60 protein-coding genes (1 of these 60 cut by a window edge) are annotated in these 54400 nt (G+C 66.7%); 32 read left to right on the forward strand and 28 right to left on the reverse strand.

The features are described 5' to 3' along the window. Positions 1-22: 22 nt before the first annotated feature. Together Q0996_RS19910 and Q0996_RS19915 are read right to left on the reverse strand one after the other, a co-directional pair. Positions 23-745, reverse strand: coding sequence for a gamma-glutamyl-gamma-aminobutyrate hydrolase family protein (locus Q0996_RS19910; RefSeq protein ID WP_299623891.1), 723 nt, complete (start codon positions 743-745; stop codon positions 23-25). A gap of 66 nt (positions 746-811) precedes the next feature. After that, entirely contained in the window at positions 812-1255 is a 444-nt protein-coding gene (locus Q0996_RS19915) for a DUF3775 domain-containing protein (RefSeq protein ID WP_299623894.1), read from the reverse strand. Between the two features lie 154 nt (positions 1256-1409). Here Q0996_RS19915 and Q0996_RS19920 point away from each other — a divergent pair, with 154 nt between their 5' ends. Together Q0996_RS19920 and Q0996_RS19925 are read left to right on the forward strand one after the other, a co-directional pair. Next, a complete protein-coding gene (locus Q0996_RS19920; protein ID WP_299623897.1) occupies positions 1410-1862 on the forward strand; it encodes a nucleoside deaminase in 453 nt (150 codons plus the stop codon). Between the two features lie 61 nt (positions 1863-1923). Continuing rightward, positions 1924-2187: a type II toxin-antitoxin system ParD family antitoxin gene (locus Q0996_RS19925; protein ID WP_299623900.1), complete on the forward strand. Its 264-nt coding sequence runs from the start codon at positions 1924-1926 to the stop codon at positions 2185-2187. Between the two features lie 24 nt (positions 2188-2211). Here the strand turns inward: Q0996_RS19925 and Q0996_RS19930 are convergent, their stop codons facing one another. Beyond that, complete coding sequence (locus Q0996_RS19930; RefSeq protein WP_299623903.1) at positions 2212-2508, reverse strand: hypothetical protein; 297 nt, start codon at positions 2506-2508, stop codon at positions 2212-2214. 940 nt (positions 2509-3448) lie between these two features. Between Q0996_RS19930 and Q0996_RS19935 the strand changes: the two genes are divergently transcribed. The 4 genes from Q0996_RS19935 to speE all read left to right on the forward strand — a co-directional run bounded on the left by Q0996_RS19935 (position 3449) and on the right by speE (position 5828). Next, complete coding sequence (locus Q0996_RS19935) at positions 3449-3793, forward strand: DOPA 4,5-dioxygenase family protein (protein ID WP_299623906.1); 345 nt, start codon at positions 3449-3451, stop codon at positions 3791-3793. Next, on the forward strand, positions 3780-4349 hold the full coding sequence (locus tag Q0996_RS19940) for a TlpA disulfide reductase family protein (RefSeq protein ID WP_299623909.1): 570 nt from the start codon (positions 3780-3782) through the stop codon (positions 4347-4349). The genes Q0996_RS19935 and Q0996_RS19940 overlap by 14 nt, the downstream gene beginning before the upstream one ends. A 145-nt stretch (positions 4350-4494) precedes the next feature. Continuing rightward, on the forward strand, positions 4495-4983 hold the full coding sequence (speD, locus tag Q0996_RS19945; RefSeq protein WP_299623912.1) for an adenosylmethionine decarboxylase: 489 nt from the start codon (positions 4495-4497) through the stop codon (positions 4981-4983). Next, on the forward strand, positions 4980-5828 hold the full coding sequence (gene speE, locus Q0996_RS19950; RefSeq protein ID WP_299623915.1) for a polyamine aminopropyltransferase: 849 nt from the start codon (positions 4980-4982) through the stop codon (positions 5826-5828). Before speD ends, speE begins: the two co-directional genes overlap by 4 nt. Before the next feature lie 175 nt (positions 5829-6003). Here speE and Q0996_RS19955 read toward each other — a convergent pair whose 3' ends face one another. Together Q0996_RS19955 and purD are read right to left on the reverse strand one after the other, a co-directional pair. After that, complete coding sequence (locus Q0996_RS19955) at positions 6004-6558, reverse strand: GNAT family N-acetyltransferase (protein ID WP_299623918.1); 555 nt, start codon at positions 6556-6558, stop codon at positions 6004-6006. Continuing rightward, on the reverse strand, positions 6551-7849 hold the full coding sequence (purD, locus tag Q0996_RS19960; protein ID WP_299623921.1) for a phosphoribosylamine--glycine ligase: 1299 nt from the start codon (positions 7847-7849) through the stop codon (positions 6551-6553). The genes Q0996_RS19955 and purD overlap by 8 nt, the downstream gene beginning before the upstream one ends. 114 nt (positions 7850-7963) lie before the next feature. Between purD and xseA the strand changes: the two genes are divergently transcribed. Together xseA and Q0996_RS19970 are read left to right on the forward strand one after the other, a co-directional pair. Next, positions 7964-9397, forward strand: a complete 1434-nt coding sequence (gene xseA / locus Q0996_RS19965) for an exodeoxyribonuclease VII large subunit (protein WP_299623924.1) — start codon at positions 7964-7966, stop codon at positions 9395-9397. Continuing rightward, positions 9397-10230 (forward strand): M23 family metallopeptidase, encoded by an 834-nt coding sequence (locus tag Q0996_RS19970; protein WP_299623927.1) that lies wholly within the window; start codon positions 9397-9399, stop codon positions 10228-10230. Before xseA ends, Q0996_RS19970 begins: the two co-directional genes overlap by 1 nt. Before the next feature lie 13 nt (positions 10231-10243). On the opposite strand, the gene Q0996_RS19975 is transcribed toward Q0996_RS19970, so the two are convergent. The 4 genes from Q0996_RS19975 to Q0996_RS19990 are packed head-to-tail and all read right to left on the reverse strand — an operon-like array spanning position 10244 to position 14811. Next, positions 10244-11215 carry a lipid A biosynthesis lauroyl acyltransferase gene (locus tag Q0996_RS19975; protein ID WP_299623930.1) on the reverse strand — a complete coding sequence of 324 codons (972 nt, stop codon included), beginning with the start codon at positions 11213-11215 and terminating at the stop codon, positions 10244-10246. A 3-nt stretch (positions 11216-11218) separates the two neighbouring features. After that, positions 11219-12229: a tetraacyldisaccharide 4'-kinase gene (gene lpxK, locus Q0996_RS19980; protein WP_299623933.1), complete on the reverse strand. Its 1011-nt coding sequence runs from the start codon at positions 12227-12229 to the stop codon at positions 11219-11221. After that, positions 12216-12953, reverse strand: a complete 738-nt coding sequence (locus tag Q0996_RS19985) for a lysophospholipid acyltransferase family protein (RefSeq protein WP_299623936.1) — start codon at positions 12951-12953, stop codon at positions 12216-12218. The genes lpxK and Q0996_RS19985 overlap by 14 nt, the downstream gene beginning before the upstream one ends. A 19-nt stretch (positions 12954-12972) precedes the next feature. Then, positions 12973-14811: an ABC transporter ATP-binding protein gene (locus Q0996_RS19990; RefSeq protein ID WP_299623939.1), complete on the reverse strand. Its 1839-nt coding sequence runs from the start codon at positions 14809-14811 to the stop codon at positions 12973-12975. A gap of 187 nt (positions 14812-14998) precedes the next feature. On the opposite strand from Q0996_RS19990, the gene Q0996_RS19995 reads away from it, so the two are divergent. Further along, a complete protein-coding gene (locus Q0996_RS19995; RefSeq protein WP_299623942.1) occupies positions 14999-15928 on the forward strand; it encodes a diacylglycerol kinase family protein in 930 nt (309 codons plus the stop codon). A gap of 23 nt (positions 15929-15951) precedes the next feature. On the opposite strand, the gene Q0996_RS20000 is transcribed toward Q0996_RS19995, so the two are convergent. From Q0996_RS20000 to Q0996_RS20040, 9 genes are all read right to left on the reverse strand, one after another. After that, entirely contained in the window at positions 15952-16710 is a 759-nt protein-coding gene (locus Q0996_RS20000; RefSeq protein ID WP_299623945.1) for a hypothetical protein, read from the reverse strand. A 13-nt stretch (positions 16711-16723) separates the two neighbouring features. Continuing rightward, positions 16724-17551, reverse strand: coding sequence for a hypothetical protein (locus Q0996_RS20005; RefSeq protein ID WP_299623948.1), 828 nt, complete (start codon positions 17549-17551; stop codon positions 16724-16726). A 46-nt stretch (positions 17552-17597) separates the two neighbouring features. After that, positions 17598-18941 carry a TldD/PmbA family protein gene (locus tag Q0996_RS20010; protein ID WP_299623951.1) on the reverse strand — a complete coding sequence of 448 codons (1344 nt, stop codon included), beginning with the start codon at positions 18939-18941 and terminating at the stop codon, positions 17598-17600. 82 nt (positions 18942-19023) lie between these two features. Then, a complete protein-coding gene (locus Q0996_RS20015) occupies positions 19024-19500 on the reverse strand; it encodes a GNAT family N-acetyltransferase (RefSeq protein ID WP_299623954.1) in 477 nt (158 codons plus the stop codon). Between the two features lie 223 nt (positions 19501-19723). Continuing rightward, positions 19724-21466 (reverse strand): 2-isopropylmalate synthase, encoded by a 1743-nt coding sequence (leuA, locus tag Q0996_RS20020; protein ID WP_299623957.1) that lies wholly within the window; start codon positions 21464-21466, stop codon positions 19724-19726. 442 nt (positions 21467-21908) lie between these two features. Next, positions 21909-22376, reverse strand: a complete 468-nt coding sequence (locus Q0996_RS20025; RefSeq protein ID WP_299623960.1) for a PAS domain-containing protein — start codon at positions 22374-22376, stop codon at positions 21909-21911. Positions 22377-22500: 124 nt separating this feature from the next. Continuing rightward, positions 22501-24015, reverse strand: a complete 1515-nt coding sequence (locus Q0996_RS20030; RefSeq protein ID WP_299623963.1) for a UbiD family decarboxylase — start codon at positions 24013-24015, stop codon at positions 22501-22503. Then, on the reverse strand, positions 24015-24461 hold the full coding sequence (locus tag Q0996_RS20035) for an NfeD family protein (RefSeq protein ID WP_299623965.1): 447 nt from the start codon (positions 24459-24461) through the stop codon (positions 24015-24017). The genes Q0996_RS20030 and Q0996_RS20035 overlap by 1 nt, the downstream gene beginning before the upstream one ends. Then, a complete protein-coding gene (locus Q0996_RS20040; protein WP_322096764.1) occupies positions 24458-25462 on the reverse strand; it encodes an SPFH domain-containing protein in 1005 nt (334 codons plus the stop codon). The genes Q0996_RS20035 and Q0996_RS20040 overlap by 4 nt, the downstream gene beginning before the upstream one ends. A gap of 390 nt (positions 25463-25852) precedes the next feature. Between Q0996_RS20040 and Q0996_RS20045 the strand changes: the two genes are divergently transcribed. From Q0996_RS20045 to Q0996_RS20060, 4 genes are all read left to right on the forward strand, one after another. Next, on the forward strand, positions 25853-26065 hold the full coding sequence (locus Q0996_RS20045) for a DUF4170 domain-containing protein (protein WP_299623968.1): 213 nt from the start codon (positions 25853-25855) through the stop codon (positions 26063-26065). 62 nt (positions 26066-26127) lie between these two features. Next, positions 26128-26889, forward strand: a complete 762-nt coding sequence (locus tag Q0996_RS20050) for a hypothetical protein (protein WP_299623971.1) — start codon at positions 26128-26130, stop codon at positions 26887-26889. 119 nt (positions 26890-27008) lie between these two features. Next, positions 27009-27734: a tetratricopeptide repeat protein gene (locus Q0996_RS20055; RefSeq protein WP_299623973.1), complete on the forward strand. Its 726-nt coding sequence runs from the start codon at positions 27009-27011 to the stop codon at positions 27732-27734. Between the two features lie 160 nt (positions 27735-27894). Beyond that, positions 27895-28608, forward strand: coding sequence for a DUF3047 domain-containing protein (locus Q0996_RS20060; RefSeq protein WP_299623977.1), 714 nt, complete (start codon positions 27895-27897; stop codon positions 28606-28608). 11 nt (positions 28609-28619) lie between these two features. Here Q0996_RS20060 and Q0996_RS20065 read toward each other — a convergent pair whose 3' ends face one another. Continuing rightward, on the reverse strand, positions 28620-29297 hold the full coding sequence (locus Q0996_RS20065; RefSeq protein ID WP_299623980.1) for a methyltransferase: 678 nt from the start codon (positions 29295-29297) through the stop codon (positions 28620-28622). Beyond that, the gene (gene ubiA / locus Q0996_RS20070; RefSeq protein WP_299623983.1) at positions 29294-30304 is read right to left on the reverse strand and encodes a 4-hydroxybenzoate octaprenyltransferase; all 1011 of its coding nucleotides are present in this window, start codon (positions 30302-30304) and stop codon (positions 29294-29296) included. The genes Q0996_RS20065 and ubiA overlap by 4 nt, the downstream gene beginning before the upstream one ends. A gap of 58 nt (positions 30305-30362) precedes the next feature. Here ubiA and Q0996_RS20075 point away from each other — a divergent pair, with 58 nt between their 5' ends. Together Q0996_RS20075 and Q0996_RS20080 are read left to right on the forward strand one after the other, a co-directional pair. Further along, on the forward strand, positions 30363-31157 hold the full coding sequence (locus Q0996_RS20075) for a 16S rRNA (uracil(1498)-N(3))-methyltransferase (RefSeq protein ID WP_299623986.1): 795 nt from the start codon (positions 30363-30365) through the stop codon (positions 31155-31157). 259 nt (positions 31158-31416) lie between these two features. After that, a complete protein-coding gene (locus Q0996_RS20080; protein ID WP_299623989.1) occupies positions 31417-32781 on the forward strand; it encodes a glutamate--cysteine ligase in 1365 nt (454 codons plus the stop codon). A 19-nt stretch (positions 32782-32800) separates the two neighbouring features. Here the strand turns inward: Q0996_RS20080 and Q0996_RS20085 are convergent, their stop codons facing one another. Beyond that, positions 32801-33364, reverse strand: a complete 564-nt coding sequence (locus tag Q0996_RS20085; RefSeq protein ID WP_299623992.1) for a hypothetical protein — start codon at positions 33362-33364, stop codon at positions 32801-32803. Positions 33365-33518: 154 nt separating this feature from the next. Next, entirely contained in the window at positions 33519-34076 is a 558-nt protein-coding gene (locus Q0996_RS20090) for a hypothetical protein (RefSeq protein ID WP_299623994.1), read from the reverse strand. A 292-nt stretch (positions 34077-34368) separates the two neighbouring features. Here Q0996_RS20090 and Q0996_RS20095 point away from each other — a divergent pair, with 292 nt between their 5' ends. Then, on the forward strand, positions 34369-34578 hold the full coding sequence (locus Q0996_RS20095; RefSeq protein WP_299623997.1) for a hypothetical protein: 210 nt from the start codon (positions 34369-34371) through the stop codon (positions 34576-34578). 68 nt (positions 34579-34646) lie between these two features. Beyond that, positions 34647-35030 carry a RidA family protein gene (locus tag Q0996_RS20100; RefSeq protein WP_299624000.1) on the forward strand — a complete coding sequence of 128 codons (384 nt, stop codon included), beginning with the start codon at positions 34647-34649 and terminating at the stop codon, positions 35028-35030. A 254-nt stretch (positions 35031-35284) separates the two neighbouring features. On the opposite strand, the gene tldD is transcribed toward Q0996_RS20100, so the two are convergent. Then, positions 35285-36718, reverse strand: a complete 1434-nt coding sequence (gene tldD / locus Q0996_RS20105; protein WP_299624003.1) for a metalloprotease TldD — start codon at positions 36716-36718, stop codon at positions 35285-35287. 146 nt (positions 36719-36864) lie between these two features. Between tldD and Q0996_RS20110 the strand changes: the two genes are divergently transcribed. From Q0996_RS20110 to Q0996_RS20155, 10 genes are all read left to right on the forward strand, one after another. After that, positions 36865-38172, forward strand: a complete 1308-nt coding sequence (locus Q0996_RS20110) for a DUF3422 family protein (protein WP_299624006.1) — start codon at positions 36865-36867, stop codon at positions 38170-38172. A 275-nt stretch (positions 38173-38447) separates the two neighbouring features. Beyond that, positions 38448-39323: a cytochrome c oxidase subunit II gene (coxB, locus tag Q0996_RS20115; RefSeq protein WP_299624009.1), complete on the forward strand. Its 876-nt coding sequence runs from the start codon at positions 38448-38450 to the stop codon at positions 39321-39323. 14 nt (positions 39324-39337) lie between these two features. Continuing rightward, positions 39338-40945, forward strand: a complete 1608-nt coding sequence (ctaD, locus tag Q0996_RS20120) for a cytochrome c oxidase subunit I (protein ID WP_299624012.1) — start codon at positions 39338-39340, stop codon at positions 40943-40945. A gap of 57 nt (positions 40946-41002) precedes the next feature. Then, positions 41003-41980 carry a heme o synthase gene (locus Q0996_RS20125; protein WP_299624014.1) on the forward strand — a complete coding sequence of 326 codons (978 nt, stop codon included), beginning with the start codon at positions 41003-41005 and terminating at the stop codon, positions 41978-41980. Beyond that, on the forward strand, positions 41977-42111 hold the full coding sequence (locus Q0996_RS20130; protein ID WP_299624017.1) for a hypothetical protein: 135 nt from the start codon (positions 41977-41979) through the stop codon (positions 42109-42111). The genes Q0996_RS20125 and Q0996_RS20130 overlap by 4 nt, the downstream gene beginning before the upstream one ends. 2 nt (positions 42112-42113) lie before the next feature. Then, positions 42114-42746 (forward strand): cytochrome c oxidase assembly protein, encoded by a 633-nt coding sequence (locus tag Q0996_RS20135; protein ID WP_299624020.1) that lies wholly within the window; start codon positions 42114-42116, stop codon positions 42744-42746. Between the two features lie 58 nt (positions 42747-42804). Beyond that, entirely contained in the window at positions 42805-43626 is an 822-nt protein-coding gene (locus Q0996_RS20140) for a cytochrome c oxidase subunit 3 (RefSeq protein WP_299624023.1), read from the forward strand. After that, positions 43581-44036: a DUF983 domain-containing protein gene (locus tag Q0996_RS20145; RefSeq protein WP_299624025.1), complete on the forward strand. Its 456-nt coding sequence runs from the start codon at positions 43581-43583 to the stop codon at positions 44034-44036. The genes Q0996_RS20140 and Q0996_RS20145 overlap by 46 nt, the downstream gene beginning before the upstream one ends. Beyond that, positions 44029-44790 carry an SURF1 family protein gene (locus Q0996_RS20150; RefSeq protein ID WP_299624028.1) on the forward strand — a complete coding sequence of 254 codons (762 nt, stop codon included), beginning with the start codon at positions 44029-44031 and terminating at the stop codon, positions 44788-44790. The genes Q0996_RS20145 and Q0996_RS20150 overlap by 8 nt, the downstream gene beginning before the upstream one ends. Positions 44791-44866: 76 nt before the next feature. Then, entirely contained in the window at positions 44867-46357 is a 1491-nt protein-coding gene (locus tag Q0996_RS20155) for a carboxypeptidase M32 (RefSeq protein ID WP_299624031.1), read from the forward strand. Here the strand turns inward: Q0996_RS20155 and Q0996_RS20160 are convergent. From Q0996_RS20160 to Q0996_RS20175, 4 genes are all read right to left on the reverse strand, one after another. After that, the gene (locus tag Q0996_RS20160) at positions 46354-46569 is read right to left on the reverse strand and encodes a hypothetical protein (RefSeq protein WP_322096765.1); all 216 of its coding nucleotides are present in this window, start codon (positions 46567-46569) and stop codon (positions 46354-46356) included. The genes Q0996_RS20155 and Q0996_RS20160 overlap by 4 nt on opposite strands. An 11-nt stretch (positions 46570-46580) precedes the next feature. Then, the gene (locus Q0996_RS20165) at positions 46581-47012 is read right to left on the reverse strand and encodes a YqaA family protein (RefSeq protein WP_299624033.1); all 432 of its coding nucleotides are present in this window, start codon (positions 47010-47012) and stop codon (positions 46581-46583) included. A gap of 109 nt (positions 47013-47121) precedes the next feature. Then, the gene (locus Q0996_RS20170) at positions 47122-47808 is read right to left on the reverse strand and encodes a transmembrane anchor protein (RefSeq protein ID WP_299624035.1); all 687 of its coding nucleotides are present in this window, start codon (positions 47806-47808) and stop codon (positions 47122-47124) included. A 22-nt stretch (positions 47809-47830) separates the two neighbouring features. After that, entirely contained in the window at positions 47831-48493 is a 663-nt protein-coding gene (locus tag Q0996_RS20175) for a HupE/UreJ family protein (RefSeq protein ID WP_299624037.1), read from the reverse strand. 1064 nt (positions 48494-49557) lie between these two features. Between Q0996_RS20175 and Q0996_RS20180 the strand changes: the two genes are divergently transcribed. Together Q0996_RS20180 and dmeF are read left to right on the forward strand one after the other, a co-directional pair. Then, on the forward strand, positions 49558-49830 hold the full coding sequence (locus Q0996_RS20180) for a metal/formaldehyde-sensitive transcriptional repressor (RefSeq protein ID WP_299624039.1): 273 nt from the start codon (positions 49558-49560) through the stop codon (positions 49828-49830). A 30-nt stretch (positions 49831-49860) separates the two neighbouring features. Next, complete coding sequence (gene dmeF, locus Q0996_RS20185; RefSeq protein WP_299624041.1) at positions 49861-50805, forward strand: CDF family Co(II)/Ni(II) efflux transporter DmeF; 945 nt, start codon at positions 49861-49863, stop codon at positions 50803-50805. Positions 50806-50931: 126 nt separating this feature from the next. Here dmeF and Q0996_RS20190 read toward each other — a convergent pair whose 3' ends face one another. After that, positions 50932-51972 carry a GlxA family transcriptional regulator gene (locus Q0996_RS20190; RefSeq protein WP_299624044.1) on the reverse strand — a complete coding sequence of 347 codons (1041 nt, stop codon included), beginning with the start codon at positions 51970-51972 and terminating at the stop codon, positions 50932-50934. 153 nt (positions 51973-52125) lie between these two features. On the opposite strand from Q0996_RS20190, the gene Q0996_RS20195 reads away from it, so the two are divergent. The 3 genes in view from Q0996_RS20195 to Q0996_RS20205 are tightly spaced (at most 1 nt apart) and all read left to right on the forward strand, a layout consistent with a single transcriptional unit that may run on beyond the window. Then, positions 52126-53256: a ring-hydroxylating oxygenase subunit alpha gene (locus Q0996_RS20195; protein ID WP_299624047.1), complete on the forward strand. Its 1131-nt coding sequence runs from the start codon at positions 52126-52128 to the stop codon at positions 53254-53256. Further along, positions 53256-54011, forward strand: coding sequence for an SDR family NAD(P)-dependent oxidoreductase (locus tag Q0996_RS20200; RefSeq protein ID WP_299624050.1), 756 nt, complete (start codon positions 53256-53258; stop codon positions 54009-54011). Before Q0996_RS20195 ends, Q0996_RS20200 begins: the two co-directional genes overlap by 1 nt. A gap of 1 nt (position 54012) precedes the next feature. Continuing rightward, on the forward strand, positions 54013-54400 hold the 5' portion of the coding sequence (locus Q0996_RS20205) for a 3-keto-5-aminohexanoate cleavage protein (RefSeq protein WP_299624053.1). It continues 542 nt past the right edge of the window; 388 of the gene's 930 nt are visible here — the first part of the coding sequence; its start codon is at positions 54013-54015; the stop codon falls past the right edge of the window.

The following is a 54400-nucleotide window of genomic DNA, read 5'->3' on the forward strand; positions in this document are numbered from 1 at the left end:
TCCGGCCGCTGCCATGCCGGCCTCAGGCCGCCGCCACGAAGGCGCGGAAAATCGCCTGATCGGCGGGGGAGATGGCAAATTCCGGGTGCCACTGAACGCCCAGGCAGAAGCGGTAGCCGGCGGCCTCGATCCCCTCGATCACGCCGTCGGGGGCGACGGCGTTCACCGTCACGCCGTTGCCGACCGCTTTCACCGCCTGGTGGTGGGCCGAGTTCACCGGCATCTCGGCGGTGCCGCAGATCGACTTCAGCAGGCTGCCGCCGCTCAGGGCGACGGCGTGGCCGGCTTCGTTGCGGGGGTTGGGCTGTTCGTGGGCCAGCGCCGCCGCGACCTCGTCGGGGATGTGCTGGATCAGGCTGCCGCCCAGCACCACGTTCAAAAGCTGCTCGCCGCCGCAGATGCCCAGCACCGGCAGGTCGCGCTCCAGGGCGCCGCGCGTGATGGCCGCCTCGAAGTCGGTGCGGCGGTCCTTGGTGCGCACGGTCTCGTGGCGGTCGTTGGCGCCGAACAGCGCCGGGTCGACGTCGAAGGCCCCGCCGGTCACCAAGAGCGCGTCGATGCGCTCGAGATAGCGCTCGGCCTTGTCCGGCTCGTGCGGCAGCAGGACCGGCAGGCCGCCGGCCTCGATCACCGCCGCGGTATAGTTCTGCCGCAGGGCATACCAGGGGTACTTGGACCAGCCGCCGGCGCCCTCGCAATCGAGGGTGATGCCGACCAGAGGCAGGGCGGGAGTCGGTTGTGCCATGGCGGCACTTTAGGCGCCGTGCCGCGCCCCTACAAGGCTGCCTCGGGGGGGCTCCGCCGGGGCCTCTTAGACCGGGTTGCCGGTGTCCTCGCAGCTATGGCCGAGGGCGGTGAATCCCTCTTCCAGAAGGTCGCCGAACAGCGGCATGCCCAGCAGGTATTCTGAGGACGGGCCGGTGTGGCGTTCGTTGGCCGCGGCCACGGCGGCGCGCCATTCGGCGCGGTCGAAGTCCCCCCGCCCGACCCAGGTCATGGCCACCAGTTCGGCCTGCTGTTCTTCGTTCAAATCCTCGATGACGTGGCGGATCTCCTGGGTCACCGGGTCGTCGCCGTGGTCTTCCAGAACGTCGTGCATGTCGTCCTCGCCGGGCTGCGAGACCTCGTCGCGCTCGGCCGGCGCCACCTTGGCGTCGAAGGCGCGGGCCTTGGCGATGAGGAAACAGACCGTGCCCGGATCGATCTCCAGTTCCACCGCTTCCGGCTGCGATGCCGATACCCCTGCCTTGGCCATGATTTTGCGTCCTTTCCCAGCAATGACGACCCGCCACTCGGCGGGCATCTGCAAGTTTTGTCGGGGCAGGGGTGCGCCGCATTGACCTAGAGCAATGGGCGCGGCAGGCTCGGGCCGCCGCATCAGGCGGGCATTCCCGGAGACGACGCGTTCCATGACACGACCCGACTACATGGCCCAAGCGCTGGCCGAGGCCGAAGCGGCGGCCGCCGCCGGCGAGGTGCCGGTGGGCGCGGTGCTGGTGGACGCGGCCAGCGGCGCGGTCCTCGCCCGGGCCCACAATCTGGTGGAACGCACCGCCGATCCCACGGCCCATGCCGAGATGCTGGCAATCCGCCAGGCGGCGGCCGAGCTCGGCGCGCCGCGCCTGGAGGCGGCGGAACTCTACGTGACCCTGGAGCCTTGCCCCATGTGCGCCACGGCGATTTCTTTCGCGCGCATCAAGCGCCTCGTCTTCGGCGCCTACGACCCCAAGGGCGGCGGCGTCGACCACGGCCCGCGCATCTTCCAGCAGCCCACCTGCCACCATAGGCCTGAGGTCATCGGCGGCGTCCGCGAGCAGGATTGCGGCGCGCTGCTGCAGGCGTTTTTTCAGGCACGGCGGTAGCCTTGAGGCCAATAACAAGAATTGCTATATTTCGTTATCTTTGATTCTTGTGTGGGCTACCATGAACGTCTCTTTGACCCCGGAACTCGAGAAGCTGGTGGACGAGCGGGTGAAATCCGGCCGCTACACCTCGGCCAGCGAGGTGATCCGGGAAGCCTTGCGGCTCCTGGACCGCTTCGACGAGGCCCAGCGTCTGGGGCTGATTGAACTCAATCGGAAGATCGACGAAGGTTTGGCCCAGGCTGACCGGGGCGAGACCATCAGCGGCGCCGAGTCCCGTCGCCGCACCCGATCTCTGCGATCGACGCTGTCAAAACAGGGGTGATGCGCTACCTCGATACACCCGGACTCAATCACTCGTCCTGGCTGGAGATATGGCGACCAGATGGTTACTCAACATCTCTTTGCTCACATCGACGCTGTCGCGCGTGCTGATGGACCTTAGATCGCTTGGCGCCAGTTTCTTGGGTATGTTTTCGCCTTCGAGCTTGAGTTGCTGGATTTTCCTTCCATCGACCACAAGGTCGTAGAGCCCCTCGCGAATCCAACCCACTTCGCCCTCAACCCTGCCTGTGAACAGCGTTCGGCCATCGGCGAACTGGAATATGTCGAGCACCGCAAAGCTGAAATCCGACCCATCGGTCATGAGGATCTGTGCTCTCTCGGACTTGGTTGGACCCTGGGTTTCAGTTCTCGCGCTGGGCTTCTTTGGTCCCACATCTCAGGGTGGACACATGGAAGCTTAACATGATGGATATCCGGCCGACCGAACATAACGGCCCGTGCCGGCTCGTTCTTCACAAACCCGTGGGAGGCCGGTGACGCTGCGCCCTCAAAGAGCCATATTGAGCCATCAGGATAGATACCACGCGCATGACCCTGCAGGACATCGACTCGATCAGGGGTTACCACGCCCATGTCTACTACGCCGCCGCGAGCAGGCCTGCGGCGCGCTGCTGCAGGCGTTCTTCGAGGTAAGGCGCTGACGGATTCGGATGCTCCTGGGCAGCCTGAGTGCCGGTGTGCTGAGCAGGGGAGCGACGAACGACGCCTGGAAAAACAAGATAGCGACAATTTGCGAGTTCGTTGCGCACGAACTATCGAGCCGTGAAATGGTCTCCCACGTCCGAGGCGACGAGGCGTCTTTCGCTATCCAGATCAATGCGAATCACGACGGATTGAACGACTTCCAAATTTGGAGAGACGTCCCGGATGATTGCCCGATATCGGTTGCCGAACCGGTTATATGTATACGCAATACCGTGCCGTTCGAAGAAGGCTTCGATAACCTCCGCAGTCGCGCCAACGTAGAGCTCGGAATCGATCAGTTTCTCAATTCTGTCTGAATGCTCCGTGTCTGGAGGCATTGGAAGGGGCAAGGCTTGCTCGCCAAGACTGAATCCATGAGGAAGCGAAACACATAAGAACATTATGAAGAACAGGATGCGCAAAGCTGACCGCTTCATGTGATGTAATTGCCCTCCCCGGGCTTCCGACATGGGACGGTAGATCAAAAGGCTATGGGATCGGATGACGGCAAGACCGCGATAGCCCATATTATGGCAGAGAGAGACAAGGATCGCCTCATGTCACCGAAGCACATCGACGCCATCACCGGCTATCACGCCCATGTCTACTACGACGCCGAGAGCAAGGCGGCGGCCGGCGTGTTGCGGGAGGCCATCGAGGCGCGCTTCGACGTGCGCATGGGCCGCTGGCACGACCGGCCGGTGGGCCCCCATCCCTGCTGGAGCTATCAGGTGGCCTTCACGCCGGATCTCTTCGCCTCTGTGGTGCCCTGGCTGGCCCTCAACCGCGGCGAGCTGGTGATTTTCATTCACCCGGAGACCGGCGAGGACCTGCCGGACCACCGCGACCGCGCCCTCTGGCTGGGCGCCAAGCTGGAGCTGAACCTAGATGTCTTGCGTTAGGCTCCTCCCGCTCCTGGCGGTCGTTCTTCTGCTGGCCGGCCTGCCGGTGCGGGCCGAGCCCGTCCACCTGGACGACGAGCGGGTTGCGGCGCTTGCCGCACTGCCGGTCTTGCACGGGGGGGCGGTCACCGCCGAGGCGCTGGCCGGCAAGGCGGTGGTGGTGGCCTTCTGGGCCTCCTGGTGCCCGCCCTGCCACCCGGAGTTCCAGAACCTCAAGCAGGCGCAAGCGACCTACGGCGACGACCTGGCCATTGTCGCGGTCAACATCTTCGAGGAATGGGGCCGCTTCACCGGCACCACGCGGCGCGATGCCTTTCTGGCGCGCCACGACCCGCCCTTCCATGTCGTCGCCGAAGGCGAGCAGGTGGCGGGGCTGTTCAAGGACGTGACGCGTATCCCGACGGTCTTCGTCTTCGCCCCGGACGGCCGGCCGGTGATGCACTTCATCCACGCCGAGGGCGCGGCCAAGACCCACGCCTCCTACGAGGAGATCGCCGCGGCGGTTGCGGCGGCCCTGGCCCTGGATACGAACCCGGCGGCGGCGGATCAGAGTTAACGCCCGCGGACTTCTTCGCCGTGCTGCAACCGCGTTAACCTCTGTTACAGCCAACGAAAATTTCTCTTGCATTGAGACCCAAAACAAACGACAACCCGCGCCTCAGATTTTTCTGGGTCAATCTACTGGTTGCGTTGGAGGACAGATGTCTCAGGCACAGGCCCTCTTCCAACTGGGGATCGACTTGGACGACGACCCAAGCGCCTCCAAAACGGAAGAACAAAACACCACCCCTCTCGCCGCCTCGCCGGGGGAGGAGCGTAAGGACTTTTTCATCGAGCGCGATGGCGAGCGATACGCCGGCACGCATCTGATTGTCGACCTTTGGGATGCCCAGGGCCTCGACGACCTGGAGCTGGTGGAGGCGACGCTGCGGGAGTCGGTGACCGCCGCCGAGGCGACGCTGCTGCACATCCATCTGCACCACTTCACGCCCAACGACGGCATCTCCGGCGTGGCGGTGCTGGCGGAGTCCCACATCTCCATCCACTCCTGGCCGGAATCGGGCTACGCGGCGCTGGACATCTTCATGTGCGGCGACGCCAAGCCGGAGAAGGCGGTGGAGGTGCTGCGCGCGCGCTTCAAGCCGGCGCGCATGGTGGTCGAGGAGCATCGGCGGGGCCGCGGCGTATGAGCCGCTGGCTCGTCGAAGAGCTGCACCACGACTTCCAACTGGGCCTCAAGGCCGACACCGTCCACTACGACAGCAAGACCGACCATCAGCGTCTCGTGGTCTTCGAGAACGAGACCTTCGGGCGGGTGCTGACCCTGGACAACGTGGTGCAGACCACCGAGCGGGACGAGTTCATCTATCACGAGATGCTCGCGCATCTGCCGATCCTTGCCCATGGCAGCGCCCGCAAGGTGCTGATCGTCGGCGGCGGCGACGGCGGCATGCTGGAAGAGGTGCTGAAGCACCGCGGCGTGGAGACGGTGACCCAGGTAGAGATCGACGCCGGGGTCATCGACTTCTCCAAGCGCTATCTCTCTTCCATCTGCAAGGACGCCTTCGACGACCCGCGCCTCGATCTGGTGATCGCCGACGGCGTCGACTTCGTCGCCTCCTGCGCGGAGCGCTACGACATCGCCATCGTCGATTCCACCGATCCCATCGGCCCGGGGGAGGTGCTGTTCACCGACACCTTCTACGGCAAGGCCAAGGCCTGCCTGGCGCCCGGCGGCATCCTGGTGACCCAGAACGGCGTGCCCTTCCTGCAGGGCTCCGAACTGGCCAACACCATGCGGGCCTTCCGCGCGCTCTTTGCAGATGCCGCCTGCTATCTGGCCACCGTGCCCACCTATGCCGGCGGGCCCATGGCCTTCGGCTGGGGCTCGGACGATCCGGCGAAGCGTCAGGTGAGCCTGGAGGCGCTGGAAGAGCGATTCCGTGAAGCCGGCATCACGACGCGCTACTACAATCCCGCCGTCCATCTGGCGGCCTTCGCGCTCCCCACCTACATCGCCGAGATCGCCGGTTAGCAGGCTGCTGAAAGAGCCGGTTTGTTGATTGACCTCGTGCTTCGAGACGGGCGCCGAGGCGCCCTCCTCAGCATGAGGTCAATCGGTCCAATACCTTGCCTCACCCTGAGGAGCGGTTCGCAGAACCGCGTCTCGAAGGGTGGCGTGCTCCTACCAACGTAATTCCGACAACCTGTCAGCGCGGCTTCAGGCGCTCCATGATTACCGCCGGGGTGCCCATGAAGTCGGTCTCGGCGAAAAGCCGGAAGCCGCACTTGTCGGCGACCCGCGCCGAGGCCTCGTTCTTCGGATCGATGATGCAGACGCAGCGCTGCATGCCCAGTTCCGCCTCCCCCCAGGCGAGGACGGCGCGGGTGGCTTCCGTGGCGTAGCCCTTGCCCTGGGCGCCGGGGGTGAGCACCCAGCCGGCCTCCGGCGCGCCCTCGAAGCTCGGCGTGATGTCGCGCTTGAAGTCTGCCAGGCCGGCCTCGCCGACGAAGCGGCCGCTTGCCCGCTCCTCCACCAGCCAGTAGCCGAAGCCCAGCAATGCCCAATGCCCGGCGTATTTCAGCAGCCGGGTCCAGCTCTCGCTGGGCGGGGAGGGCCGGCCGGTGATGAAGCGGGTAACCCGGGCATCGCCCCAGAGCGCGGCGCTGTTGCGGAAGTCCTCCACGCCGTGGCCGCGCAGCACCAGGCGCTTGGTCCTGAGGACCGGAACCCGGGCGGCGACGAGTGAAACCTCTTCAGTCAACAGCGGCGGCCTTCTCGCGCTCGACCGCCCGCCAGCCGATGTCGCGGCGGCAGAAGCCCTCCGGCCAGTCGATCTTGTCTGCGGCGGTGTAAGCGCGGGCTTGGGCCTGGGCGATGCTCGGGGCCATGGCCGTCACTCCCAGCACCCGCCCGCCGTTGGCCAGAACCGTGCCGTTCTCCCCGCCCTTGGTTCCGGCGTGAAAGACCTTGATGTCGTCGGAATTGCCGGCCGCCGCCTCCAGGCCGCCGATCACCGTGCCCTTCTCGTAGCCGCCGGGATAGCCCTTGGCCGCCATCACCACGGTCAGCGCCGCCTCCTCGTACCAGCGCAGATCGAAGGTGGAGAGCACGCCGTCGCTGCAGGCGATGAGCGCCGGCAGCAGGTCCGACATCAGGCGCATCAGCACCACCTGGCACTCGGGGTCGCCGAAGCGCACGTTGTACTCGATGAGCTGCGGGCCCTCTGCGGTGATCATCAGCCCGGCGTAGAGTACGCCCTTGAAGGGGCGGCCCTCGGCCTTCATGCCGGCCACCGTGGGGCGGATGATGCTGGCCATGGTCTCCTCCACCAGGGCCTCGGTCATCACCGGTGCCGGCGAATAGGCGCCCATGCCGCCGGTGTTGGGGCCCTCGTCGCCGTCGAAGGCCCGCTTGTGGTCCTGGGCGGTGGCCAGCGGCAGGGCGAAGTCGCCGTCCACCAGGGCGAAGAAGCTGGCCTCCTCGCCCTGCAAGCAGTCCTCGATGACCAGCTCGGCCCCCGCCGCACCGAAGGCACCGTCGGCCATGGCGGCGTCGATGGCGGCCAGCGCCTCGTCTTCCGTCGCCGCCACCGTCACCCCCTTGCCGGCGGCCAGGCCGTCGGCCTTGACGACGATGGGGGCGCCCTGCCGGCGGACATAGGCCTTGGCGGCCTCGGCCTCGGTGAAACGCCCATAGGCGGCGGTGGGGATGCCGTATTTGGCGCAGAGGTCCTTGGTGAAACCCTTGGAACCTTCCAGCTCTGCGGCAGCCGCCGTGGGGCCGAAGGCCTTCACCCCGATGGCCGTCAGCCGGTCCACCAGCCCCAGCACCAAGGGCGCCTCCGGTCCCACCACCACATAGTCGATGGCCTCCTGCTGCACGAAGGCGAGGAGGCCGTCGATATCCTCGGCGGCGATGGGCACGCAGTCCGCGTCCTCGGCGATGCCGGCGTTGCCCGGCGCGCAGAACAGCTTGTGGCAAAGCGGGGAGGCCGCCAGGGTCCAGCACAGCGCGTGTTCGCGCCCGCCGCCACCGACCACCAGAATTTTCATAGTTCCTCCCGAGCGATCAGGGCGCGGCGGCGATGGTTGTCGTTTTGCTCACCGCACCTCCGGCATGGTATAGCGACTCCAGGTCCCGACCCGAATTGTCCGTAAAGAGCGCCCTTGCCCGCAAGCCCCTCCATCAGCAACGTGCCGGAGTTTTCGGTCTCCGAGATCTCCCAGGCGGTCAAACGCACGCTGGAGGGCACTTTCGAGCGGGTACGGGTGCGCGGTGAGATCTCCGGCTTCAAGCGGGCCGCCTCCGGCCACCTCTACCTGGCGCTGAAAGACGAGAACGCGGTGCTCGACGGCGTGTGCTGGCGCGGCACCGCGGGGCGCCTGGCGATCCAGCCGGAAGACGGCATGGAGGTCATCGCTTCCGGGCGGATCACCAGCTATCCCGGCCGCTCCAAGTACCAGATCGTCATCGAGGCGCTGGAACTGGCCGGCCAGGGCGCCCTGCTGAAGCTGCTGGAGGAGCGGCGCCGCAAGCTGGCCGAGGAGGGCCTGTTCGACGAGGCGCGCAAGCGCCCCCTGCCGTTCCTGCCCGGGGTCATCGGGGTCGTCACCTCGCCCAGCGGCGCGGTGATCCGCGACATCCTGCACCGTCTGGCGGACCGCTTTCCGCGCCGGGTGCTGGTCTGGCCGGTGCTGGTCCAGGGCGAAGGCGCGGCGGCGCAGGTGGCGGCGGCCATCCGCGGCTTCAATGCCTTGCCCGAGGCAGGAGAAGTGCCGCGGCCCGATCTGCTGATCGTCGCCCGTGGCGGCGGCTCCCTGGAGGACCTCTGGTCCTTCAACGAAGAGGTGGTGGTGCGGGCGGCGGCGGATTCGGAGATTCCGCTGATTTCCGCCGTGGGTCACGAGACCGACACGACCCTCATCGACTTTGCCGCCGACCGCCGCGCGCCCACACCGACGGCGGCTGCGGAGATGGCGGTGCCGGTGCGCCGGGAGCTACTGCTGCAGGTCTCGGATCTGGACCGGCGCCTGCTGGCGGCGGCCAACCGGCTGATGGACGAACGCCGGACCCAGGTCGAGGGGCTGGGCCGCGGGCTGGTGGACCCGCGCCGCCTGTTGGAGGAATTGACCCAGCGCCTGGACGAACGGGTCGAGCGCCTGCGGGCGGCCTGGACCCGCCTGCTGAAGGACGGCCAGGCCCAGGTGGCGCGGCTGCAGGCGGCGCTGCCCCACCCGCGCCAGCTTCTGACGGTGAAGCGCGAGCAACTGGCGGCTGCGGCGGGCCGTTTGGAAACGCTGCAGCCCCGCCTGCTGAGCGAGCGCCGCGGCGAGGTGGAGAGCCTCGGGCGGGTGCTGGAGAGCATCTCCTACAAGAACGTCCTGCAGCGCGGCTATGCCGTGGTGCGCGGACCCGAAGGTGCGATCACGTCAGCGGCGGCGGTGCAGCCGGGCCAGGCCCTGCGCCTGGAGTTCGCCGACGGCACGGCGGCGGCCACCGGCGGGTCGGCTAATCCGGAGAATCCGCAGAAGCCGAAGCCCGCCGCGAAGCCCAGGAAGGCGGGGCCGGCCAAGGACGATCCCCAGGGATCGCTGCTGTGATGGGCAGGCGCAGCATCGCTGCAGTTTTGCTGTTCCTGACGTTGCTTTGGCCGCTCTCGCTGGCGGCGCAGCAGGCGCCAGTTTTGGAAGGTGATCTCGTGCAGGGTGGCTTGGTGATCGGCACCGCCGTCCCCGGCGCCCGGGTCACCTTGAATGACAAGCCCTTGCGGGTGACCGGCGACGGCCGCTTTGTCTTCGGCTTCGGGCGCGATGCGCCGGGCGAGGCGCGGCTCACAGTCACCTACCCCGACGGCGCGGTCAGCGATCAGACGCTGGCCATCGCCGGCCGGGAGTACAAGGTGCAGCGCATCGACGGCCTGCCGAAGAAGTTCGTGACGCCGCCGGACGAGGTGGTGACGCGCATCCGCGCCGATGCCGAGGCGGCTGCGGCGGCACGCGGGACCGACCGCCCGGAGACCGATTTCGACAGCGGCTTCCGCTGGCCCGCTATTGGTATCATCAGCGGTGTCTACGGCTCCCAGAGGATTCTGAACGGCGAGCCGCGGCGCCCGCACTTCGGCATCGACATCGCCGCCCCCAAGGGCACGCCGGTGGTGGCCCCGGCGGATGGCCTGGTGACCCTCGTGCACCCGGACATGTACTTCACCGGCGTCACCCTGTTCCTCGATCACGGCCACGGGCTGTCCTCGGCTTTTCTGCACCTGGAGAAGGTCACGGTGCGCGAGGGGCAGAAGGTCACGAAGGGCGAGCAGATCGCCACCGTCGGCTCCACCGGCCGGTCCACCGGGCCGCATTTGGACTGGCGGGTGAACTGGTTCACCGAGCGGCTGGACCCGGCGCTTCTGGTCGGCCCGATGCCGGCCAGCCCCTGAGTCTGTTGCTGAGTCAGGCGCTGAGCTCGGATTGCGGCTGAGGCCGGGGTTCCCGGGTGGGCCGGTCCCAGCGCCGGTGCAGCCAGAGCCAGTCGGCGGGGCGCTCGCGGATCCATCGCTCCAACACAGTGTTCGCCTCGGCCATCATGGCTTCGGCGTCGGCCTGCTTGCTGCCCAGGTTCGGGCGCTCGATGGGCGGTTCCACCGAGATGCGAAAGCGCGCGCCGCCCAGGCGCTCGAACTGCACCGGAAACATCGGGATGCCGCGGTCGATGGCCTGCTTGGCGATGCCCAGGGTGGTGCGCGCGGGCTTTCCGAAGAGGGGCAGCGGCACCCCCTGGCTGGACCGCTGATCGAACAGCACCCCCAGATCGAACCCCTCGTCCAGCAGCCTCACCACCTGGCGGGCGCCGTCGCGGCTCTTTGAAATCAGCCCCTTGTCGTGATTGGGCCGGCTGCGGAAGTACTGGGTGACGCGCTCGATGTAGGGATTGTTGATCCGGCGGACCACGACGGTGATGTCGTAGCCTTGCTTGTGGGCGATGACGGGCATCAGCTCGAAGTTGGCCATATGAGCGGCCAGCAGAATGAAATGGCCGCCGTCCCGGCGGATCGCGGCCAGCCGCTCGGAGCCGACCACCTCGACGCGGCCTGAGTTGGCTGCCGCGATGGTTCCGAGATGCGGATACTCCGCCACCGTGCGGCCCAGGTTGTCCCACATGCCGATCAGGATCTCGCGGTGCTGGGCCTCGCTCATCTCCGGAAAGGCGATGGCCAGGTGCTGCATCGCCCGGCGGTTGACGCCGAGACTCCGCGCTAGCGTACGGGCGCCCCAGCCGGCGAAACCGGAGGCCCAGTCCACCGGGAGCAGCCAGAAAAAGCCCATGGCCAGCAGATGCGCCAGGCCCTCGGCGGCATGACGCAGGCGCCGCAGCAGCTTGTTCAGGGGGCGCTGGCGCCTAGCCCAACGCTTTTCCTTGCGCATTGTTTAGCCTGGTTGTTCCTGGGGCGGGTGCTTGGCTGCCGGGTCCGGCGCGGCCGACAGTGGCAGCCGCGCCAGAAGCTCCGACAGGGCGCTCTTGTCTTCCCAGGCCAGGGATACGTCAAGCACCAAGATGTCGCCGGGTTTCTCGGGGCCCAGGCGCAGGGCGTCCTTTGCGGTGGTCACCAGGGTCGCCTGCGCGGCCTCCGCCGCTTGGCGCAGCTCGGTCAGGATCGCCGTGTCGTAGGGCTGGTGATCGGCGAAGGCCCTCGTGCCCGCCAGCTCCGCGCCGAGGCCGCGCAGGCTGTCGAAGAACTTCTCCGGCCGGCCGATGCCGGCAAAGGCGAGAACCCTCCGTCCGGCAAGAGCAGCGTCATCGGGCACAAGCCTGGCCCTGAGGATGGGGCGCTGCGCGAGGCGCCGATCGATCGCCGCAGCCTCGGCGCCGACGACGACCACGGCATCGGCCCGGGCGAGCCCGCTGGCCGGGGTCTCGCGCAACGGCCCGGCCGGGATGACGCGCCCGTTGCCGAGGCCGTAGGCCCCGTCGACGACCAGCAGCGAGAGGTCCTTTTTCAAGCCCGGGTTCTGGAAGCCGTCGTCCATGACGAGGACGTCGGCCCCGGCGGCCACCGCCGCCTTGGCACCGGCGACACGGTCGCCCGCCACCCAGGTCGGCGCCATCCGGGCCAACAGGAGGGCTTCGTCACCCACCGCCGCGGCATCGTGGATTGCAGCGTCCACCCTTGTCGGGCCGGCTGTCCGGCCGCCGTAGCCGCGGGTGAGGGCGGCCGGGGCATGGCCACGTTGCTCCAGGATCTCCAGCAGGGAGAGGGCGACCGGCGTCTTGCCGGCGCCGCCGGCCACCAGGTTGCCGACACAGATCACCGGGACCGGGGCCTGCCAGGGGGTGACCAGGGCGCGGCGCAAAACCCCGGCGAGGTGATAGGCCTGTCCCAGGGGCGCCAGCAGACGGGGGAGCGCGCCGTCCCTGGCCCAGAACTCAGGCGCGCGCACGGCGGTGCGGCCCTTCGTCGAGGCCCGCGGCCGGCACTTCGTCCTGGCCCAGGATCCGTTCGGCCTCGTTGGTCAGGTCATTCATGCTCTGCTCGATGGCCAGGCGGCAGCGCTCCAGCGCCGCCGCGTCCGCGTCACGCGGCACATAGACCGGCGGACCCCAGTGAAGCACGCCGCGGGCCCAGGGGAACGGCAGACAGAAGCGGTCCCAGGTGCCGAAGACTTTCCGTGGCGAGGTGCTGCCGGTCAGGGTGACCATGGGCGCGCCGGAAAGCTGGGCCGCCTTCACGGCACCCATCTTGATGCGCATGCGTGGGCCTTTGGGTCCGTCCGGGGTGATCATCATGGTCATGCCCTTGTCCAGCTGGCGGCACATCTCCCTGAGCGCCGAGGCGCCGCCACGGCGGCTCGAGCCATGCACCACGACGTAGCCGATGTGCCGCAAGGCATCGCCGATCATGCGTCCGTCGCGGTGACCCGAGGTCATGAACCCCAAGGCCCCCGGCCGCGGCCGTGGGTGCCAGCCGCCGACGACAACGAACATCCGGCCATGCCAGCAGCAGACGATCAGCGGCTTGCCGGCCTTGAACAGCTTTTCGGTTTCGGGGTCGACGTGGCGCGTCCAGCGGATGCTCAGGTAGAAGAACCAGATCAGGCCGGCCACCATGAGGGCGAAGAGGCTTTGCGCCTGATCCGACCGCAGCCACGATTTCAGGATCTTCACGGTGCGGCCGGCTCTGGACTCAGGCTTGGGCGCGGAGGTCGCCCTCGGCCGCGCCGTCCGGCAGTTCGGTTTCTTCCTGCTGGGCGAACTGCATGGCGTAGAGCCGGGCATAGTGGCCGTCGCGGTGGAGCAGCTCAGTGTGGCTGCCCTGCTCGACGACGCGGCCGCCCTCCATCACATAGATGATATCCGCGTCGACCACGGTGGAGAGGCGGTGGGCGATGACGAAGGTGGTGCGCCCGGACATCAGCTTGTTGAGCGCCGCCTGGACCTGGCGCTCAGACTTGTTGTCGAGGGCCGAGGTCGCTTCGTCGAGCAGCAGGATTGGCGCGTCCTTGAGGATCGCCCGGGCGATGGCGATGCGTTGGCGCTGGCCGCCGGAGAGGTTGCTGCCGCGCGGGCCCACCTGGGTCTCGTAGCCCTGGCCCAGCTCCTGGATGAAGCTGTGGGCGCCGGCCATGCGGGCGGCCCGCTCGATCTCCTCGGCGCCGGCTCCCGGCCTGCCGTAGGCGATGTTGGCGCGCACCGTGTCGTCGAACAGCAGGATCTCCTGGCTGACCAGGGCGATGGCGTGGCGCAGGGAATCCAGGGTCACCTCGCGCAGGTCCTGGCCGTCGATGGTGACGCTGCCGGCCTCGGGATCGTAGAAGCGCGGGATCAGGTTGAGGATGGTGGACTTGCCGGCACCCGACGGACCGACCAGGGCCACCGTCCTGCCGGCCGGGGCCTCCAACTCGACGCCGTGGAGGGCCGCACGCTCGCCGTCGTAGGAGAAATGGACGTCCTTGAAGTGCACCTGTCCGCCGGCCACCGAGAGTTCCTTGGCCTGGGGCCGGTCGACCACCTCCCGCTGGCGGTCCAGCACCTCGAAGACCCGCTGCGCGGCGGCGAGGCCGTTCTGCAGGATGCTGTTCAGCTTGCTCAGGCGCTTCAGCGGCTCATAGGCCAGAAGCAGAGCGAAGATGAAGGCGAAGAGCGAGCCGGCATCGCGGTTGCCGGAGATCACCTCGTGGCCGCCGTAGAGAACTACTCCGGCGATGGCAAAGCCGCCGAGCGCCTCCATCACCGGGTGGATGATGTTGCTGACCCGTGCCTGCTTCATGTTGAGCTGGTAGACCTCTTCGATGGCCTCCTGGGCGCGCTTGGATTCGTAGCGCTCCATGACATAGGCCTTGACGTGGCGGATGCCCTGAAAGGCCTCGTCGAGCAAGGTGGTGAGGCGCCCGACCTGCACCTGGTTGCGCCCCGAGACCTTGCGCATGGAGCGGCCGATCCGAACCGAGGGGAAGATCGCGATGGGCAGGACCACGCAGGTGAAGAGGGCCAGCAGCCAGTCCTCGTAGAACATCACCGCCACCAAAGCCGCGGCGGTCAGCGTATCCTTGCCGATGGCGGTCAGCGTGCTGGAGGTGGTGTTGCGCAGCAAGTTGACGTCGTTGATGAAGCGCGACACCAGGGCACCGGGTGCGTTGTGGTGGAAGAACGCCAGGTCGGCGCCGATCAGCTTGTCGAAGAGCTGCTGCTGGATCTTGGCCACCACGCGGTGGCCCACCTGGCTCATCAGCACCGCCTGACCGTAGGCGGCGAAGCCACGCAGGGTAAAGACGGCAATGGTGGTGATGGCCACGGGATAGAGCAGGTCGGAGCGCCGGGCGCCGAAGATGTCGTTGACGATGGGCTTGATGAGCTGGGTGAAGCCGGCGGTGGTGCCGGCGACGATGGCCATGCCGACCAGCGCCACGGCGATGCGCCACTTGTGCTCAACCACATAGTCGCGCACCAGCCGGTGCACCAGGACCTTGGTCGAGGCGTCGCGGAAGTCGATTTTCTTCGGCTTGCTGGTGTTCTTGTCTGACAAGTCGCTTCGGTGCCGTTTTTTTGAGGCGGCAAACCGTGAACCGTTGTTGGGGGGCGCAGCTTACCATGCGCCCCGGAGCAAGGTCACGGCCCCCGCAGTCCCGGATTAGAGCCGATTCTGCCTCTGCTGCAGTGCACAAACAGTGGCGTTAGACTTAGCGGGCAGAATCCGTATCATCGCGCCTTCCATGACCGATTCGACCCGTACTGCCGGCGCCCCCCGGCGCCTGCTCGTCATCTATAACCCGACGGCCGGCGGAAGCAAGCGCCGCCGTTTCGAGGCTGTGCTGGCCGAACTGGCCGACCTCGGCTGCCCCATGGACGTGCGCCCCACGACCGGCCCCGGCGATGCCGGGCGCTTCGCAGCGGAGGCCGATGTTGATGAGCACGACCTGGTGGTGGCCGCAGGCGGCGACGGCACCATCAACGAGGTGGTCAACGGCCTGGTCCGGCTGGCCGAAACCCGGGCGCATCCGCCGCTCGCCATCCTGCCCCTGGGGACCGCCAACGTTCTGGCGGCGGAACTGGGGCTGGAGATCGTGCCGCAGCGCATCGCCGGGGTGATCGCCCGCGGGTCCGTCCAGCGGGTCTGCCTGGGCCAGGCCGAGGGCGCGGACGGGCAGGCGCGGGTGTTCTCCCTGATGGCCGGAGCCGGCTTCGACGCGCGGGTGGTGGAGGCGCTGGACCTGCGGCTGAAGCGGCTGCTCGGCAAGGGCGCCTATGTGGTGGAAAGCGTCAAGCAGATGTGCCGGCGCCAGCCGCCGCCGCTGCAGGTCAGCATCGACGGGCAGGACTACGAGGCTGCCTCCGTGGTGGTCAGCAACGCCCGCTTCTACGCCGGGCGCTACCTGCTGGCCCCGGAGGCGCGGCTCGACCAGCCGCTGCTCCATGCCTGTCTGTTTCGCGACGGCGATCCCTTCAACACGGTGCGCTACGCGGTGGCGCTGCAGCGTGGCCATCTGCCGGTCTCGCGCGGCTTCAAGATTGTCACCGGCCAGGATATCCGCATCGAAGGGGAGCGCGGCTCCCCGGTGCAGGCCGACGGCGACGTGGTGGCCAAGCTGCCGGTGCGGATCAGCCCGCTGCCCCAAACCCTCCAGATGGTGACCGCGACCTGACTCTCAGTTCGGTGCTTTAGGCGCTATTGCGTCGCCGTTTTGGGGTCTGCCCTCAATCGATGGGCGCGCAGGTGCGTGTAGTGCGGAAGGACGATCTCGTGGATCTCCTTCACCCGGTCCGGCGCCTCGGAGATGTCGATATAGGTGCGGGGCTGCGGCTTGAGGCCGTCCGAGTCGCGCAGGTTGGCGTGGAACGATCCGCCGTCCCACCAGCTCACCTCGTCGCGGGCGCCCGGTTCCCACCGCAGAGCTTCCGGAATGAACGGAATGCCGACGGCCTTGCACCAGGCCTCCACCATGCGCGCGGGGTCTTCGAGCAGATCGTCGCTGTCGAGGACCGGTGGTGCCTCGCCGAGGTCGTCGCAGAGCCGGTCGAAGAGCTGACGTTGTTCGATGAAGCCGGTCTCCTTCAGGTGGAAATCGGGCCAATGCTTGAACATCGAAGTGATGGTTTTGGCCGGATCGCGGATCAGGAAGGAGTGGTTGAAATGATCAAGCAGTTCCTTCGTCCAAATCCGCTCGATGTAGTGCGGGAAATCCTTGGAGAAGACGGGGCCCTCTTCGGCCGCGGCCTGCAATCTCTCCCAGACGCTCTCAAGGGTGAGGCCGGGGGTACGCAGGCTGTCCGGCTTGACGCGCGGCCAGAGGGGGTTCTCGCCCTGGTACCAGGCTTCTCCAAAGGGCTCGTGAAAGCAGGTCATGTCGCCACGCATGCGCATCATCCACTCGAACGCCGTGGAGGTGGAGCGGGGTATGGCCCAAAGAGCGAGGATCTTGCGCACCACAGCGCTCCTCTCAGGAAAGCGTGGAAAGCAGGCGGCCCTGGCGGGTGGTCGGTGCGACGCCGAGGGTCTTGAAGATCCGCCAGTAGAGCGCCGAGTCGGAGGAGACGATCGGCTTGCCGACCATCTGCTCCAGGTCGCATTCCAGCGAGACCATGCGTCTGGGCAGCCCGTCCGCACGGCGGAAATTAGGCATGCCGTTGACAACGTAAGCGTCGACGTTCGGCGCAAGCTCGGCGATCCGCTGCATCGACTCCACCGCGATCTCGCCTGGAAAGATCCAGGTCTTCGCATTGACCTCCTGCTGGTCATCATAGAGCCCGAGGTCGACGAAGTTGGCGACGTAAACGAGGTCGAAGCCAGCCTGTCCGAGAAAACGGGCGATGCCGTCGCGCCACTCGGGCCAATAGTAGACTGAGTTAAGGGCGATCTTCTCGGCGCCCAGGGCCCGCAGGCCTTCGACCAGGCAGTAGCCCGCCATATGGAAAGGGGTCTCATAGGTCTCGCTGAGGCGCTCGCAGATCGCCCGGATCTCTTCGGGCGTGGTTCCCGAGGCGTGGACCCAGTTGGTCCCGACCTGGCCGCAGACATCTGCGCCGTTGTTGGCCATGCACTCGACGAATTCCTCCAGCAGGTGGAAGCTCTCGGAGCGCTGCGAAAGCTGGTGTGTGTATCCCGGCAGGTGCAGCATCCGGCCATGCACGCCGACGGTTTCCGGCGCGATGCGGAGAAAGTCCGACGGCGCCGCGTCGAAATCCTGCGGCGGCGCGGTGAATCCGACCTGATGGGGAAAGAGCTTGTTTTCCTTCAGCGCCCATCGCTTCGGCTTTACGTAGCCCACAACGCTGTTCCCGGCCGCCAGCAAGCGAGTCCTGCCGCCGACGGCCCTAGGCGCCGGCCAGGGTCATGCCGTCGATGCGCAGCGTCGGCGCGTTGGTGCCGTACTTGAACACCAGATCGTCGGCCGGCGTCAGATTGCGGAACATGTCCTTCAGGTTGCCGGCCACCGTGGCCTCGCTGATCGGCGTGGTCAGTTCGCCCTTTTCGATGCGGAAGCCGCCGGCGCCGCGCGAGTAGTCGCCGGTGACGCCGTTGATCCCCATGCCCATCAGGCTGGTGACATAGAAGCCCTTGTCGATGTCGGCCATCAGGGCCTCCGGGCTCACCGTTCCGGGGGCCATGTAGAGGTTCGAGGTGGAGGGCGAGGGCGGGCTGGAGGTGCCGCGCGCGGCATGCCCGGTGCTCTTCAGGCCGAGCTGGCGGGCCGAGCGCAGGTCGAGGATCCAGGTGTTCAGTACGCCGTTTTCCACCACCTTCAGCCTGCGGTTGGCCAGACCTTCGGCATCGAAGGGCTTGGAGCCGAGGCCGTGGGGCCGGTGCGGGTCGTCGATGATGTCGATCCCGGCGGCGAAGACCGCTTCGCCGAGCCGGTCCTTCAGGAAGGAGGTGCCGCGGGCGATGGCCGGGCCGGCAATCGCGCCGGCGAGGTGGCGCAGCAGGCCCATGGAGACCCGGGGGTCGTAGACCACCGGCAGCTTCTCGGTTTCGGGCTTCCTGGCGCCGAGGCGGCGCACCGTCCGCTCGCCGGCGGTGCGCCCGACCTTTTCCGGGTCCTCCAGCTCGGCGCCGTAGACGGCGGTGGAGAACTCGTAGTCGCTTTCCATGCCCAGGCCCTCGCCGGCGACCACCGAGACGCCCACGGAGTGGCTCGAGCGGGCATAGCTGCCGGCGAAGCCGTTGGAGGCGGCCAGGGCGATCCGGGTGCGGTTCCAGCCCGCCTCGGCGCCTTCGGAGTTGGTGACGCCGGCCACTGAACGGGCAGCGTCCTCGCAGGCTTTGGCACGCTCGATCAGCACCGCCGCTGGCGGCTCTTCGGAATCCAGGATATCGAGATCCGGGATCGTCTCCGCCAGTTCGCCGGCCTCCGCCAGGCCGCAGAAAGGATCTTCCGGGACGGCGCGGGCCATGGCGACCACCCGCTCAACCAACTCGGAGAGGCTGTCGGCGCCGAGATCCGTGGAGGAGACGATGGCCTGACGCTTGCCGATCACGGCACGCAGGCCGACTTCCTGGCTTTCCTCCCGCTCCAGGCGCTCCGGCGCGCCGAGGCGCTGGGCGTGGGAGAGGCTGATGGAATCGAAGTACACGGCATCGGCGCTCTCGGCCCCTGCCGCCTTGGCCTTGCGGATCAGATCTTCGAGCAGGGAAAGGGAGGTCTCGGACGCGGTCATGGGGCCTCGCAAGGGGGAGAGGAAAGGATCGACGGCAGGTCCCTGGAATATAGGGGTCACTGCCGCGAAACCAAAAGAGATCCTAAAGCTCGTAGTGGAGCAGGGGGAGGAAACGCTCCTCGCTGCCGGGGCGCTGCACCGGCGCGCGCACCTTGCCGGAGAGCGTCGCCCCCATGGCCCGGTAGAAGCCCAGGGCGAAGGGGTCGCTTTCGATCTTGAGGCGCTTGTAGCCCTCGGCCTCGGCCCTGGCCACCATGTGCTGCCACAGCGCCCGGCCGATGCCCTGGCCGATGGCCGCCGGCTCGACGAAGAACAGATGGACGTCGGCCTCCTCGGGGCGCTCGCCGGGGAAGAGGGCATAGATCCCCAGGGTCGTATCCTCCTCCACCAGCACCATTACGCGCCCGGCGGCGACGTCTTCGGGCTTGACCGAGAGTTCCTCCCGGCAGGCCTGGATGAACGCCGGGTCGTAGCCCCAATAGGCCTTGGAGCGCAGCGCCAATGCGGTCAAAGCGCCGCATTCGCTGGCCTCTGCGGGGCGCAGGAAGCGTCCGGTCATGATCCATCGACCTGGTTAAGTCGGACAGGCCGCCGGCGACCTGTCCCGGCAGCTTGCCCATCTCCTGCCCCCTGCATAGCCCGGCCCCTCTCCGGCTGCCAAAGGCTTTTGTGTAACAGGAGAATGAATTCCGAAACGGCAGGGTTTGGCCGGCGTCTTCCGTTACCGGCAAGGGCGGCGCATCGAACAGAAAGGGCCAGGACTCACGTCCCGGCCCGCAGAATCACTCTGCCGCCTGGCCGGGGGCCTTGGGTTCGGCGGCGACCATCTGGTTGACCGCGGAGACCACGGCGTCCAGGGAGGCGACGACGATGTTGGCGTGGCGGCCCACGCCCCAGTAGACCGTGCCGTCCGCCGCCTCGGCCTCCACATAGGCCACCGCCTTGGCGTCGGCCCCGGCGCCGATGGCGTGCTCGTGGTAGTCGTGTACCTGGAGTTCGACGCCGCAGTCTTTCTGCAGGGCGTTGACGAAGGCGGCGATGGGGCCGTTGCCGCTGCCCTGGATCTCCCGCTTGGCGCCGTTGACCTTGATCACCGCGGTGAGCAGGCGCCGTTCCGATGCGTGGGTGTCGGGCACGCTGCGGTGCTCGACGAAGGCATAGGGCTGACGGGCGTTCAGATAGGTGTCCTCGAAGAGCGACCAGATCTGCCGCGGGGTGATCTCCTTGCCGCTGGTGTCGGCCCGGTCCTGGACCCGCTGGGTGAAGGCGATCTGCAGCTTGCGCGGCAGATCCAGGCCGTACTCGGCGTGCAGGATATAGGCGATGCCCCCCTTGCCGGACTGGCTGTTGATGCGCACCACCGCCTCGTAGGTGCGGCCCACGTCCTGCGGATCGATGGGCAGGTAGGGCACCTCCCAGAGGCCGGAGTTGCTCTGCTTCATCGCCGCCATGCCCTTCTTGATGGCGTCCTGGTGGGAGCCGGAGAAGGCGGTGTAGACCAGATCGCCGGCATAGGGATGGCGCTCATGCACCGGCAACTGGTTGCAGTATTCGGCGGTCTCGCGCACCCGGTCGATGTCGGAGAAGTCGATGCCCGGATCGATGCCCTGGCTGAAGAGGTTCAGCCCCAGGGTGACGACATCGACGTTGCCGGTGCGCTCGCCGTTGCCGAACAGCGTGCCCTCGATGCGGTCGGCCCCGGCCATGACGCCCAACTCGGCGGCGGCCACGCCGGTGCCGCGGTCGTTGTGGGGATGCAGGGAGAGCACGATGGACTCGCGGTTCTTGACGTTGCGGTGGAACCACTCGATCTGGTCGGCATAGATGTTCGGCGTCGACATCTCCACGGTGGCCGGCAGGTTGAAGATGACCTTGTTGTCCGGCGTCGGCTGCCAGACGTCCATCACCGCCTCGCAGATCTCCTTGGCGAAGTCCATCTCGGTGCCGGTGAAGCTTTCTGGCGAGTACTGGTGGATGATCTCGGTGCCGCTGACCTGCGCCGTCAGGTCGCGGATCTGCTCGGCGCCTTTCACCGCGATGTCGACGATGCCGGCGCGGTCGAGGCCGAAGACCACCCGGCGCTGCAGGGTCGAGGTGGAGTTGTAAAGGTGGACGATGGCCCGCTTCGCCCCCTCGATGCTCTCGAAGGTGCGATCGATCAGGTGTTCGCGCGACTGGGTCAGCACCTGGATGGTGACGTCGTCGGGGATCATGTCTTCGCGGATCAGCTCGCGCACGAAGTCGAAATCGGTCTGCGAGGCGGAAGGGAAGCCGACTTCGATTTCCTTGAAGCCCATCTCGACCAGCAGCTTGAACATGCGGCGCTTGCGGGCGCCGTCCATGGGCTCGATGAGGGCCTGGTTGCCGTCGCGCAGGTCGACCGAGCACCAGATCGGCGGTTCGGTGATCACCCGGCCGGGCCACTGCCGGTCCGGCAGGTCGATGGGCTGAAAGGGCGTGTACTTCTCGCCCGGACTGATCCTGGGCGCTTTCGGGGTGCTCATGGTCGGCGTCTTGCGGTTCATGGTCCTGATCCTTCTCGGCGGGCGGGGCGGTCTTGTCGGAGGATTTCGCCCGCCGGCCTGCTGTTCCTGTGAAACGGGGCTCGGTGTGGCCGGGGCTACAGCCGCTGCGGCGCCACGGGGGCGCAGCGGCCGCGCCTAAGTCGGCGCCAGCCGGCCCGATCACGGACAGCCTGAGACACGCTTGGGTGCTGTAATCGTTGATTTTTCTGGAGTCTGTCGCTCATCGGAGCGAACCTCTTCTTCGGATCTCTTCTGGGTCGGACGACGGCTTTACCCGGCGCGCACTTCAGGCGGCCGGGGCAGTAAGTCGAAGCGCTAGAAGATCCAAAGAAATCGTCATAACAGGCCGGACCCTAGTGGCCCCTCATCTTGCGGTCAAGGTCTTTGCCCGAATGCGGCCTCTGGCCGGGGATGCCTTTGCCCGACCCGGGGTGAGGGGGGCTCAGACGAAGCCGACGGTGACGAAGAGCATGTTGACGGCCGCGTCATCGTCGGAAAGCGGCATGATCAGGTCCTCGGTGGTAAGGAATTCCTTGTTCTTGCCGACATAGGGCGTGTCGCTGCTCAGCGGCTCGCCTTCTGTGACCACCCGCCGGCAGGAAGCCCAGATGCGGCTCGGCGGCTTCTGGTGCGGGATCTCGCTCATCCACAGGCCGGTGTAGCTGCCCATCATGTGCTCGTCCATCTTGGTGCCGATCAGCCGGTAGCGGAAATCCAGCGGCTCCTGGCGTACGTCGAGCAGGAAGACATGGGGCAGAATCTTAAGGATTTCAGAGGGATCGATGTCGACGCGGGCCGGCATGCGGCGGCAACCGCGCTTCTGATTCCAGTATTCGAAGCCCTGCTGATTGATGGGCGACTTGAGAGCCAGTAATGGCCCGCAGCGGCTGGCAGGGGCGGTGCTATTCACTTTGAGTAGAACACTCTGAAAGAAAAGAAATTAAGCATAGTCGCAAAGAGATTTCTAAACCATCGGGCCAGTTCCGTGAAGGATGATCAAGAGATTTTGCTTGGCGATTTCGATTCAACCCTATTCATTTCCAAATAGACTTGCCGCTGCCCGGCAGGCCGAGGTCGGGCCAAAGCCTGTCTATACGCTCTACGATCTCCCGCTCCATTCGGATTTCCCGGCCCCACTCCCGCTTTGTTTCCGGCGGCCACTTGTCGGTGGCGTCGAGCCCGATCTTGGCGCCGAGGCCGTCTTCGGGCGAGGCGAAGTCGAGGTAGTCGATGGGGGTGTTCTCGATGACGGTGATGTCGCGGGCCGGGTCCATCTTGGTGGAAATGGCCCACATCACATCCTTCCAGTCCCGCGCGTCGACGCCATCGTCCACCACGATCACCCACTTGGTGTACATGAACTGGCGCAGATAGGACCAAACGCCCAGCATCACCCGCTTGGCGTGGCCAGGATAGGCCTTCTTCATGGAGACCACGGCGATGCGGTAGCTGCAGCCTTCCGGCGGCAGCCAGAAGTCGGTGATCTCCGGGAACTGCTGCTGCAGCAGCGGGATGAAGACCTCGTTCAGCCCCTCGCCGAGCACCGAGGGCTCGTCCGGCGGCCGGCCGGTGAAGGTGGAGAGATAGATGGGGTCGCGCCGCATAGTCATGGCGGTCACGGTGAAGGTGGGAAAGGGCTCGACGGCATTGTAGTAGCCGGTGTGGTCGCCGTAGGGGCCCTCGTCGGCGGTCTCGTCCAGGGAAACGTAGCCCTCCAGCACGATCTCCGCCGACGCCGGCACCTTCAGCGGCACGGTCTTGCAGTCCACCAGCTCCACCTTGCGCCCGCGCAGCAGACCGGCGAAGTGGTATTCGGAGAGGGTGTCCGGCACCGGCGTCACCGCGGCCAGGATGGTGCCCGGGTCGGCGCCGATCACCGCGGCGGCCGGCAGCGGCTCGCGCTTCTCGGCCTTCCAGCGGCGGTGATGCTGGGCGCCGCCGCGGTGCTTCAGCCAGCGCATGATGGTCTTGTCGCGGCCGATCACCTGCATGCGGTAGATGCCGAGATTGAAGGCGTCGGTCTTGTCGCCGCCGGGGTTCGGGCCCTGGGTCACCACCAGCGGCCAGGTGATCAGGGGCGCCGGCTCCCCCGGCCAGCAGGTCTGCACCGGCAGGCGCCCCAGGTCGATCTCCTCGCCGGTCAGCACCACGTCCTGGCAGGGCCCGTAGCCGGCGAGTTTCGGCTTCATCGCCATGACGGTCTTCAGGAGGGGCAGGTGATCCCAGGCTTCCTTCAGGCTGCCCGGCGGCTCCGGCTGGCGCAGGAAGGCCAGGGTCTCCCCCACCTCGCGCAGTTGCGCCGGCTCCCGGTCCATGCCCCAGGCGACCCGCTCCACGGTGCCGAAGAGGTTGACCAGCACCGGCATCTCCGCCTTGCGCCCGTCGCCGTGGACGACGTTCTCGAACAGCACCGCCGGGCCGCCCTCGGCCAGGAGGCGGGTCTGAATCTCGGTCATCTCCAGTTCCGGGGAAACCGGCGCCGTCACCCGCACCAGGCGGCCTTCGTGCTCCAGCTTTTCGATGAAGTCCCGCAAGGACGCGAAGGGCATCAGGCCCGCTCGACCTGCAGCACCGTGCCTTCGATCCCCACCACCTTCACCTTGGTGCCGGCGGGCAGGTCCTCGCCCTCCACCTTCCAGCGGGAATCGTCGATGTGGAGCAGGCCGGTGCCGTCCTTGATCGGCTCCTTCAGGGTGAAGGTGCGGCCGACGTAGCCGACGCCGCGCCGGTTCAGCGTCGGCTGATCGCTGGGCGGCGGCGGGCGGTTGCGCATCACCACCCGCCAGGCCAGGATCGATACCACCGAGACCACGGCAAAGAGCAAGAGCTGCATCTGCCAGATCACATCCGGGAAGATCAGCAGCACCATGCCGACGACGCCCGCGGCGATGCCCATCCAGAGGAAGATGGCGCCGGGGGCGAAGACCTCGATCCCGATCAGGAAGACCCCGATCACCCACCAGTTCCAGTATTCGATCTGTTCGAAGCTGATCATCGCGGCCCGCCTCCGCCGTCGCCGCCCGGGCTGCCGCCGTTGCCGGCGCCGTCCCAGGGCCCGCGCCCGGCTTCGCGCTGTTCCATGGACTCGCGGGCGATCTCGGCAATGCCGCCGATGGCGCCGATCACGCCGGCGGCGTCCACCGGCAGGAAGAAGGTCTTCTGGTTGGCGGAGTCGGCGAACTTGCCGAGGGCGTCGACATAGCGCTGGGCAACGAAGTAGTTGACCGCGTTGACATCGCCCCGGGAGATGGCCTGGGACACCATGGCCGTTGCCTTGGCCTCGGCCTCCGCCTCGCGCTCGCGGGCCTCGGCATCGCGGAAGGCGGCCTCCCGGCGGCCCTCGGCGGCCAGGATCTCGGCCTGCTTCTGGCCCTCGGCGCGCAGGATCTCCGCCTGGCGGTCGCCCTCGGCCACCAGCACGGTGGCGCGCTTGTCGCGTTCCGCCTTCATCTGCCGGGCCATGGACTCCACCAGGTCGGCCGGCGGCGTGATGTCCTTGATCTCGATGCGGGTCACCTTCACGCCCCAGGGCTCCGTCGCATCGTCGACCACCTGCAGCAGGCGGCTGTTGATGTTGTCGCGGTTGGACAGCAACTCGTCCAGGTCCATGGAGCCCATGACGGTCCGGATATTGGTCATGGTGAGGTTGAGGATGGCGCGCTCCAGGTTGCGCACCTCATAGGCCGCCTGGGCGGCGTTGAGTATCTGATAGAAGACCACGCCGTCGACCTGGACCAGAGCGTTGTCCCGGGTGATGACCTCCTGGGAGGGCACGTCGAGCACCGTTTCCATCATGTTGAGCTGGGCGCCGATGCGGTCGATGATGGGCAGGATCATGCCCAGGCCCGGGCGCAGCGTCTTGGTGTAGCGCCCGAAGCGCTCGACCGTGTACTCGTAGCCCTGGGGCACGGCCTTGACGCTCATGGCGACGATGATCACCGCCAGGATGACGATGGCGATCACCAGGATGCCGGTGCCGGTGATATCAAATGGCATTGCTGTGAGGCCTCCCCCTTCCATCCATGGGCCGGCCAGGGCCCGGAACCGAGGCGCGGGGACCCGCCGATCCGACGAATTCCGCGTCCCGGGACTCGCGGTCTAGTGCTAGCACCGCGGCTCCAATCTATCCTGTGTTGAGTCGGTCATGAAAGCATTGCCTAGAGTTAACCATGTTCACCGGGCCGTGATCATTTCCGGCGAGAACAAGGCGTCTATAACACATTCTTGGTAGACCGGATTAACCAACTTGAAATGCGGCTTTGGCACTATACATTGCGCTCATCTTGTCCTTATTGTTGTGATCGCCCCCGCAGGATTCGAGCGGCGGTGAGCGGTCATCCGTCGGGGGATGGCTGAAGCCCTTTCGAGTTGAGAGGCATATATTCGATGATGCAGTACTATGTTGTCGGCGGTGAATACAAGGACACACGGTTCCGCGAAATCGTCGGCGGTAATGAAGAATGGTTTGGCCCCTTCAACGACTACGAGACTGCGAAGGAAGAATGGGCCAAGCATGCCTGGCAAACGGTCGATGACTGCACGACCCGCTATCGGATCGAATGCATCGACAGTGACGGGCCGCCGCCCTGCACCGACTGACGTGCGTAGCGAGGGGGTTGGGAGACCGTTCGGCGCGGTGCTGACTTAGAGACCGCTGCCTGATGCCCTGGCCTCTGCCTGTTTCCGACGAAGCGCGCCTGCGCCTGGCGAAGGGTTATCCCTACGCTGCTCCCGCAGGCTCCTACCTCTACCGCGACGGCGCCGCGACGCCGCTGGCCGCTGACCGCGATCCGGCGCTGTTCAGCGGACGCGTTCCGGTCATCGCCCACGGCTCTAACCGGGCGCCGGAGCAGCTTCATCGCAAGTTCTCCCATCTAAACGGCACCGCCTCGGAGATCCCGGTGACCCGTGCCGTGCTGACCGACCACGACGTGGTCTATTCGGCGCATATGACCCGCTACGGTGCAGTCTCCGCCACCCTGCATGCGGCGCCGGGCACCCGGGTCACGGTCTTCGTCACCTGGCTCAGCGCAGCGCAGTTGCCGCGCATGCATGAAACCGAGCTGGGCCTGGGTAACTACGCCTACGGCCGTCTGACCGCCGTCGAGCTGGCGGTGGAGCAGGGGCCGCGCCTGACGGAAGCCTATGCCTATCTCTCCGTCCACGGCTGCCTGGCGGACCCTGAGGCCGAAGACGCGCCCCTGGCGCTTGCCGCCGTGCCGGCCGAGGATCGCCGTCATCGCGCGGTGCATCAGGAAGCGGCCCTGAAGCTTCTGCGCGACCGCCACGCGCCGGAGGCGGAGTTGGACGGCATGATCCTCTCCACCATCGCCGACACCGCCCGGCGACGGCGCCTGATTGCCGACCTGCAGGCAGCGGCGGTGCCGCGGGAGGTACCGGGCTTCGAGCTGATCGAGGGTTAGCTTAGCGGCGATCCGCCAAAATCCGATCAAGTGTGTACGCGCATTGAATGAAAGACGGTTCCCGCATAGATTGCTCCCGACCATACAATCGGCAGGTGCAACAAATCGGGAGAACGGTGATGCGCAAATTCGGGATTGCTTTGGTGGTGGCGACGGCACTTTCGGCCTGCGCCGCGCAGGCACCAAGCGACCTTGCCGATGCTGTTGCGCTGTGCGAGCGGGTCTGGGACGACGACATTACGGCGCCGACGCAGCGCGCTTGCTCTCAGGTCATTGCACAGAGCTCGGTCGATCTGGAGCGGGCGGACGCCTACAATGCGCGCGGGGTCATCCATCGGCGCAAGGGCCGCTTCAGCGAGGCCGTCACTGACTTCAACGAAGCCATTCAGCTCAATCCCAGGAGTTCGAGCGCCCACAGCAATCGCGGCATCGCCTATGCTCAGATGGGCAAAGGCGACCTTTCCATGGCGAGTTTCTCAAAAGCGATTGAGCTGAATCCGAAGAACGCGACGGCCTACAACAATTACTCCTGGTTTCTCTCGAAGCGGGGCGATTACGAGGATGCCTTGGCAATGGCCGACAAAGCGCTCGAGAACAATTTCCGCCATCAGGAGTACCATGACACCAAGGCGCACGCCCTGATGGGACTGGGTCGTCAGGAGGACGCGGAGGAGGCCTTCGACATCGCCGCTTCCTTCGGCGGTGCTGCCTTGGTCAAGGCATACCAGAAGTCGCTCATTGCCAAGGGCTATGATCCCGGGCGTTCCGATGGCGAGTTTGACGAACGCACGAAAGAAGCCCTGGCCGCCTGCATCCGCGACAACTGCCGGCTGATGCTGGACTGAAGCCGATCAGGCGGCATTGTCCTTGCGGCGTTTCTGCGCGGACCGACGATCCTGGTCCGGCCCGCCGGGAGACGATGACAAAGAGCCCGCGGTTTCGGACAACGCTCTCGTGACTGTTCTGCGCTCTGGTCTCCCGCGGAACCTTCGCTATAGTGCGGCCATGTGGGGGAACCGCTTCTTCCGTGCCGGGCTGACGGCACTGCTTCCGATCATCCTTGCGGGCTGCGAGCTGCCGCCGCCGGATACGGCGGGGCGATTCGAACGCAAGGTCATGCTGTTCGATCCGGCCCAGTCGATCCAGCAGGACTGGATCGAGATGCCGCTGGTCGGGACCACCGAATACCGGGTCAGCGCGCTCAACGACCGCCTCTCGATCCGCGCCGTCGGTAAGCGCTCGGCCTCCGGCCTCGTGCTGCCGGTGACCTTCGATCCCGACGACTGCCCGGTGATCGAGTGGAGCTGGCGCATCGAGGTGCTGCAGGAATCGGCGAGCCTGACGGAACGCGACCGCGAGGATGTGGCGGCGTCGCTGTTCATCCTCTTCGGCGATCCGGGCTCCTACGCCGCGCCCCGGGAGGTGCCGACCCTGCGCTACGTCTGGACCAATTCCCGCCAGCAGATCGAAGACATCGTCGACTCCCCCTACCTGCCTGGGGTGGTGCGCTCTATCGTGGTGGAGACGGGCTCCGATGGGCCGGCGGCTTGGGTCGAGGAAAAGCGCGACCTCCTGGCCGACTTCCAGGCCGCCTTCGGCCGCAAGCCCCGGGACAGCGTCCACGCCATCGCGATCTTCACCGACAACGACCAGACCGGCGAGCCGGTGGTGGCCCACTACGGCGCCGCCAACCTGCTCTGCGCCGGGGCCACGGGTTAGCGGGTCGCTTCCTACTCCGCCCCCTCCGCTGCGGCCACCTTCCAGACCACGGCGTTGCGCAGGTCGCTGTCTTCGAGCTCGCGGGTCGTCTTGACCGCATAGCCGATCACCCGCTCCAGGCCCCCGCGCGGCAGGTAGGTGCGTCCGGGATCGCCCATCAGCACCAGGCAGCGCGCGTCCGCCAGACCGCGCAGCCAGGCGGTGATCTTCTCGGCCGCCGGGCGCTCGTAGCAAACATCGCCGGCGAGCACCACGTCCCAGCCCGGATTGGCGCAGCCGACGAGGTCGTCTTCGCGCACCGCGATCTCGGTGCCGTTGGCTTCAGCATTGAGGCGGCAGGCGGCGCAGGCGAAGGGGTCGATTTCCACGGCCTCCACGCTGGCCGCGCCGGCCAGCCTGGCGGCGATGCCCTGGACGCCGGAGCCGGCGGCGAAGTCCAGCACCCGCTTGCCGCGCACGACAGCCGGGTGGTCCAGCAGAAAGCGGGCCAGCGCCTGGCCGCCGGCCCAGGCAAAGGCCCAGAAGGGCGGCGGCAGGCCGACCTTGGCCAACTCCTCCTCCGTCGCCTGCCACAGCGGCACCACCTCGCTGGCCAGGTGGAGTTGGATCTCCGGGATCAGCGGCGGCCGTTGCAGGCGGGTGTTGGCGCGGATGAAATCCTGCGGCTCGGTGAGTATGGCGAGACTCATGGCGCAAACCCCAACCAACCGTGAAACCAGGGGCTGCCGGCCCAGACAGCGGCCAGGAACAGCCAGCCGACGAAGCGGTTGGACTTGAACTTGGTGAGACAGTCCTGGGGGGTGTCCATCTTCAGGGCCGCCACCTGCCAGAGCAGGTGAAGCGCGACCGCCGCCAGCCCGATCCAGAAGGGCCAGAGCAGGCCCGCGACCGCGCCTGCCGACCCGAACAGCGCCAGCGCAATGCCGTAGAACACAAGCAGCCATGGCCTGGTGGCGGTGCCCAGCTTCAGGGCCGTCGACTTCACCCCGATGAGGACGTCGTCCTCCTTATCCTGGTGGGCGTAGACGGTGTCGTAGCCCAGGGTCCAGGCAATCCCGCCGAGATAGAGCAGCAGAGAGGGCCAGCCGAAGGCCCCGGTCACCGCCGTCCAGCCGAGCAGTGCCCCCCAACTGAAGGTCAGGCCGAGCCAGAGCTGCGGCCAATAGGTGATGCGCTTCATCAGCGGATAGGGGAAGACCAGTAGCAGGGAGGCGCAGCCGACGACGATGGTCAGCGCGTTCATCTGCAGCAGGATGACGAAGGACGCCAGCAGCAAGAGCAGCAGGAAGACGCCCGCCTGGGCAAGGCTCACTTCGCCGCTGGGGATCGGCCGGTCGGCGGTGCGCGCCACCTTGGCATCGTAGTCGCGGTCGAGGATGTCGTTGACTGTGCAGCCGGCCGAGCGCATCAGGACGGCGCCGAGGCCGAACAGCAGATAGAGGAACCAGGACGGGGCCACGCTGGCCTGTGCCGCGCTGCTCTGTACGGCGGCGCTCTGGGCGGCATCGGCCAGCGCGATGGCCCACCAGCCGGGGAACAGCAGCAGCCAGACGCCGATGGGCCGGTCGAAGCGGGCGAGCCGCGCATAGGGCCGCAGGCCCGGCGGTGCCACGCGGAGCACCCAGTGGTCGGCGCGGATGTCGCTTGCCGTGTTTTGGGCCGCGTTGGGGGCGGGGCTGGGCGCGCTGGCGTTCATGGCCTACTGTTTAGCGGCGAATCGGGCTGGGAGAAAGACGTGCCGCCGGAAGGTAACCATGCCAGGGCCTAGGCCGTCGACGCGGCTTTATGTCGCCGACAGCCTGGCCGAGGGGCAGAGCCTTGGCCTGGAACGGGATCGCGCGCATTTTCTGCGCTCGGTCCTGCGGCTGGCGCCGGGCGCGAAGCTGGCGGTCTTCAACGAACGCGACGGCGAATGGCTGGCGGAGATCGAAGGGCTCGGCAAGGGTTGGTGTTCCCTTACGGTCGGCGCCCAACTGCGCCGGCCGGTCCCGGAGCCCGACCTCTGGCTGGTCTTCGCACCGATCAAGCGGGCGCGCATCGACTTCATCGCCGAAAAGGCGACGGAGCTGGGCTGCGCCCTGCTGCAGCCGGTGATGACCCGCTTCACCGCGGTCAGCCGGGTCAATGAGGAGCGCCTGGCCGCCAATGCCCGCGAGGCCGCCGAACAGTGCGAGCGGCTGAGCGTGCCCGAGGTCAGGCCCACCCGCAGCCTGGGCGCGGTCCTCGACGGTTGGCCGGAAGGCCGGCGCCTGATCGTCTGCGCTGAGTGGGGCGCGGCACGGCCCATCGCCGAGGCGCTGCAGGCGGCAAAGGCGGAGACACCGGGCCCGACCGGGCCCTGGGCGATCCTCACCGGGCCCGAGGGCGGCTTCGCGGAAAGCGAACTTGACGCTCTTCGCAAACTGCCCTTTGCTGTGCCCGTGGGCCTGGGGCCGCGGATTCTGCGTGCCGATACGGCGGCGCTGGCGGCTCTGGCCTGCTGGCAGGCGGTGCTGGGCGACGGCGCCGAGCGGCCGCCGGCGGACTTGGCGGGCTTCCCGGCGGGCTGACGCGCCGGGTTGAAGCATGGGGCTGATGCGGCCGAAGGGACGGCGTGACGACGGGGATTGAAATCACCGGTCTGACGACAATAATCAGATAGCTCTAGTGTTGCGGCAGGTCCCGGCAAGAGGACCGCCTAAGGAATGCGACGAACGGGGCGGGGTTGAGATCCATTGTCGGGCGTGCCTGGGGGGCGGGTGCCGACACCACGCACGCGAAGGAAGCTCCTCCGGGTCTGAGACTGCTCCGGCACAAGGTAATCAAGACATGTCCGCTCCTCCCCAGGTTCAGGGTGAAACCCTGACCGACAAGGCGCAACTGGTGGCCTATCTGGAAGCCGGCTGCAAACCCCCCGAAGACTGGCGCATCGGCACCGAGCACGAGAAGTTCTGCTACTCCCTGGCGGACTACCGCCCGCTGCCCTACCACGGCGACCAGAGCATCCGCGCCCTTCTGACCGGGCTGCAGGACTTCGGCTGGAAGCCGATCCTGGAAGGCGAGAACGTCATCGCCCTGGCGCAGGACGGGGCCAGCGTCTCCCTGGAACCCGGCGGCCAGGTGGAGCTCTCGGGCGCGCCGCTCAAGTCCATTCACGAGACCTGCAGCGAGGTGCACCAACACCTCGACCAGATCAAGAGGGTGACCAAGCCCATGGGGGTGGCGGCCATGGGCCTCGGCTTCCAGCCGAAATGGGCGCGCGACGACATCTCCTGGATGCCCAAGGGGCGCTACAAGATCATGGGCGCCTACATGCCCACCAAGGGCAATCTCGGCCTCGACATGATGCTGCGCACCTGCACGGTACAGGTGAACCTGGACTTCCGCTCTGAAGCCGACATGGTGAAGAAGTTCCGCGTTAGCCTGGCCCTGCAGCCCATCGCCACGGCGCTCTTCGCCAATTCGCCCTTCACCGAGGGCAGGCCCAACGGCTTCCTCAGCTACCGCAGCCATATCTGGACCGACACCGACCCGGACCGCTGCGGCGTGCTGCCCTTCGTCTTCGAGGACGGCATGGGTTTCGAGCGCTATGTCGACCACGTCCTCGACGTGCCGATGTACTTCGTCTACCGCGACGGCAAGTACATCGACGCCTCGGGCCAGTCGTTCCGCGACTTCCTGGACGGCAGGCTGCCGGCGCTGCCCGGTGAGAAGCCAAGGCTGGGGGACTGGGCCGATCATCTCTCGACCCTCTTTCCCGAAGTGCGCCTGAAGCGCTTTCTGGAGATGCGCGGGGCCGACGGCGGCCCCTGGAAATCGCTCTGCGCCCTGCCGGCCTTCTGGGTCGGCCTGCTCTACGACGATACGGCGCTGGACGCCGCCTGGGACCTGGTGAAGGACTGGACCCTGGAGGACCACACCTACCTGCGCGCCGAGGTGCCGCGCGAGGCGCTGCACACGCCCTTTCACGGCAGGCGTGTCAATGCCGTGGCCCATCAGGCGGTGGAGATCGCGGCGGTGGGCCTCAAGGCGCGCAACCGTCTGGACAGCCAGGGCGACAATGAGAGCCACTTCCTGGCCCTGTTGCAGAGCCGGGTGGAGCGGGAGAAATGCCCCGCCGAATACCTGCTCGACGACTACCACGGCCGCTGGGGCGGCACCATCGATCCCATCTTCACCGAGTGCGCGTACTAGCGCAGCAGCCTGTGCCCCGCTAGTTCGTGCCCGCCGCCGGCGTTTGCTCGGCTTTTCCCGCCGCCGCCTTGGCCCGCGCGGTCTTCGCCAGAGTGAGGGCACGGACCAGGGCCGGTGACATGGTGGCTTGCGCGGCTTCCTGGGCCGGGGTGAGGCCCAGGTCCTTCAGCTGTGCGGTGGCCTCCAGGGCCAGGATCTCAGCCCGCAGATGGCGCACGGCCGAATCCATCGTCGTCGCCCCGGCAAAGCTGCGGCTGGTGCCGACACCCGCGAAGCTGCGCGGCTGGGCGAGGCTCGAGCGGCGGGCGCCGATGATGCTGGTGGTGCGCGGCGGGCTGCCGGTCACCGCAAAGCTGCCGACCCGCTTGCCGGCGGGCCCGTTGTTGAAGATGATCGTCCGGCCCACCGTGTTGTGGGACCCGCGGGCCCCGCAAAACACGGAAGAGCCGATGGAGGTGCAGGACTGGGCCTCGGCCGGCTGGGTCACCGCCGTCATCGAACCCGCCGCAAGCGCGAGAAACGCGAAACCGCCAAGAATGGGGCCGAGTAGGGGGCCGAGAATGGGGAATACCGGACTCTTCATAGCCTTCCTCCCGTCTGGATGGTCGCCCGATCAAGCTCTCGGACACCAGAGATACGGGCCGTGCCGTCCCTTCGGCTTCAATCTTTAAGATAAGCCCACTTTTAAGATATGTCGGACCGCCGTCCAATCAAATGCACGACTTTGGGAGCGGACCTCAGCCAGGGTCCGCCACGGGATCCTCGGCGACCTGGTCGCCGGCGGCCTTGGCGCGGGCCTCCTTGGCCAGGATCAGGGCGCGCACCAGGGCCGGCGGCATGCTTTCCTGAGAGGCCTTCTGAGCCGGGGTGAGGCCCAGTTCCCGAAGCCGCGCGGCGGCATCGAGGGCAAGGGCCTCGGCGCGCAGGGCGCGGGTTCGCGAATCGTCGAAGAGTCCACGCCGGAAACCGTTGGGAGAGGGACCGAAGAGCGTGGCGCTGCCCAGCCGGCTGCCGCGCACCAGGGGCAGGACCCGAGGGCCCAGGACCCTGGAGCCGCCGAAGCTGCGGTCGCGGCGCAGCAGTCCCGATGTCACAGAAGAACTGAATCGCCGCGGCGTGGCGAAGCTGCGGCGCCCGACCCGGCTCCGGCTCTGGGCCAGTTGGATTTGCGCCTGACCGGCGTTGCCGGCGAAGGCCGGTTTGTCTGTGGCCTGGGCGGTGGTGGTCCCGGTACCTGCGGATGCGGCCAGCAGTGCCAGGGCCAGGACAAGGGAACCGCCGGCTCCCCGAAGCATGGGTGTTCTCATCTCGTGACTCCCAGACTGTGGTTGCTCCGGAGCCCTTCCCCACCTGCACGTCCGGTTCTTTCGGGCCGCCGGCGCCCCAGACGCGGCCGGGCGGTTCCTCGAAAGACCGCTCCGACATAGCGGCTCCCCGGGCTCCGGCCAAAGCACGATTTCGCGAGGTGCAGGCGCCCTTGTCCCGCCGCGGTTTGCGGATTGCGCGGCGCTGGGCCAGGATAGGTGGCCAGGATGATCGGTGGGGCGGTCGCGCGCAGAGCAACGGCGACCGGAGGAAAGGGGAGCAATGGACTCCAAGGATCGGCGGTGGCTGAGAGAATGGCTGGTTAAGGTCGGCGCCGCCGCCTACCTGCTGTTCGTCTTCGCCTTCATGGCCGGTCACGCGCGCCCCGGCAGCATCGAGAGTCTGACCCAGGCCATGGCCTCGGCCCTGGTACCGGCGCTGATCGGCACCCTGGCGGTGCTCGGCATCATGTTCTATTTCCGGCGCCGCTGAGGCCGGCCGGAGCACGGCCGCCCGGCGTCGCGCGCGCCGCAGGCGGGGCGACAGAGGAGAAGCGGATCATGCGCATCTTGCACACCCCCGGGAGCATCGCCCCGCCGTTTTCCCGCTACAGCCATGGGGTGGAGGCCAAGGACGTCAGTCGCTGGCTGCTGGTCTCCGGCCAGGTCGGGGTCGACAGAGAGGGCCGGCTGGCCGAAACGCCGGCCGGGCAGATGCATCAGGCCTGGCAGAACGTCTTCGCCGTCCTCGCCTCCGCCGACATGACGCCCGGGGATCTGGTGAAAATCACCGCCTTCATCACCCGGCGCGACGACCTGGCGACCTTCCGCGAAGTGCGCGACGGCCTGCTGGGCTCGGCGCAGCCCGCCTCCAGCCTGGTGATCGTTGCCGGCCTCGCCTACCCGGACTGGCTGGTGGAGATCGAAGCGGTGGCCGCGGCGTAAGGCGGCTTGGTTGCGGCGCCCGCGCGCCGAAACCGTCGCGGCGAAAGCCTGGAAGCCTCAGAGCCTGACCCGAGATGAAACCTTATCCGTTAGAGGGTTCCCGTGTTTGATCCCCCAAGAACGTCATTGCCGGGCTTGTTCCGGCAATCCATGGAGGTCCGAGACTCGGTCTTTCCATGGACCCTCGGGACAAGCCCGAGGGTGACGATTTTGGCAAGCTATTGAAATCGGATCGCTGATGTCGAGTTAGGCGCTCAGGCCGCCGTGCCGCCGACGGTGATGGCGTCGATCAGCATGGTGGGCTGGCCGACACCCACGGGCACGCCCTGGCCTTCCTTGCCGCAGGTGCCGACCCCGTCGTCCAGCTTCATGTCGTTGCCGATCATCTTCACCTTGGTCATCACATCAGGACCGTTGCCGATCAGGGTGGCGCCCTTGACTGGGGCGCCGATCCTGCCGTTCTCGATCAGGTAGGCTTCGGTGCAGGTGAAGACGAACTTGCCGGAGGTGATGTCCACCTGGCCGCCGCCGAAATTGACGGCGAATAGCCCGCGGTCGACGGCGGCGAGGATCTCCTCCGGCGCCTTGTCGCCGGCCAGCATGACGGTGTTGGTCATGCGCGGCATGGGGATGTGGGCATAGCTCTGGCGGCGACCGTTGCCGGTCGGGGTCATGCCCATCAGCCGCGCATTCTGGCGGTCCTGCATGTAGCCGACCAGGATGCCGTCCTCGATCAGCGTGGTGGCCTGGCTGGGCGTGCCCTCGTCGTCGATGGTGAGCGACCCGCGGCGGTCCTGCATGGTGCCGTCGTCCATGACCGTGACCCCCGGCGCGGCCACGCGCTCGCCCAAGAGGCCGGAGAAGGCCGAGGTCTTCTTGCGGTTGAAATCGCCTTCCAAACCATGGCCGACGGCCTCGTGGAGCAGGATGCCCGGCCAGCCGGAGCCCAGCACCACCGGCATCTCGCCGGCCGGGGTGTCGATGGACTCGAGATTGACCAGGGCGCGGCGCAGCGCCTCCTCGACGCCGGCCTGCCAGTAGGCCTCGTCCAGCAGCAGGTCATAGGCAAAGCGGCCGCCGCCGCCATAGCTGCCGGATTCCATGCGCTCGCCCTCGCCGACCACCACGGCGACGTTGAGCCGCACCAGGGGACGGACGTCGGCGGCCCGCTCGCCGCCGGCGCGCAGGATCTGCACCGCCTGCCATTCCCCGGCCAGCGAGGCGCTGACCTGCTTGACCCGCGGGTCCTTGGCGCGGGCGAAGGCGTCGATCTCCGCCAGCAGCTTCACCTTGTCCTCGAAGGCCACGCCGGAAATCGGGTTGTCGTCGCTGTAGAGGATGCGGTTGGTCCGCGCCGGGCCCTCGGCCCGGCTGCCGGAATGGCCGGCCTGGACCGCGCGCACCGTCGCGGCGGCGCGCTGCACCGCGGCTTCGGACAGCTCGCTGGCATGGGCATAGCCGGCGGCCTCGCCGGCGATGGCGCGCAGGCCGAAGCCCTGGGAGGTGTCGAAGCTGGCGGACTTCAGGCGGCCGTCGTCGTAGGCCAGGGCCTCCGACTGGCGGTACTCGAGGAACAGCTCGCCGTCGTCGGAGCCCGCCAGGGCGTCGTCCACCGAGGCCTCCAGACGCTTGCGGTCGAGCCCGGCTCTTGCGTAGAACAGCGCGTCGGTTTCGGCGAGGTGGGACATGGGGCCTCCGGAAATCGGCTTCGGGTCTGGCGAGGGGTGCCTAACTTGCCTCAATATGGGGCGGGGGCACCAGGATAACATCCCTCCGCCGGGCCGGTACCCCGGCGGGGCGGCCCGGGAAACGGCGCGTGATGGGGGAACACGGCATGATTGATGGCTTGCGGGATCATCCTCTGCGCGAGGCCCTGAACGCGGAGGTGCATTCGCGCCCCTTTGCCAGCCTGCAGGGACCAGAGCGAATCACCCATCTGGCCATGCTCTCGGGCGAACGCGCGGCAGAGACCGACCGCCAGCACGTTGCACAGCTCTGCGAGCGCCAGGGCCTTGCCCCGCCGGCGCTCGGCGACAACCATTTCATGGCCGATTTCGGCCCCTTTCGGCTGAAGTGGGAACGCCACACCGAGTTCTCGACCTACACCTTCTTCCAGAACGGCGTCTTCGAGACGACCCCCTTCGGCGGTTTCGCCATCGATCTGGTGCCGCGCGACTGGGTGACCGGGCTGCCCGGCGATCTTCTGGTGAGCGTGCATCTGGACATGCTGGACCGCCAGGCGCCGACGCCGGACGCGGCGGCCCTCGCGGCGCTCTTCGGCCACGACAACATCGTCGGCAGCCTGGTCTCCGGCGGCTCGGCGGCGGTCTGGATGGATTTCACGGTTCAGGAGGACGGCTTTGCCCGGATTCTGCTGCACGACAGGAGCCTGCAGCCGCGCCAGGCCGGGCGCCTGGTGCAGCGCTTCCTGGAGATCGAGACCTATCGGATGATGGCGCTGCTCGCCTTTCCCGCCGCCAAGCGCCACGGCGGGGTGCTGGCGGCGACAGGCGAGCGGCTGACCGCCATCACCGGGCGCATGACCGAGATCGAGGGCAGCGGCAAGGAGCGGGAGCTGCTCGACGAGTTGATGGTCTTTTCCTCGGAGATCGAGGACGTGGCCGCGGCCACCAATTACCGCTTCGGCGCCGCCCGGGCCTACTATGCCCTGGTGCGCCGTCGGGTCGAAGAGCTGCGCGAGCAGCGGGTCGAGGGCATGCAGACCATCAACGAGTTCATCGACCGCCGCCTGGCCCCGGCCATGCGCACCTGCGAGGCGGTTTCCGACCGTCTGGAGACCCTGTCCTGGCGGGTCGCCCGGGCCAGCGAGCTGTTGCGCACCCGCGTCGACATCCAACTCGAGGCGCAGAACCGCGATCTGCTGCAGTCCATGGACCGGCGCGCGCGGCTGCAACTGCGCTTGCAGGAGACGGTCGAGGGCTTGTCGGTGGCCGCCATCACCTACTATCTGGCCAGCCTGGTGGGCTATCTGGCCAAGGCGGTGAAGGACGTCGGCGTGCCGGTGAACCCCGACATTGCCACCGGCCTGTCCATTCCGGTGATCGCCGTTCTGATCTGGTTCGGGGTGCGGCGCCTGCGGCGACTCGTGGCAAAGGAAAGCGGGTCCGGCGGGCCGACCTAAACCGCTGTCCCGAACCGCTATCCTGGGCCATTGCGGCATTCGGTCGCACCTGAGGGCGGACGCGCTGGGTTAGGCTATCCTCGCCTCGGCACGGGAGTGCGAAAGGGGCGGCTTTCAGCCGCTTTGCGTGCCTTGTGGTGCGAAGACGCTTGGTATAGTTTGCCCGCCCAGTGGGGGAAATCTCGCCTCGACGAGACTTGCTGCGGGCCGACGGCGCCCGAGCGCAGTGATTCGAGTATCGGCTGGGATTCGCAAGAAAGATTGGATAGCACGCTATGACACTGCTGAGCCGGTTGGGTCTTCTGACCGCCGCCTTGATGTCGACCGCCTTCTTGTCGCTTGGCGGCGCGGCCCTGGCGTCTGAGCCCGTGCCCTATCAATTGGGTCTGCAGCCCGCCGTCACGCCGGTGGCGGAGCGCATCGCCGAATTCCATGACCTGCTCCTGGTGATCATCACGCTGATCACCCTCTTCGTTCTGGCGCTGCTGCTCTATGTCATGTGGCGCTTCTCGGAGAAGCGTAATCCGAACCCCTCCAAGACGACCCACAACACGCTGATCGAGGTCCTCTGGACCGTGGTGCCGATCATCATCCTGGTGGGCATCGCCGTCCCGTCCTTCCGGCTGCTCTACTTCGCTGAGACCATTCCGGAGTCGGAGCTGACGGTGAAGGCCATCGGCCGCCAGTGGTACTGGTCCTACGAATATCCGGATAACGGCAACTTCACCTTCGACGCCTATATGGTCGCAGACGAGGACCTGGAGCCCGGCCAGCCCCGCCTGCTGACCACGGACAACGCCATGGTGCTGCCGGTCGACACCAACATCCGCTTCCAGATCACCGCCAGCGACGTGCTGCACAACTTCGCCATGCCGTCCTTCGGCCTGAAGCTGGATGCGGTGCCCGGCCGCCTCAACGAGATCTGGACCTACGTGCCGGCGGAATATGCCGGACAGACCTTCTACGGCCAGTGCTCCGAGCTTTGCGGCACCGGCCACGCCTATATGCCGATCATGGTCAAGATGGTGACCAAGGAAGAGTTCGCCGCCTGGGCCGAACAGGCCCTTGAGGAATACGGCCAGGTCGATGAACCGGCGGCGGTGAAGCTGGCCGCCACCGCGGCCGAACCCGTCACCCCTGTTGCCGACTAGAGGGACCCCACGTTATGGCTTACAGCAGCAGCGACGCGCACGCGCATCACGACCACAAGCCCGGGTTCTTCGTCCGGTGGTTCTGCTCGACCAACCACAAGGACATCGGCACCCTCTATCTGCTCTTTGCGGTGATCGCCGGCCTGATCGGCGGTCTGTTCTCCCTGATCATGCGTATGGAGCTGCAGGATCCCGGCGTGCAGTTCCTGCTGAACGACGGCGAGCCCGACGGCCAGCTCTGGAACGTGATCATCACCGCCCACGGCCTGATCATGGTGTTCTTCGTGGTCATGCCGGCCTTGATCGGCGGCTTCGGCAACTGGTTCGTGCCGCTGATGATCGGCGCGCCGGACATGGCCTTCCCGCGGATGAACAACATTTCCTTCTGGCTGATCGTGCCGGCCTTCCTGCTGCTGCTGGGCTCGGCCTTCGTCGATATCGGTGCGGGCACCGGCTGGACGGTCTATCCGCCGCTCTCGGGGCCACTCGGCCACGGCGGCATGTCGGTGGACATGGCGATCTTCGCGCTGCACCTGGCCGGCGCCTCGTCGATCCTGGGTGCGGTGAACTTCATCACCACGATCTTCAACATGCGCGCGCCGGGCATGACGCTGCACAAGATGCCGCTCTTCGTCTGGTCGATCCTGATCACCGCCTTCCTGCTGCTGCTGTCGCTGCCGGTGCTGGGCGGCGCCATCACCATGCTGCTGACCGACCGCAACTTCGGCACCACCTTCTTCGATCCCGCCGGCGGCGGTGACCCGATCCTGTTCCAGCACCTCTTCTGGTTCTTCGGCCACCCCGAGGTCTACATCATGATCCTGCCGGCCTTCGGGATCATCAGCCACATCGTCTCGACCTTTTCCAAGAAGCCGGTCTTCGGCTATCTGGGCATGGCCTACGCGATGGTCTCCATCGGCTTCGTCGGCTTCATCGTCTGGGCGCACCACATGTACACCGTGGGCCTGGACGTCGACACCAAGGCCTACTTCACGGCGGCCACCATGGTGATCGCGGTGCCGACGGGGGTGAAGATCTTCTCCTGGATCGCCACCATGTGGGGCGGCTCGATCCGCTTCACGGTGCCGATGATCTGGGCCATCGGCTTCATCTTCCTGTTCACCGTCGGCGGCGTGACCGGTGTGGTCCTAGCGAATGCCGGCATGGACATCGCCATGCACGACACCTACTACGTGGTGGCGCACTTCCACTACGTGCTGAGCCTGGGCGCCGTGTTCGGCATCTTCGCCGCCTTCTACTACTGGTTCGGCAAGATGACCGGCCGCGAGTTCCCGGAGTGGGCCGGCAAGCTGCACTTCTGGACCACCTTCATCGGCGTCAACCTGACCTTCTTCCCGCAGCACTTCCTGGGGCTGGCGGGCATGCCGCGGCGCTACATCGACTATCCCGACGCCTTTGCCGGCTGGAACGCGATCTCCTCCTACGGCTCCTACATTTCCATCGCCTCCACCGTCTTCTTCGTGGTCATGACCCTCTATGCGATGACCGCGGGCCGCAAGGCGGAGGCCAATCCCTGGGGCGAGGGGGCAACGACGCTGGAGTGGACCGTATCCTCGCCGCCGCCGTTCCACACCTTCAACGACCTGCCGCAGATCCGCTAGGGCGGCGGATCGGATGAGCGGGCCGGATAACCCCGGGACTGCAGGGAAGCGCATGAAGTGAGCGATACCGCACTCAGTCTTGGAAGCGAGGCAGGCGCCTTTGCCGGCGCGGCGCGGCGTTCGTCGGGCCGGGTCTCGGACTTCTTCGCGCTTCTGAAGCCGCGGGTCGTGTCGCTGGTGGTGTTCAGCGGCTTCGCCGGGCTCTACGCCGCGCCGGGGGAGATCCATCCCTTCCTCGCCGCCGTGGCGGTGCTCTGCATCGCGGTCAATGCCGGCGCCGCCGGGGCCATCAACATGTGGTACGAACGCGACATCGACGCGGTGATGCAGCGCACCCGCAGCCGGCCGCTGCCGCGCGGCCGGGTGACCCCGCAGGATGCCCTGGCCTTCGGGGTGGTGCTCAGCCTGCTGTCGGTGATGCTCATGGGCCTCGCCCTCAACTGGACCGCCGCGGCCCTGCTGGCGCTCGCCAATGCCTTCTACGTCTTCGTCTACACCATCTGGCTGAAGCGCCGCACGCCGCAGAACATCGTGATCGGCGGCGCCGCCGGAGCCTTTCCGCCGATGATCGGCTGGGCGGCGGTGACCGGCGGGGTGGACCTGCAGTCCATCGCGCTCTTCGCCCTGATCTTCTTCTGGACGCCGCCGCATTTCTGGGCACTCGCCCTCTATCGCGAGATCGACTACGCCAAGGCGAAGGTTCCCATGCTGCCGGTGGTGGCGGGGCCGGCGGCGACCAAGCGGCAGATTCTTCTCTATAGTCTGATCCTCGCCCCCCTCGGCCTGATGCCGGCATTGCTGGGCACGGCGGGGGTCGTCTATGCCCTGGTGGCGCTGGTGATGGGCCTTGGCTTCGTCGGACTGGCGCTGAGGGTGCAGCGGGACCCGGGCGAGCGCGCGCCGCGCCAGCTCTTCGGTTATTCCATTCTCTATCTCTTCGTGCTCTTTGGCCTGCTGATCATCGACCGGGCGCCGGGGCTTCTGGGCGGCGGCGAGCCCTATCGCATGGCGGCGGCCTGGATTGTTGGCGGATGACCATGCGCGAAGACGAGGAAGAGGAACGCATGCGCCAGCAGAAACGCAAGAACTGGGCGATTTTCGCGGTGCTGGTGACCTTCGTCGTGGTTGTCTATTTCGTCTCCATCATCCGCATGGGCGGGGGCTGAGCATGACCGAGCGGCAGCAGGGCAACAGTGGGCGGACGCGCAGCAACGGGCGCGTGGCGGTCATCTGCCTCGGCGTCGTCGCCGCCATGACCGGCCTTTCCTACGCCTCGGTGCCGCTCTACGAGCTGTTCTGCCGGGTCACCGGCTACGGCGGCACCACCCAGGTGGCCGAAAGCCTGCCCGAGCAGGTCGGCGAACGGATCGTCACCGTGCGCTTCAACGCCGACGTCAATCCGGAACTGCCCTGGGCCTTCCAGCCGGTGGAGCGCGCCGTCACCCTGCAGGTCGGCGAGTCCGGCCTGGCCTTCTACCGGGCGACCAATCAGGCCGCGCGTACCACCGCCGGCACCGCCACTTTCAACGTGACGCCGCTGAAGGCGGGGCAGTACTTCAACAAGGTGGAGTGCTTCTGCTTTACCGAGCAACGCCTGGCGCCCGGCGAGTCCATGGACATGGCGGTGAGCTTTTTCGTCGACCCGGCGATCGAGGAAGACCCGAACCTCGACGACGTGAAGACCATCACCCTCTCCTATACCTTCTTCGTTGATCCCGACGCGGTGATCGAGGAACCCCAAGCCAGCCTGCGCCCGGAAGAAGCGGCGGCGGGCGCGGGACAGGAACCATCGGTGAATTGACGGCAGGAACCAAAATCTATCCGCTGCGGCGAAGCGGCAGCAAAGAATGGGGAACGACATGAGTGCAGGCCACGAACAGAACCATCCCTACCATCTGGTAGACCCGAGCCCCTGGCCATTCATCGGCGCCCTCTCCGGCGGCATCCTGGCCGTCGGCATGGTGCTGTTCATGCACGAGGTCACCGCCTGGGTGTTGCCGTTGGGGATCGTCTTGGTGGCGGCGACCATGTTCTTCTGGTGGCGCGAGGTGGTCAAGGAAGCGACCTTCCAGGGCCACCACACCAAGGTCGTGCAGCTCGGCCTGCGCTACGGCATGGTGCTCTTCATCGCCTCCGAGGTGATGTTCTTTGCCGCCTTCTTCTGGGCCTTTTTCGACGCCAGCCTCTTTGCCGGCGAAGCCCAGCAGTTCGAGCGCGTCGAGCATACCGGCGGGGTCTGGCCGCCGACCGGCGTCGAGGTCTTCCCGGCCTTCCACCTGCCGTTCCTCAACACCATGATCCTGCTGCTGTCCGGCTGCACGGTGACCTGGGCGCACCACGCACTGATCCACGGCGACCGCCAGGGCCTGCTTCAGGGGCTCGCGATCACCATTCTGCTGGGCATCATCTTCACCGCCGTCCAGGCCTACGAGTACGGCCATGCCGCCTTCGGTTTCACCGACGGCATCTATTCCTCGACCTTTTACATGGCCACCGGCTTCCACGGCTTTCACGTGCTGGTCGGCACCATTTTCCTGATCGTCTGCTGGTTCCGCGCCTACTTTGGCCACTTCAAGCCGGACCATCACTTCGGCTTCGAGGCGGCGGCCTGGTACTGGCACTTCGTCGACGTGGTATGGCTGTTCCTCTTCGTCTGCGTCTACTGGTGGGGCGGCAACTGACGGCGCCCCACGAGGACCCTTCCAGGGAGCCCCCCTCGCATAGCTATGGGGAGCAGTCGCCGTTCCGCACGGGCCTGCTCTGCCGCTGCCCGCGCTGCGGCGAGGGCAAGCTCTTCGCCGGCTTTCTGACGGTGGCGCCAAGCTGTACGGTCTGCGGTCTCGATCTCGGCAAGCAGGACAGCGGCGACGGACCGGCCGTCTTCGTTATCTTCATCCTCGGCTTCGTCGTCGTGTCGCTGGCCATCTGGGTGGAATTCACCTATGAACCGCCGCTGTGGCTGCACATGACGATCTGGATCCCGGTGATCCTGGGCGGCGCCCTGGGCATGCTGCGCCCCATGAAGGGCGTGCTGATCGCCCTGCAGTACCGCAACAAGGCCAGCGACAGCGGAACGGTCGACTATGACTGATGCGGGCAGCGGTGACCTGCCAAGAGGCCCCAAGCGCTTTCGCCCGACCTTCTGGGCGACGGTCTTCACCATTCCAGCGCTGATCATTCTCCTGGCACTGGGCACCTGGCAGGTGCAGCGCCTGTTCTGGAAGGAGGGGGAGATCGCCAAGCGCGTCGAGCGCTCGCAACGAGCCGCCGTACCGCTGCCCCGCGACTTCCCGGACCCGGCGGCGGTGGAATTCACCCGCGTGGCCCTCAGCGGCAGCTTTCTGCACGATGAGGAATTCTATCTCGGCGCCCGCACCGAAAGCGGCCGGGTCGGACTCAACATCGTCACGCCCTTCCGTCTCGACGACGGCCGCATCCTCCTGGTGAACCGCGGCTGGGTGCCCCAGGAACGCCGCGATCCGGCGACCCGCCCGGAGGGGCAGCTTGCCGGACCGCTGGACATCGAGGCACTGCTGCGCACCGACGGCTGGAAGGGAGTCGACTTCGCCAGGCCCCCCAACAAGCCGGAGGAGCGCTTCTACTTCTGGCTCGACCTGCCGGTGATGGCGGCGGATGTGACGGCGGGCCTCATCGTCACCGAGGTCTATGCCGACGCGGTGGCCTCGGAGCTGCCCGGCGGCCTGCCCATTGGCGGTCAGACCCGCGTCACCCTGAAGAACGACCACTTGGAATACGCCATCACCTGGTATTCCTTCGCCGTGATCCTGGTGGTCATCTACTTTCTCTACCACTACCGCCGGGAAGACGATTCCGGCGGGGCCTGAGGCCCGTCGCTTGAAGCCCTGCGCTTTCTGGTCCATGTAGTCGGATGGATGTGACCGCCGCTCGGAGAGACTTGGCATGACCGCTTACGAGACCCTGTCCCGCAAGTTCAAGCGCCTGCACGCGCTGCAGGAGGCCGCGGGCGTGCTCTCCTGGGACATGTCGACGGTGATGCCCTCCGGCGGCGCCGAGGCGCGCACCGAGCAGCTCGCGACGCTCAGCGTGGTCTGCCACGAGCTGCTCACCGACCCCGCCCTGGAGGGGCTGTTCGAAGAGGCAGCCGGCGACGGTCGCGGCCTTTCCGACTGGCAGCAGGCGAACCTCAAGGAGATGCGCCGGCGCTGGATGCATGCCACGGCGCTGGAGAGCGATCTGGTGGAGGCGCATGCCAAGGCCTGCAAGCGCTGCGAGATGGTCTGGCGCGACGCCCGCCCGAAGGCCGACTTCGCCGCCGTGCTGCCGTCCCTGACGGAGGTCCTGCGCCTGACCCGGGAGGTGTCGGCGGCCAAGGCCGAACGGCTCGGCTGTTCGCTCTACGACGCCCTCCTGGACGAGTACGAGCCGGGCGGCGCCTCGGCGCGCATCGACGCGGTCTTCGCCGACCTAGCGGACTTCCTGCCGGGCTTTCTGGAGGCGGTGCTGACCCGCCAGCAGGACCGGCCCGCCGCGCTGCCGCTCGCGGGCCCCTTTCCCAAGGACAGGCAGGAGGCCCTGGGCCGCAGGCTGATGGCTGCCGTCGGCTTCGACTTCGACCACGGCCGGCTCGACGTCTCCCTGCATCCCTTCTGCGGCGGCGTGCCCGACGACGTGCGGATCACCACCCGCTACGACGAGGACGACTTCATGACCGCCCTCATGGGCGTGCTGCACGAGACCGGCCATGCCATGTACGAGCGCGGCCTGCCGGCGGACTGGCGCCTGCAGCCGGTGGGCGAGGCGCGGGGCATGGCGATGCACGAGAGCCAGTCCCTGATGATCGAGATGCAGGCCTGCCGCAGTGCCGAGTTCATCGCCTTTCTGGCGCCGCTGGCGCGCGACGCCTTCGGCGGCACGGGCCCGGCCTGGGAGGCCGACAACCTGCAGCGTCACTATAATCGGGTGGAGCCCGGCTTCATCCGCGTCGATGCCGACGAGGTGACCTATCCGGCCCACGTCATCCTGCGCTACCGCCTGGAAAAGGCGATGATCGAGGGGACCATGGAGCCCGAGGCGCTGCCCGCCGCCTGGAACGAGGGCCTGCGCGACCTGTTGGGCGTCACTCCGCCCGACGACCGCCTGGGCTGCCTGCAGGACATCCACTGGTACGACGGCGCCTGGGGCTATTTCCCCACCTACACCCTGGGCGCCATGACCGCCGCCCAGCTCTTCGCCGCCGCCAAGAAAGCGCGCCCGGAGATTCCCGAAGCCCTCAGCCGCGGCGACTTCGCCCCGCTGATGGGCTGGCTGCGCGAGCAGGTGCACGGCGCCGCCTCCTCCGCCAGCGGCGAAGCGATCCTGGAACGCGCCACCGGCGAGCCTCTCAACCCGGAGATCTTCAAGGCTCACCTGAAAGCGCGCTATCTGGCTTAGGCCCTGGGCCCGTCAGGGCCGGAGCCGGCAAGGTCAGTGGCCAGCACGAGCTTGCTGTGGCCCGGTGTGAGAGTATGCACAGCGCCAAAGAGGAGTCCGATGGGCAGAAAGATCGCCAGGTGAGCCCAGTCGCCGCTCTCAGCGAAGTTGCTGATGCGCTCGGCAAAAGCCAGGTAGATGTCGCGCTGCAGATCGACAATCGCTTTGAACATGCCTGGACGCCTCAACCCATTGCCAGGGCGGCCACCACGACGTAGCGGCCGGTCTTGGCGATGACGACGAGGGCCAGGAAGCTCGCCAGCGGTTCGCGCAGCACTCCGGCGGCGACGGTCAGCGGGTCGCCGATGAAGGGTACCCAGCTGAGCAGCAAGCTCCAACGGCCATAGCGGCGATACCAGCCGGCCGCCCGATCCAGACGATGCGGCTTGACGGGGAACCAGCGGCGGTCCGCGAAGCGCTCGATGCCGCGCCCGAGACCCCAGTTGACCACAGCGCCCAGGGAGTTGCCCGCGCTCGCTACGGCCACCAGCAGGACAACGGAGTGGTTGCCCGATACGATCAGGCCGGCAAGGCCCAGTTCCGACTGGGCCGGCAGGATCGTGGCGGCCAGGAATGCGATGAGGAACAGCCCTGTGTAGATTCCGAGTTCGGCCATTGGCCTCAAGCTTTCGGGAGTGCTTTCAATCCCGAAACTTTCGATGGTTTGTGGAGTGTGCCATGCCACCGGCGCTCTGCCGGTGGCATGGCATCCTTCGGCCTGGAACCTAAAGCACGCGCTTCATCTCGAGATAGGCTCCCTCGGTGCGTAGGGTCATGGTGACGTCGCGGTCGGTCCGGTTGCGCCAGAACCAGCCATGGTTGCCGTCGAAGGCCGCTTCCAGCTCTCCTTCATCGCCGGGCACTCCGCGACCCTTCTCGTAGGAGATTTTGTTGCCGCCCCCGTCGCCGTGGGTGTCGTAGTTCAACAGGCCGCCATTGGCGGTCCATTCGAAACGCGCCTTGGCGCCGGCCCTCATGACGAGCTTTACCTCCGTGCCCTGGCCGGGCGCCAATGTGATCGAGATTTCGTCGCGCCAGGGGGCCGGTTCCGTCGCCGGGGCAGTGGCGAGCCGATCGACGGCCGGCTCAGGATTGTCGGGGTTGGGTTCGACAGCGGTCGGCGTTTCGGGCATGGCTTGCGGTGTGGGCAGCGGTGCGGCGTCGGTCCGGGCCGTCTCCGCATTGGCCTCTGCCCGATCGGCTTCAGCTTCTGCGGCCAGCTGCACCTTGATCTCACCCATCTCCGTCAGACCGAGTATGCGCCCGGCTCCTGTTGGGTCAATGCCGTACTCGGCGGGCAGGACGACGGTCACCAGAATGGCTGCCGCTGCCACCATGGCGACTGCGGTGGAGCGGAGCAGCCGGCCGGTCGAAGGAAGATCGCTGGGGGAGGGCTTGTTCGAATTGTACATCTTACGTTCGCTTTCCTGATGTCTAGGCCACGACGTAGCCGGTGAGCTGATAGCCGATGAGCACGAAGCCGGCGGTCATCATGACGACGTTGGCTGTGTAGGCATGCTTCCAGAACCCCTTGGTTCGTCGCCAGTAGCCCATGGCGATGAGGATGGCGGCCAGCGCGAGCAGCTGCCCGATCTCAACGCCGACGTTGAAGGCCAGCAGATTGGGCAGCAGGCCGTCCGGCGAGATCTGGTATTCGAGGATCTTGGTGGCGAGGCCGAGGCCGTGAAAGAAACCGAAGATCAGCGTCGCCGCCTTGGTGTTCGGCTGGAAGCCGAACCAGCGCTGGAAGGCACCGAGATTGTCGAGCGCCTTATAGACCACAGAGAAGCCGATGATGGCGTCGATCAGGTAGGCACTGACGTTCCAGCCGAAGTAGACCCCGAGCAGCATCGTCGTCGAATGGCCGACGGCGAAAAGGCTGACGTAGATGGCGATGTGGCTCAGCCGGTAAAGAAAGAAGATCACGCCGAACAGGAACAGCAGGTGATCGTAACCCGTCACCATGTGCTTGGCCCCAAGATAGGTGAAGGGGAGCAGGTTGATGCCGGAGATTTCCAGGATGTAGCCCTTGTCGCCTTCGGCCACCGCATGGGCCAAAGCGCCGTTGGCGAAGGCCAGCACGAAAAAGGCTGTCATAAGGAAAAGCAGGGGGCTCGCACGCCATTTCTGGGTACGCAAACCACCCCATGAAGATGGGTGATGCATTGATATGTCCGCCGTTGATGTGTTGACAGGGCCTGGTGGGCCCGCGGTTGAATGTGCCGCGTTCAGCTCTGCGGCGGACGTTCTATCGGAAACAACGGGCCCTGAGGTGGGAAGTTGGCCGGGAAGACAGAAGGCGTATCGCCGGACCAAGTAAGGGCTAGCGCAGGCAAGTCGGCCGGCGCAGGCACTTCATGGAGATGATCGGCGGCATGGTGCCCATGGGAGGCCGTGGTATGCCCTTCCTGCGGCCAGGCTTCGTCATGGCTATGGCTGTGGCCGTGATTGTGGCGGCTTGCCGCGGCGGCCGAAGCCTCTTGGAGGGTCTCCGGAGCCGCGCCGGGCACGGCCATATCGTGTGAGGCCGCATGTCCGAATGGCGACAGCAGTAGGGTCATCGTCATCGCCAAGGCGATCACGAGCCGAAAGGTCCTACCGCGCTGCCGAATCACCATGCCCGATACCTAGGCCGGTTGTTCTTTACAAAAGGTTTAGGCAGGTCGAATCCAGACTTTGAATCCGCCTGATTGGAAGACCTTCTATAGCCTCCAGGATCAGATAGGAAGCCCAAGTATCGGAACGCCGTATCCGCGCAAGCCGTTGACCGGGATCGGAGCAGTCTGTGGGCCAACGACAGCAGCATCGGACAAGGCGACCTGGCGCGCGCATCCGTTTGGGCCGCCGATCATGCGGGGCTGAATGTCCGCCGACCAAGACGTTGCTGCGATCCGGCCGAACCGCCATTTGCGCGGCTCATATGCGCTGGCAGAAATCGGCCACAAGCGGCCGTTTTTGACGGGCATACAACGACCGCTTTGAGTCCAACCACATCATTCCGTACATCGCGCCGAGTGGCAGCTCTCAAGGGTCTTCCGCCGTGGGCAAATCTGGAAGATCGCTCGTTCGGTAGCTATGCGGTCGGAATTCGATCCGCTCTTTCTTGATCTTTGTCCATATAGTATACCACCCTATACCATATTCAGTGAAGGGGTGCCGACATGTCCCACGCCATCCGCGACAAGACGAAATTGGTCGCGCGCGTGCGTCGCATCAAAGGCCAGATGGAGGGTGTTGAGCGCGCGCTGGAGGCCGAGGCGGCCTGCAGCGAGGTGCTGCGCCAACTGGCCTCTATCCGTGGTGCAATGACCGGGCTGACCGGTGAACTGATGGAAGAGCATCTGCGCGAGCATGTTCTTGCCGCCCCTACCAAGGCTGACCGCGCGCAGGGGGCAGAGGAAATGATCCAGGTCCTCAGAACTTACATGAAGTGAGCCGAGGCCGCCCGGGGGAGAGGAATAGCCGTGTCTGGCCGAGACGTCTCCGCGTTTACCCATGAGCATGTCTTTCTCGGCGCGAATCAGGGCCGCAACGAACGCAAGGTGTGGTTGGTCATCGCCCTGACGGCCACCATGATGGTTGTCGAGATTGTCGCCGGACATGTGTATGGGTCGATGGCGCTGATCGCGGACGGCTGGCACATGTCCACCCATGCCGGCGCCATGCTCATCGCGGCGTTGGCCTATCGCTACGCGCGCCGCCATTCACGGAACCCGCGCTTTAGCTTCGGGACGGGCAAGCTCGGCGACCTCGCGGGTTTTGCCAGTGCCATCGCACTCGTGCTGATAGCGCTGCTCATCGGCTGGGAAAGCTTCCTGCGGCTCGTGCAGCCAGTCCCGATCAGCTTCGAACAGGCTATTCTGGTCGCGATAATCGGCCTTGTGGTGAACCTTCTCAGCGCGTGGCTTTTGCGGGACGATCACGCACACCATCATCACGGGCATAGCCATGGTCACGCGCACTCGCAGGGGCGCGGCCATGGGCAAGACAACAACCTGCGCGCCGCCCATCTCCATGTTCTGGCCGATGCGTTGACGTCGGTTCTGGCTATCGTCGCGCTCCTATTGGGGCGCAGCTATGGATGGTATTGGGCCGATCCGATCATGGGCGTTGTCGGAGCGCTCGTGATATCCCGCTGGTCCTGGGGGCTCATTCGCGACGCCGGCGGGATTCTTCTGGACACAGTGCCTCCCGATGCAGAGCTTGAGGGTAGGATACGGGGGGCCATCGAGATCGGCGAGGACAGGATCACCGATCTCCACGTCTGGCGCGTTGGCCCCGGCCACTGCGCGGCGATCGTAGCCCTAGCATCGCCGGACCCAAAACACCCGACTGACTACAAGGCGCAGCTCGGCCAAATCCACGAACTCTCTCACATCACTGTGGAAGTGCTGCCAGTCACCGCATAGCTGGAGAAAGAGCATCTGACTCATTGAATCATACCGGAGGACTTTAGCGCTCGACTGGAGAAGGGCGCTCCAGAAAACATTGGCGAGTTTCCAACGACCAAGGGCTGCGCCGCCCCGCTTGAGCGTTCACACACCCGCGTGGCTGGGGAAGGAGCGGAACTGGAAGGGGACGCGGCCTTCGGTGCGGTCCTTGCTGGGGGCGAGGCCGAAGCGCCGCTTGTAGGTGCGGGTGAACTGCACCGCGTTGCCGAAGCCGCAGGCCGCGGCGACGGCGACGATGGGCAGTTCCGTCTGGGTCACCAGGCCGCGCGCCCGGTCCAGCCTGACGTCGACATAGTAGCGGATGGGCGACACCCCCGTGTGGAGGCGGAACAGCCGTTCGAGCTGACGTTGGGAGAGGCCGAGCCGCGCCACGAGTTCGGTGATCTTCAGGGGCTGCTCGAGATTGCGCTCCATCAGCACGATGGCTTCGCGCAGCCGGGCGGGGGCGGCGTAGCCCACCGGCTCGCGCGTCGTGGGGGACTGGCCTTCGCCGCCCGGTCTCAGCCGCTCATGGAAGATGTAGCGGCCGGCGCCGTTGGCCAGATCGAGGCCCTGCTGCAGGCGGATGATCTCCAAGGCCATGTCGGCGGCGGCCATGCCCCCGCAGCAGGTCAGCCGGTCGTGGTCGAGGACGAAGAGGGACTCGTCCAGGGCGGTCTCCGCGAAGAGCTCGCGGAAGGCGGCGATATGCTCGTAGTGAACCGCCGCGCGGTAGCCGTCGAGCAGCCCCGCGTAGGCCAGCACGAAGGCGCCGGTATCGAGGGCGCAGAGCACGGCCCCCATCCGCGCCTGGCGCCGCAGCCAACCCTGCAGGGCCCGGCCGCGGAACCGCTCGGGCGCCCAACTGGCGTTGATCACCAGGAAGTCCATCTCCGCTTCCGCCTCGGCGAAGGCGGTGGTCCGGGCGACGCAGAGGCCGTTGCTCGCCGTCACCGCGCCGCCGTCGAGGGACAGGAAGGGCCAGCGGTAGATCGCCGTGCCGCGCAGGTAGTTGGCGGCCCGGAAGGGGTCCACGAAGGCATGGGCGGCCATGGCGTTGAAGCCGGGCAGCAGCAGCATCCCCAGGGTGCAGGCGGTTTCGCCGGGCGGCGGGGAGAGGTCCGGATCGAACTCTGTTTCAACCATATGTCGATTTAAGCATGTTTAACGGCGAAAAACATCAGTCATCCGACCTCCGCTTCGCTTACATTTTTTAGTCAGGGGCATCCGGCGAAGGCGGGCTTCCCTAATGAGGCTCTGCCTCGGCGAGGGTGTGAAGGAACGCGCAAGATGGGCCCAGTGTCACAGCAGGATATTGAGCGGGTTTCCCGGGGCTTCGACCGGGACCCGGCCCGGTCCTTTTCTCTGAGGTCCGAGGCCTATACCGAACAGGCCTGGTCGGAGGTCGAAGGCGCGGCGATCTTCCGGCGCAGCTGGCAGTGGGTCTGCCACGGCGAGAAGCTCCGGGAGCCCGGCAGCTACTGCACCACCGTGATCGCCGGGGAACCGATCTGCGTCGTCCGCGACATGGATGGGGAACTGCGCGGCTTCTACAACGTCTGCCGGCATCGGGCCCATCAGCTTCTGCGCGGCGAGGGGCAGACCAGGCGCATCATGTGCCCCTATCACGCCTGGACGTATGATCTGACGGGACAACTGCGCCGCGCCCCCAACACCGACCACCTGAAAGACTTCGACGTCGGCGATATCTGTCTCCACCGCGTGCAGGTCGAGGAATTCTGCGGCTTCGTCTTCGTCAACCTCGATCCCGAGGCAGCCCCCCTGGCCGAAGCCAGCGGCGACCTGGGCCAGGAGATCCTGCACTGGGCGCCGGACGTGGAGCGGCTCACCTTCGCCCACCGCCTGACCTACGACATCAAGTCGAACTGGAAGAACGTCGTCGACAACTTCCTCGAATGCTACCACTGCCCGGTGGCCCACAAGGACTTCTGCACCCTGGTCGACATGAACACCTACAGGGTCACCACCCACGGCATCTATTCCAGCCACATGGCCGAGGCCGGCAAGACCGCGAACAAGGCCTATTCAGTGGACGCGGCGACGGTGACGGATCACGCCGTCTGGTGGCTCTGGCCCAACACCTGCCTCATGCGCTATCCCGGCCGCGGCAATCTGATCGTCCTGCAGGTCATTCCGGCGGGACCGGACCGCACCCTGGAGACCTACGATTTCTTTCTGGAGAGCGCGGAGCCCAGCGAAGCCGAGCGTGAGGCCATCAGATACCTCGACGACGTGTTGCAGGCCGAGGACATCGCGCTGGTCGAAAGCGTGCAGCGGGGCATGTCGACCCCGGCCTTCACCCAAGGGCGCATCGTCCATGACCCCAACGGCTCGGGCAAATCCGAACATGCCGTGCACCACTTTCACGGGCTGGTCCTCGACGCCTACGCCTCGGTCGTCAAACCGTAATGGCGATGCTCTCGGGCAAAACCGCCTTCGTGACCGGCGGCGCGGGTGGCATCGGCGCGGCGATCTGCGCGCGCTTCGCCAAGGAAGGGGCGGAGGTGATCGCCGCGGACGTCGCCGAGCCCGCCGCTTTGCCGGAGGGCGTGACCTGGCGCCGCTATGACGTCACGTCGGAGGCGGCGGTGCGGCAGACCTTCGACGAGCTGGGCGGGCTCTGGGACAAGCTCGACATCCTGGTCAACGCCGCCGGGATCGAGATCGAGAAGACCATCGAGGACACGACCCTGGAGGAATGGAACCGGGTCTTCGCCATCAATGTCACGGGGATGTTTCTGACCGCGAAGCACGCCTTGCCGCTGCTGCGCAAATCCCCGGGCGCCAGCGTGATCAACTTCGGCTCCTATGACGGTTTCATCGCCGATCCCGGACTCACGGCCTACTGCGCCTCCAAGGGGGCCGTCCACGCCCTGACCCGCGCCATGGCCTGCGACCACGGGCCGGAGGGAATCCGGGTCAACGCCATCTGCCCGGGCTATGTGGATACGCCGATGCTGCAGAGCTTTTTTCGCGATTCCGGCGACATCGAAAGCCTTCAGCAGGCGGTGCGCGATGTCCATCCGCTGCGCAGCTACGGCACCCCCGACGACATCGCCAACCTGGTCAACTGGCTGGCCTCCGACGAGGCGCGCTATGCCTCCGGCCAGCTCTGGGTCATCGACGGCGGGCTTTCCGCGCAGGTCCAGCAGATGAGGCTCTGACATGGCAAATCCGGTCATCATCACCTGCGCGCCGACGGGCGGCATTCACACGCCGACCATGTCGCCGCACCTGCCGATCACGCCGGCGGAGATCGCCACCGCGTCCATCGAGGCCGCCGAGGCCGGCGCCTCGGTCATTCATCTTCACGCCCGCGATTCCGAGACCGGCAAGCCCGATCCGCGGCCCGAAACCTTCATGCAGTTCCTGCCGGTCATCAAGCAGTCGAGCGACGCGGTGATCAACATCTCGACCGGTGGCAGTCTCGGCATGACCATCGAGGAGCGGCTGGCGGCGGCCATGCGGGCCCGTCCGGAGATGGCTTCCCTCAACATGGGCTCCATGAACTTCGGCATCTTTCCTCTGCTGGAGAAGTACGACAGCTGGAAGC

It is taken from the genome of Pelagibius sp. (assembly GCF_028289705.1).
Taxonomy (GTDB): Bacteria; Pseudomonadota; Alphaproteobacteria; order Kiloniellales; family Kiloniellaceae; genus Pelagibius.

Excerpts from the sequence above, each read along its gene's own strand:
- Q0996_RS20165 (WP_299624033.1), bottom strand. The coding sequence starts at position 47,012 with ATGGCCGAACTCGGAATCTACACAGGGCTGTTCCTCATCGCATTCCTG.
- Q0996_RS20140 (WP_299624023.1), top strand. The coding sequence starts at position 42,805 with ATGAGTGCAGGCCACGAACAGAACCATCCCTACCATCTGGTAGACCCG.
- Q0996_RS19995 (WP_299623942.1), top strand. The coding sequence starts at position 14,999 with ATGACCGATTCGACCCGTACTGCCGGCGCCCCCCGGCGCCTGCTCGTC.
- Q0996_RS20150 (WP_299624028.1), top strand. The coding sequence starts at position 44,029 with ATGACTGATGCGGGCAGCGGTGACCTGCCAAGAGGCCCCAAGCGCTTT.
- Q0996_RS19930 (WP_299623903.1), bottom strand. The coding sequence starts at position 2,508 with ATGACCGATGGGTCGGATTTCAGCTTTGCGGTGCTCGACATATTCCAG.
- Q0996_RS19975 (WP_299623930.1), bottom strand. The coding sequence starts at position 11,215 with ATGCGCAAGGAAAAGCGTTGGGCTAGGCGCCAGCGCCCCCTGAACAAG.
- Q0996_RS20045 (WP_299623968.1), top strand. The coding sequence starts at position 25,853 with ATGATGCAGTACTATGTTGTCGGCGGTGAATACAAGGACACACGGTTC.
- Q0996_RS20080 (WP_299623989.1), top strand. The coding sequence starts at position 31,417 with ATGTCCGCTCCTCCCCAGGTTCAGGGTGAAACCCTGACCGACAAGGCG.
- Q0996_RS19910 (WP_299623891.1), bottom strand. The coding sequence starts at position 745 with ATGGCACAACCGACTCCCGCCCTGCCTCTGGTCGGCATCACCCTCGAT.
- Q0996_RS20135 (WP_299624020.1), top strand. The coding sequence starts at position 42,114 with ATGACCGAGCGGCAGCAGGGCAACAGTGGGCGGACGCGCAGCAACGGG.
- Q0996_RS20065 (WP_299623980.1), bottom strand. The coding sequence starts at position 29,297 with ATGAGTCTCGCCATACTCACCGAGCCGCAGGATTTCATCCGCGCCAAC.
- Q0996_RS20095 (WP_299623997.1), top strand. The coding sequence starts at position 34,369 with ATGGACTCCAAGGATCGGCGGTGGCTGAGAGAATGGCTGGTTAAGGTC.
- Q0996_RS20110 (WP_299624006.1), top strand. The coding sequence starts at position 36,865 with ATGATTGATGGCTTGCGGGATCATCCTCTGCGCGAGGCCCTGAACGCG.
- Q0996_RS20175 (WP_299624037.1), bottom strand. The coding sequence starts at position 48,493 with ATGACAGCCTTTTTCGTGCTGGCCTTCGCCAACGGCGCTTTGGCCCAT.
- ctaD (WP_299624012.1), top strand. The coding sequence starts at position 39,338 with ATGGCTTACAGCAGCAGCGACGCGCACGCGCATCACGACCACAAGCCC.
- Q0996_RS20035 (WP_299623965.1), bottom strand. The coding sequence starts at position 24,461 with ATGATCAGCTTCGAACAGATCGAATACTGGAACTGGTGGGTGATCGGG.
- Q0996_RS20050 (WP_299623971.1), top strand. The coding sequence starts at position 26,128 with ATGCCCTGGCCTCTGCCTGTTTCCGACGAAGCGCGCCTGCGCCTGGCG.
- Q0996_RS19920 (WP_299623897.1), top strand. The coding sequence starts at position 1,410 with ATGACACGACCCGACTACATGGCCCAAGCGCTGGCCGAGGCCGAAGCG.
- leuA (WP_299623957.1), bottom strand. The coding sequence starts at position 21,466 with ATGAACCGCAAGACGCCGACCATGAGCACCCCGAAAGCGCCCAGGATC.
- Q0996_RS20060 (WP_299623977.1), top strand. The coding sequence starts at position 27,895 with ATGTGGGGGAACCGCTTCTTCCGTGCCGGGCTGACGGCACTGCTTCCG.
- Q0996_RS20145 (WP_299624025.1), top strand. The coding sequence starts at position 43,581 with ATGGCTGTTCCTCTTCGTCTGCGTCTACTGGTGGGGCGGCAACTGACG.
- ubiA (WP_299623983.1), bottom strand. The coding sequence starts at position 30,304 with ATGAACGCCAGCGCGCCCAGCCCCGCCCCCAACGCGGCCCAAAACACG.
- Q0996_RS20085 (WP_299623992.1), bottom strand. The coding sequence starts at position 33,364 with ATGAAGAGTCCGGTATTCCCCATTCTCGGCCCCCTACTCGGCCCCATT.
- speE (WP_299623915.1), top strand. The coding sequence starts at position 4,980 with ATGAGCCGCTGGCTCGTCGAAGAGCTGCACCACGACTTCCAACTGGGC.
- Q0996_RS20190 (WP_299624044.1), bottom strand. The coding sequence starts at position 51,972 with ATGGTTGAAACAGAGTTCGATCCGGACCTCTCCCCGCCGCCCGGCGAA.
- Q0996_RS20180 (WP_299624039.1), top strand. The coding sequence starts at position 49,558 with ATGTCCCACGCCATCCGCGACAAGACGAAATTGGTCGCGCGCGTGCGT.
- speD (WP_299623912.1), top strand. The coding sequence starts at position 4,495 with ATGTCTCAGGCACAGGCCCTCTTCCAACTGGGGATCGACTTGGACGAC.
- Q0996_RS20090 (WP_299623994.1), bottom strand. The coding sequence starts at position 34,076 with ATGCTTCGGGGAGCCGGCGGTTCCCTTGTCCTGGCCCTGGCACTGCTG.
- Q0996_RS20100 (WP_299624000.1), top strand. The coding sequence starts at position 34,647 with ATGCGCATCTTGCACACCCCCGGGAGCATCGCCCCGCCGTTTTCCCGC.
- Q0996_RS20015 (WP_299623954.1), bottom strand. The coding sequence starts at position 19,500 with ATGACCGGACGCTTCCTGCGCCCCGCAGAGGCCAGCGAATGCGGCGCT.
- Q0996_RS20200 (WP_299624050.1), top strand. The coding sequence starts at position 53,256 with ATGGCGATGCTCTCGGGCAAAACCGCCTTCGTGACCGGCGGCGCGGGT.
- Q0996_RS19915 (WP_299623894.1), bottom strand. The coding sequence starts at position 1,255 with ATGGCCAAGGCAGGGGTATCGGCATCGCAGCCGGAAGCGGTGGAACTG.
- Q0996_RS19940 (WP_299623909.1), top strand. The coding sequence starts at position 3,780 with ATGTCTTGCGTTAGGCTCCTCCCGCTCCTGGCGGTCGTTCTTCTGCTG.
- Q0996_RS19970 (WP_299623927.1), top strand. The coding sequence starts at position 9,397 with ATGGGCAGGCGCAGCATCGCTGCAGTTTTGCTGTTCCTGACGTTGCTT.
- purD (WP_299623921.1), bottom strand. The coding sequence starts at position 7,849 with ATGAAAATTCTGGTGGTCGGTGGCGGCGGGCGCGAACACGCGCTGTGC.
- Q0996_RS20170 (WP_299624035.1), bottom strand. The coding sequence starts at position 47,808 with ATGTACAATTCGAACAAGCCCTCCCCCAGCGATCTTCCTTCGACCGGC.
- Q0996_RS20160 (WP_322096765.1), bottom strand. The coding sequence starts at position 46,569 with ATGTTCAAAGCGATTGTCGATCTGCAGCGCGACATCTACCTGGCTTTT.
- Q0996_RS20010 (WP_299623951.1), bottom strand. The coding sequence starts at position 18,941 with ATGACCGCGTCCGAGACCTCCCTTTCCCTGCTCGAAGATCTGATCCGC.
- Q0996_RS19925 (WP_299623900.1), top strand. The coding sequence starts at position 1,924 with ATGAACGTCTCTTTGACCCCGGAACTCGAGAAGCTGGTGGACGAGCGG.
- Q0996_RS20055 (WP_299623973.1), top strand. The coding sequence starts at position 27,009 with ATGCGCAAATTCGGGATTGCTTTGGTGGTGGCGACGGCACTTTCGGCC.
- Q0996_RS19935 (WP_299623906.1), top strand. The coding sequence starts at position 3,449 with ATGTCACCGAAGCACATCGACGCCATCACCGGCTATCACGCCCATGTC.
- Q0996_RS20040 (WP_322096764.1), bottom strand. The coding sequence starts at position 25,462 with ATGCCATTTGATATCACCGGCACCGGCATCCTGGTGATCGCCATCGTC.
- Q0996_RS20130 (WP_299624017.1), top strand. The coding sequence starts at position 41,977 with ATGACCATGCGCGAAGACGAGGAAGAGGAACGCATGCGCCAGCAGAAA.
- tldD (WP_299624003.1), bottom strand. The coding sequence starts at position 36,718 with ATGTCCCACCTCGCCGAAACCGACGCGCTGTTCTACGCAAGAGCCGGG.
- Q0996_RS20155 (WP_299624031.1), top strand. The coding sequence starts at position 44,867 with ATGACCGCTTACGAGACCCTGTCCCGCAAGTTCAAGCGCCTGCACGCG.
- Q0996_RS20030 (WP_299623963.1), bottom strand. The coding sequence starts at position 24,015 with ATGCCCTTCGCGTCCTTGCGGGACTTCATCGAAAAGCTGGAGCACGAA.
- Q0996_RS20075 (WP_299623986.1), top strand. The coding sequence starts at position 30,363 with ATGCCAGGGCCTAGGCCGTCGACGCGGCTTTATGTCGCCGACAGCCTG.
- coxB (WP_299624009.1), top strand. The coding sequence starts at position 38,448 with ATGACACTGCTGAGCCGGTTGGGTCTTCTGACCGCCGCCTTGATGTCG.